This is a genomic window from Helicobacter canis, from assembly GCF_900451095.1.
Classification (GTDB): domain Bacteria; phylum Campylobacterota; class Campylobacteria; order Campylobacterales; family Helicobacteraceae; genus Helicobacter_B; species Helicobacter_B zhangjianzhongii.
The window spans coordinates 1-54,793 of record NZ_UGHV01000001.1 but is presented as its reverse complement, the minus strand read 5'-3'; the positions used below and the strand labels follow the sequence as shown (position 1 = coordinate 54,793).

Sequence of the window (54,793 nt, the reverse complement as noted above, 5' to 3'; positions counted from 1 at the left end):
GGCGGGCTTTTGGAGTGGGATAGGCAGGAAGCTAAATCACTTTAGCGGAGGCATAATACCCATAAGCGAGGACAATGCACGCTACCAAAGCCTAACACAGCAGAACTTTTACAACATCGCTAGAGGCAGTGGTGGGCGACTCACAAATGCAATGGTAGAAGACATCAAAAAGGGAGCTGGCGGGGAGTTTAAAAGCCCAAGCGAGCAAGCCAAAAGACAGGGCGAGACAATGCGCATAGCTTTGACAAATCTAGGCACGCAAATAGAGCAGCTGGAAAGGCAAGGATACCCTGTCCCACCCCTTTTAATCTGGCAGTGGAATCGCTACAACGCCCTAGCCCAAGCTGCCACCACGCAGAAAAACTTTCAATACAGCAAATGGTGGGAGCAGCAGCAGAAAAATCAGCCTAAACAAAACCCTAGCCAAAGCAGCGACACCACCCCAAGACCCTATACGAAGCAGTAACACATAAAGGAGAGCAAATGAAAAAGCACAAGCAACACCTAATCGATCACAACACCCTAGAATCCACCGCGCAAAAAGTGGATTCTAGCACAGCGGCTATGGATCACCACGCGGATAAATCCGCTCGCGATGACAACCCTCAGCAGTCATTGCGAGGGAGCGAAGCGACCGAAGCAATCCACACAAACGCAGATTCTAGTGTGAAAGTGGATCGCCACGCAGATAAATCCGCTCGCGATGACAGAGAAAACGCGGATTCTACCCCCACACCAAGCACCAAGGCGGAAGGATTTTGCGATGATTTTGCTAGCTTTCAAGGCGCGGGCGCAGGGATTTTACTAGGCGTAAATGAGCAAGCCCGCGCCGTAGAATCTAGCAAAAGCGCGCAAAAGCCAACGCCCAAGCCAAGAAAAGCCGAATCCCAAGCGATTTTATGCGCGTGTAGTGAGTTTGTCTATCTAGGCTCCCTCCCCTACACCCTGCGACTCCCCACAGGCAAGACCTACCCCCTACACCAAGGCGATAGCTTCATAGTCCCCCAAGGCGATCTATCACGCTATCTAGAGTATAAATCCACTATGTTTAAGAAATTGCGATGAATACCACGCGCTTCCACCTAAACTTCCTAGAGCTAGTGAAAATCCTAAAGACCACTAGCTTCCCCCAAAGTCAGCTAGCAGAGCTTGCTATGAATGCAGCCTTAAAGCTAGAAGAGCTAGAGCTCCAAGATCGGCAAATCTCTTTGCAAGAAGAAAAGACCCGCCAAGAGATAGAGCTACAAATAATCCAAGCCAAAAACCTAAACAAGCAAGCCATAGCCGAAGCACTAAAATCCATAATCCAAGCCGAATCTATGGCAAGATCTGTGCAAGATAATGCCCTAATCAACAAAAGCAATGCGCATGTAGGATTTCTCAATGTCGTAGGCAATGCCAATGATACAAGCGCGATCAAAGCCCACGCCGATAAGGTTATGCAGACAATCAATTTGATAAATGGCAACCCCTTAAATGAAGAGTATGACACCCTGCTAGATAATTTACGCGATGAGCTTTTAGAAGCATTAAAAAAGGGCGATGGCTGCAAAGATGTGCTAGTATATGCCCACCGCACAGAGATCCTAGAAAATGAGCGCATAAAGATCCTAGGCTTTTCAAGCTATGGCAATAATGAAACGAGATTTTTCATAAACGAAGAGCAAGTGCAAACCCCCCACGCCAAATCGCTACTTTTCACCCAAGCAAATGCTGGGCTTTATAGCGTGCGCTTTGAAGCTAAAAATGACGCGGGAGAGTGGGTAGCAGATACGATCACCATAGAAGTGCGTAGCATAGTGTAGTGAGCATAGCGTGGGGATCGCGTGGGATAGAGATTCTAAAAGCTATCAAAGAATCAAAAATCGCTATAAAAATAAAAGGCTAGAAGCCTTTATGACCATCAATGCCGAGCATAATCTCTGCTTGCCACAAGAATGGCTAGAGGCAGAGGCAGAAGCCTATGGCAGAGTCAAGGCAGATAGCGAGGTGTTTTTGTTTAGCGAGCTAGATCCCATCTCTATGGCACTTATCACCGTAGGCGCGATACTAACGGCAGTCATCACGATCATCGCCCCTCCTGCTGGGTGGCTGGGCTGGACACTTTGGGGCGTGGCTCTTGGGGGGCAAGTGGGCGTAAGTGTTTTGACAATCACGCAGCAAGGCTTTTTAGACCAAGTAGCCTACTCTTTGCAAGCCCAAGCATTAAATACCACCACGCAAGCTAATCTCACCAAAAACACCCTAGAAGCTAGGAGCAATCAGCTAAGCGACTTTCTCATTTATAATCCTTATGCGATTTGCGCCGATGGGGAAGTGTATAAAGCAGGGCAAGCAGGAGGGGAGAGCTTCAACTACACCAAGGCTTATAATCCCGCACAAGGAATGCTAGGCGAATATACCCTAAGCCCCATTGATGAGCTCACGCAAAATAGATCGCACAAACACCTAGCGGGCAATGACGCCTACACCACCGCCCAAAATCCACTCCCAATCCCACGCAAAAAGGCAGAGCTAGCCTTTGAAAGCGTGCAAGGAGGCATAAAGGCAAGCATACAAGCCCGCCTAGATCAAATCAATGAAGGCTATATGAAGCTATCAAAAGAGTATTTTGGCTATCTGGATTCTGGCAAGCATATAGAGAAATACTACAAACACAGCCAAGATAAGCGCATAGAGCCGCTAAAAAACCGCTACAAGCAAAACGACTTCTTACACAAGCTAGGCAACTATAGCAAGGGCAAGAGGGCGGACTTTTTCTACGAGTATTTAAAGGAGCATAAGCTAAGCCCAGAGCAACGCCAAAAGATACTACAAGAAGTGCTAGAATACTACAAAGGCAAGCTAGAGTCTGCAAGCACGCCCATAGCAAAAGGCGCGATATTTTTAGAATTATCCTTAAGCTTTGTGGAGAGCTTTTATACAGATCTAGGGGAGCTGGGGGGCTTGGAGTTTGCGGGGAATTATGCTGATGGTAGTGCGTTTCAAGATTCATTCACAGCGGAGGGCTATTTTCACACCAGAGAGTATGCCGATTTATTTTTCTTAAGCGGCAAAACGCTAGGGCTCCCAGAGCCTAGCTGGTGGGGCGGACCTGATAAGGGGTATTTATACGCTACACGATCGATACAATTTGCTAATGAAGCCTTTGTGCAGGCAAAGCTAAGGCTAGATTTTTACACGCTAGGGTGGAGGGAGATCTTGCACGAGTTTGATGAGATCTATAACCATATAGCAAAAGGTGGTGAAAACTACTATTTTGCCACACATAAACGCGCGAAAGCGTATTGGATAACCTTCGATCTCTTCGGGCTAAAATTTTATGATGATGACATCTTTGACTACCTCACAATCTACAGACTAGATACCGGGACTATCAATGTATTTCTAGCCCTTTTAGATAGGAAGCCAGATCTAAGCGAGCAGGAGTGGGAGCAAGCCTATCAACTCTACACAGGAGCAATGAGTGAATCCACATAAAAAAGAGCTAGCAAAAAGAGCGTTAGCAAGAAAGAGCCTAAAGGAATTTGTCCTACTAAAGTGGCAGAGGTATAATCAAATGACCTTTAATGATAGCTGGCATTATGACTATCTCTGTGCCGTGCTAGAATCCACTTTGCCACAGAGTGATAGCAAGCCTATAACAAGGCTTATGCTAAATATGCCACCAAGCTATGGCAAGACAGAGATAATTGCTAGAAGCTTTATCGCGTGGGCGTTGGGGAAGTATCCGTGGCGCAAGTTTTTTTATATATCTTATAGCGATGAGCTTTGCCGCAAGATCTCAAACCAAGTGCGCGATCTTATGAAAAGCCCCTTTTATGCCCAGACCTTTAATAAATCGCCCGTGTTTTTACAAGATAATGCCAATGAATTTGTGCTAAAAGAGGGCGGAGGGCTTTTTGTAACGACATTAAAATCTGCTATCACGGGCTTTCACGCACATCAAATAATCATCGATGATCCCATAAAAGTGAGTGCGATGAGTAGCCGCGCTGAAAGAGTGCTAGTCAATCAAAACTTCAAAGAAAGCGTGCTTTCACGCTTGCAGGATAATGAGAGCAATATCACGATCTTAATGCAACGCCTTGGCGAGCAGGATCTATGCGGATTTTTACAAGATCCTAAGAACTTCGAGCAAGACATCATAAATGAGTGGAAGATCATAAAGCTAAAAGCCCTAGCTACAGAGGATGAGACCCACAGCATAAAGGGCAAGATTTATACGCGCAAAAAGGGGGAAGCACTTTTTAGCGCAAGGCATAGCCCAAGCGAGCTGGAGTTTTTACGCTTGCAGATGGGCAATGATGAGTTTAGCACACAATATCAGCAAGAGCCTATCGCAAGTGAAGCGGGCTACTTTGAAAAAGTGTATTTTAAAACGATCCCCGCCTTTGAGTGTAGTGCGCAAAATCTCTACATCTTTGTGGATAATGCCATAAGCCTAAACACCGCCGCGGATAATCGCGCTATCGTTTTAGTGGGGGTGGAGAGCTATAAAGACTCTATGCGCTATGTCGTGCGCGATTGTATCTATGGGATATGGAGTGAGGAGCAGACCATAGCAAACTTGCTAGATATGATGAGCCAAAATCCACAAGCAAAAGTCTATATAGAAAGTGATGGCGGAGGGCTCACGCTGGAGAGACTGCTACAAAACGAGCTAGTGAAAACTAATAATGAACTAAAAAGCCAAGATAAACCGCCCATCACCAATGATATAAAATGCTACACCCCAAGCCGCAAGATCTCTAAAGTAGAAAAGATCAAAGCCCTGCGCCCCTACTACAACACAGGCTACCTTGTCTTTCTACACAACGCAAGGGGGCTAGCACAGATACAAAAAGAGCTTTTTAGCTTTAATCCAGAAAAGCCCTTTAGGAAAGATGACTGCATAGATGCGATCGCAAGCGCGTGCGCACATAGTGAGATCGTGGCACCGCCAAGGGCGAGTGTGAAAGTGAGAGAGAGTGGGAGGCGCAGTGGAGGGGCTAGCACATTTTGGCGCATTTAGCTTTGGGCGTTGTCTTTTGCGTGCTTTTGAGGGATTCTGCGCGGTGGGCTTGCTCATTTACGACTAGTAAAATCCCTGCGCCCACCGCTTGAAAACCCCCAAAACGAAGTTTCTTTAGAAAATCATCGCAAAATACTGCCGCCCCCACCCAAAGCCTTATCGTCATTGCGAGCGGTGCTTGCACCGCGTGGCAATCCACAAGCACACCAAAAGCGGATTCTAGTGCGAAAGTGGATCGCCACGCCGACAAGTCGGCTCGCGATGACAAAAAAGGTGCAAGCAAGGCTCGCGATGACAATAAAAAAGTGGATTCTAGGATTTGCTAAGATCGTGGGCGACTTTGATCCCAAGACACAAGACAAACGCTATGCTAGCAAAAATACTCCCAAACACAACCACCTCAAGCATCACAACTCCTTTAGATCATTGTAGCAGATTTTACCCCTTTTATAAAAAGTGGATTCTAGGAAAACTACCATTTTATCGCACAAAGCAAACGCCAAAGGAGCAAAAATGGCACAATTTACAGGACTATCCCAAATGCCCACACCCAGCTGGCAAGCCCCACAAGCACAATCACTATTTCTCCCAAGTAGCCAGCAGGGCATAAACACCCTAGCCAAAAACGCAAGCCTAAAAATGCCAAGCCTAAACCCCACCCAAGCCACGCCAACCGCTCCCGGACTCACCGCAGGGCAAGCAACGCTAGGAAGCATAAACGCAGCACTATCAGCCACGCAGCTAGGGCTTGGCATTTGGAATCAAATAAAGAGCCAAGAGCTAGCAGAGAAGCAGCTAAAGACAGCCAAAGATCAGCTAGATATAGAAAACACCCGCTGGCAAAATCGTGAAGATGAGCGCAAGGCAAACAATCAAGCTATAGCGCAGAGTGCGAACGCCCTGCAACTCCCCACCGAGAGATATTAGATGAAAGAGCCGATCCCACACACCCAAGGTCTCCAAACCTACCTAGCCGCCGCTAGCAACGCCCAAAACACCCTAGCCAATCGCGATGCGTTTATAGCCCAAAGTGCAGCAGGCGTGCGAGATAGCCTAGCGATGTTTGAAGCCTACAAGGAGCTAAATCACGCCAAGGCAAAGCAAGAAGCCCAAGAAGCCCGCCAAATCCAGCTAGAAAATATGCAAAAGCAGCTTTTGCAAAAAGACATAGACAACTATGACAAGAAGCTTGATGCAAGTATCCACGCAAGCCGCGCCCAAGCCAATGCTTCCAATGCAAGTGCTAGCCAAATCTATCAAGCCGTGCAAGAGCTTAGAAAGCTAGAAAATATGCGCTATAACAATTTAAAAAAGCTCCAGCCAAAGCCCCAGCCTGTGCCGCAAAAACTCGACCCCACGCCGAAGCAAAAGACACCAACAGCAATAGTAGGATCAACCATTAACGGCGGCAATATCTCATAGATTCAGTCTTGGGCAATCATAGCAGTGATTTTGTGGATTTTGGGACAACCGCAGACCCCAAGTCTAGCTCTGCCCCAAAATCCACAAAAAGCACCACTAGCACTACCGCAATGCTTAGAATCTTTTTACACAAAAACGCCTTTTTTCTGTCATTGCGAGGGAGCGAAGCAATCCATTTAAAAAAGTGGATTCTAGCTTTAAGGCTATGGATCGCCACGCCACTGCTAGCGCAGTGTCTCGCGATGACAGAAAAATGGATTCTAGGAAAACAAGCGAAGCGCAGTTTCTTTAGAAAAACGAGCAACGCAACAATTCTACACCAACCACGCAAGCGGCAGATTGAAAAACCACAAACGCCCAAAATCTAAACAACTCGCAGGCGGAAGGATTTTTGATGAGAAAACCAGCGAAGCAACAATTCTAAACGAGACAGCAAAGGATTCTAGGATTTGCGATGAGAAAGTAGGGTTGTGCAGTGGCGAGCAAGGAGATAAGACTAGTGGTCTATCGACACAGCGAGCCACAAACTCCCTACTTTATCGCGCAAAGCCGAATCCACCAGCAACTAGGAATTTATAAGTGCCAAAAGCTCTTGCTCACTCATACTCTCAATCGGATTCTCCATAGCTTCAAGCTTTGTTATAGCAGGCTCTTTGCCATAGAGTAGCACTTGCATTTCAGCAAACATTTTAGCGACTTTTTCAGCGCAAGCGATGACCATAGGATCGCCTTTGCCGCCTTTGATTTGCAGCATTTGCATAAGCTCATTTTTGGCGATCATTGTAGAGAGAGCGACATTGCTTTGGATAAATTTAGAGCTCATAGCCTTTAGCAAAATTTCATCGGTGCTTTGATCTAGGAGATTGTTTAAGATCATTTCATCAAGCTCGCCAGCAAGCGCACCGAGATTTGCGCGGATATTGCTTTTGATCTTGCTAGCTCCTGTTTGTATCACAGAGCCTAGGCGTTTTTGCAAGAGATCATCGCGCACGACTTCTGCGCTGATACCTTGCAGAGCCTTAGCCCGCTCCCAGCCTTCATTTTTGATCCAATGCGCTAGCGTGCGATAGCTTATGCCAAAATGCGCGGCAACTTCTTTGGGAGAGTCGTTGTGTGTCTCAAAATATACGCGGATTTCATTTTTGTTGATATGAGCCATAACTAAGCCTTTTTGCGTGATTTTGCCCCTTTTATACCATATACAAAAGGGGCAAAATAGGTGCGCTTATGGATCGCAAAAAGTGGATTCTAGTATGGATCGCCACGCGGCTCACGCCGCTCGCGATGACAAAACCCAGCCGTCATTGCGAGGGAGCGAAGCGACCGAAGCAATCCATACACAAAAAGTGGATTCTAGCTTTTTAGTATGGATCGCCACGACACTGCTAGCGCAGTGTCTCGCGATGACAGGGAAACGCCAAAGGAAGCTGAAAATGTGTTTGATAAAAAAGCCGCAGGATTTTAAAACCAATCGCAACAATTCTAACCACGCACAAAGGCGGCAGGATTTTGAGGCTAGAATCGGGGCTTTGCAAGGCGAGCGCGGAGATAAGGCTGGGTCGCCTATCGCACAAGCGAGCCGCAGCAATCCACGATTCTAGTCCAAAAGCCAACGCGAGAAAGGAACAAAAAATGACTCATCAGAAACTACTAGAGATCTACTCTCTCGACTCCCGCGCCAACACCCCCAGCCTCCTAGAGTATAAAGAAGCTCACCGCTACTACCACGGCTCCCAGCTCCCAGATGAAGTGCTAGAAAAGCTTAATCTAAGAGGGCAGCCACCCATAGTAGAAAATATCTATAAAATGATTGTCAATAAAATCCTAGGCTACAAAATCCAAAGCCTGCAAGAAGTCAAGGTCTCAGGCAGGCAGGAGCAGGACAAGCCTTTGGCAAATCTTTTTAACGATCTTTTGAAAGTCTTTACACAAAGCAAGCAGTATGATAAGCAGATAATTTTACGCGATAAGGAGCTGATACTAGGGCTTGCAGTGTGCGAAGTCTGGGTAGAGCAGGATAAATATGGTGATAATTTCATAGAGCTTAAGAGTATCCCGGCAGATTGCTTTATCATCGATGCCTTTTCACGCGATCAAAACGCGCTAGATTCTAGGCGATTTCATAGAAGAATCGATATGGACATAGAAGAAGCTCGCGCGATCTTTGGGGAAGAGGTGTATATAGAAAATCATAGCTTTGTGGATTCTAGGACTTCTGTGATTGAGACTTGGGTGAGAGAGAGCCCTGCAAGTGCTTGGAGTGAGCAGGTATGGAGTAGGTATTATTGGCACGAGCGGGCTGGGATCTATCAGTATGAGCATAAGCCCTTTAAAAATGGAATGCATCCCTTTGTGATCGCAAAGTATCAAATCGATGAGAAAAATAGGTGGTATGGGCTTTTTAGAGACATTAAACCGCTGCAAGACTTCATAAACTTTGCCGAAAATCGCGCTGTGAATATGCTAGGGAGCTTTAAAGCACTCTTTGAAGATGATGCCGTGCTTGATACAGAGGAGTTTGTAGAGAGCGTAGGGCTAGATAATGCTGTGATAAAGGTGCGAAGCGGCGCGTTGAAAGAAAATAAAATCCAATTTATCAAGCATAATGCCGAGATCCAAGCCCTAAGCCAAAAGACAGAGCATAAGCGCAACCTTGCCAAAATCCTAAGTGGGCTAAATGATGAAGCCCTAGGTATGGCAGTAAATCGCCAAAGCGGCGTAGCCATAGCCCAGCGCAGAGACGCGGGGCTTTTGGGCTTGCAGGATTTCATAAAGATCGGCGATGATATGGATAAGCTGATTTGCGAAAAGGCGATAGATCTAATGCAGCAGTATTTCACCCAAGCCCAAGTCTTTAAAATCATCGATCAAAAGACACAGGAGCGATACATAGAGATAAACACCACCGAGCAAAACACCCTTAAAGCCGGCAAATTTGATCTCATCTTTAAAACCACGCTAAAGCAAGATGGGCGCGAAGAGAGATTTGCCCACTGGGTGGAGATGATGAAGACGATCCAAGCAAGCCGCCCCGAGCTTGTGCCAGAGCTTTTACCACTAATGCTAAAAGATGTCGATAGCCCGATAATCCAAGATATAGAAGCCCTTATGCAAGCCCACGCCAAAGCCCAAGAGGAGCAAGCCCAAGCCCACGCCCCACTAGAGCAAGCAAGGCAGGATCTAGCCCTAGCCCAAGCCCAAGCACAGCTAGAAGAGCTTCAAGCAAAGGCGAATAAATACAACGCCCAAGCCAGCGTGCAAGAAGCCAGCGCACAAGTCTTGCAAGCAGAGGCTAACGCGCTAGAATCCACCCCGCACAAAGGAGAGAAAAATGAGAGCAAAGCCCTAAATCACGCGCAAAAGCTTATGCAGTTTAATCCTAAAAAAGCCGCAGCAGATATGAGATAACTAGGGGGGCTTAAGCTTTTTGACTAGAATCGCGGATTTCATCGCCGTGCTTGTGCGATAGGCGATCCAGCCTTATCTCCGCGCACGGCTCGAAAAACCACGATTCTAGCCTAAAAATCTTAAACCCAGCGGCGTTAGAATCCAAAACGCCTTTTTTCTGTCATTGCGAGATTTTGCGCTAGCAAAATCGTGGCAACCCACTAGAATCCACTTTTGCGCTTTGTGGATCGCCACGCCTTGCAGAGCAAGGCTCGCGATGACAGAAAAACTAGAAACGCAACAAATCTAAATCAGCACGCAGGATTCTAGGAAAACGCCAGAATTCTAAACAAGCCCAAAGGCGGAAGGATTTTTGATGAGAAAGCAGGGTTGCGAAGCCTTTTGCGCGGAGATAAGCCTAGATGACTATCGCACAAGCAAAAGGCAAGCTTCCTGCTTTATCGCAAAAAGCCAACGCCAAAACCAAGCAAAGCCGAATCCCAAAAAAAAGGAGAAAAACACACCAATGCGCGAATTTATCTACCCTTTTAACCCCACCCACACCACACTCAAAGACCCTTATGGGCGTGTGCGAGCCAGCTTCACCCTGCAAAATGGCACAAACACACTCCCAGAGCTAGAGTCCGCAGGCTTCTACTATGAGAGCCAAGATGGCGCGCGCTTTTATATCTATAAAGGCAGCGGCGTGCTAGAGTGGGAGCACTGCCAAAGGGGCTATGATTTTAGCAGCCTTACTAAGCCCCCAGCACTTAAAGCCCTAGATCAAGCCTTGCAAGCCAAAAGCCTAGATCGCCAAAGCTTTAGAGACTTTGTGCAAGTCTATGATCTAAACATTGAAAAAGGCGCAGAGTATCTACTGCCACCGCATTTTGCAGAGATTGATAGGGTGTTAGGGCTAGGCTTTGCGCGTAGCTTTATGGAGTCGTATTAGCGCGAAGATGAAAGAATCTATTTGTAAATAGTCTTTATTTTTAAGCATTTTAATAATGGAGTCGGTGTTCTCATCGCACCGATCTATCTTTAACCCTAGATCATTAAATGTATCGTATATGTCATTTAGTGTAAGGGTTAGGTGATTGTTTTTAGCTTTGGTGGATTCTAGCTCTTTGGCGATGATCTCTATGATCTCATCTATTTTTGAGTTTGGCAAGTATCTCTCCTATCTCTTCATCATTAAACTTTGGTGGCGTGGGAGAGATCTCGCCGTGATATTTAGAGTCTTTGTGCGAGTCATAGGGGATAGCTTCTCCCTTGATCTCGCACAAGACTAGCTGCATTATACGGATATAGGGGGGGATTTTGATGATAGAATTAGAAGCATTGTAAATGACAATAGGCAGATTGCCGCTGTATCCCGGATTTGCATAGCTAGAGATAGGTAGGATAAGCCCAAGCCTAGAAAATGAGCTCCTAGGCAACACTATCCCACACATATCCACAGGGATTGAGACTTTTTCTACACTGCTAGAATACATATACTCCCTAGGCTTTAGCTCATAGCCACACGCCAAATCGATCTCTTTATACATATCTAAGCACACTTGATCTATATCTTCTATAAATAGATCTATAAGCCTATCATCTTTCTTGATATATGCTTTGTCATTAAGACTTAGATCAACACTGCTGCCGCGGATATTGTAAGCATTAAGAGCTGTGATATTGTGCAAAGATTTTAACTCACTACTACCTAAAACCACCCTGCACACTCCTTGTCAATTTTGGGGCATTATAGCATTTACCCCTTTTATATGGCTTAGCTTCTATGATATTTTACACGCACGATTGCAAGCCCCCCCTGTCATTGCGAGGGAGCGAAGCGACCGAAGCAAAGCAAGGCGAAGCCGAAGCTTCTTTAGTAATCCACAAAAAAGCGGATTCTAGTATGGATCGCCACGCCGACAAGTCGGCTCGCGATGACAGAAAAGGGACTTTTGCAAGCAACGCGCCAAATTAAACACGCCCGCAGGATTCTAGGTTTGCAAGCGAAGTCCAAAATCCACACCAAGCACGCAAGTTTTTAAAACAACTCGCAGGATTCTAGGATTTTTGATGGATTTTGCGCGTTGTGCAGTGGCGAGCAAGGAGATAAGGCTGGATCGCCTATCGACGCCGCGAGCCACAAACTCGCGCAAAAGGCGCAAAAAGACAGAATCCAAAAAGGAGAGAGAATGATAAATCCTAGAGAGCAAGCCCAACAACCCCGACTGCGCTTCAACTTTGACAAAGCCAAGCAAAGCGGCGCAAGCGATGAAGATATACTAGAATTTTTGCAAAGCAGAGATACCAATATCGACTGGGGAGAGCTAGAGACAAGATCGCAAGGCTACCAAAATCCACTCGCCTACAAGATAAGCACGCTTGCCCAAAACGACTGGGAATTTCTCCCGCCAAAACCACAAGAAGCTAAAGAGATAAGCCCAAGCCTAGAATCCACCCCCCCACTCCCCACGCAAGAAGACTTCACCCCCACACTTGATAAGCTAGAAAATGAAAGCGCACTGCGCGAGATCTACCGCGATCTAGCCCCTAGCTTTATGCTCACAAAAGAGATGGAGCAAGATAACACCACACTGCAAAAAGCTATCGATGAAGCCAAAGAGCAAGGCAGAGCCTTTAGTGATTTACACCCAAGCCTAAAGCAAGCCCTACGCAAAAGAGCCCACCAAGAAAAGAGCGTCTTCACAAATCCACTCGCCACGCCCCACGACCTAGCCTTAGAGTCGTATGAAAAAGATCTAAGAGACCTACACATCGCTAAAAAGACCCCCCAAGAGCTAGACCAAAGCGACAAAGACTATATCAAATCCCGTGCAAGCGCGTGGGATAAGATCTTTGCTAGTGATGATGAAATATACCGCGATTTTATAGAAAATAAACGCGCCGAAAAGATCGTGCCAAAAGAGATGAAAACAGCCCTAGAAGTGCTAGATAACTTCCACCAATACAAAAGCATAGCAAGCTTGCTTACCGGAAGCGATGAAAAGGCAAAGACAGACTACCTAAACTCCGCCCACACGATCGCTACAAATCTAGGCTTTGAAGGCATAGGGGTAAATGACAAGGGGGAGCTATTTTTGAACCACAAGGGCGAGTTTTATCGCATAAATAGTGGCTTTTTTGAAAGCTTGCCTACGATTTTAGCGGCAAATGCTGGGAGTATCACAGGGGGCATTGCAGGGGCGTTTGCCGGCGCGGCAAGGGGAGCGAAGCTGGGCAGAGCTGGTGGGGGCTATGGCGCGACTGCTGGGGCAGTGGTGGGGGGAGCGATGGGAGCCTTTGGCGGGGGGGCGTTAGATACGATCCTAGGCAATGCCTATTTACACAGAGAGACTACTGCCCAAGAGATCTTAGCTCACGCCACGCAAGAAGGCGTGCTAAATATCGTAGGCGATATGGCAATTTTGGGCGCGATCAAGGCGTATGACAAGCTTAAAGGAGCTGGCATAGCCCAAAGCCTAGGCAAGATCATAGACTACACGCCGGTGCTAGGCTTTGTCAAACGCTCCCAAGATGGCAACCAAGCTATGGCACAAAAGCTACTCTCTCAAACCTACACCAAAGAGCAAGAAAAATCCCTGCAAGAAGCGAGTGAAAACTTCGGGCTAGCCTTAGAGATCGGCGATCACACAAAGCGCATAGATACGACAAATCTGCCTCCAAAGTTCAAAGACGCAGTAGATAAGGTGCAAGATATTTTCACTTTGAAAAATCAGCAGCAGTTTCAAAGCAGGCTTTTGCAAGCGATCCGCGCTGATGAGAGCGGGAATCTACTAGGCTTTATCACAGAAGCTGCGAGCAAATCCCCCAAAGCGCACAATACTTTGACAAGGATCTTGCACCAAACCACCCAAAAGCTTAAGAGAAACCTAGAATCCATCGCGCCAAAAAGTAGCCTTAAAGCTATCTTTGATGAGCTAGAAAAAGGCACAAAAGACTCTTATGATGAAGCGATCACGCAGATTTTAGGCACGATCTATGATGATACTTATAAGGTCAATCTAAACACACTTAAAGAGCAAAGCGGCTCCCAAAGCTTTGAAGCCTTTAAGCAAAGTCTAGCAGACTCTGGAGTCGCCCCAGAATCTAGTGCTAATTTTTTAAACTTCATAGAAAAAAACATCTATAACCCAAAGGGCGTATCCTTCACGCAGCTAAACAACGCGCTGAAAAATCTCAACGCCTACTACAAAAACGAGCGCGATCCAAACTTCAAAACCCACATAAAGCAGGCTTATGATAGCTTTGTGCGAAGTGATATAAAAGCAGGCATTGAAAGTATCTTTGCCCAAAACAAAGTAGCCTATAATGACGCAAAAACGCTCTTTGATACGGCGTTGCTTGATTATGCCACGATGAAAGATAGCCTAAAGCTAGCCGATCGCCTGAAGATCCGCGACCGCAAAAATACCAATGAAAAAGCCCTGCAAAGCTTGCTTGATTTTGCCAAGGGGCAAGGCGACAAAGAGGCAAACCTCGATGCCATCACCAAAGCCCTGCCACAAGGAGCAAGAGCGCATATAGAGATCGCTATGCTAGAAGAGCTTTTTAGGAAGTCAATGCTAGAGGTGCGCGATATACAGGTATTTAATAGCACGAAGTTTTTAGATAATGTTAAAGAGCTAAAGGGCACTTTCACTTCAAAAGCAGCCCACGACTACATCAACGCCGCGGAGAAGTTTCACGCGCTTTTTAAAAATGATCCTTTAATCCTGCAAGCCATAAAGCCAGCCACCACGGACAAGATCGGCTCTAGTATCGCCACCACGCTTGAAGGGGCGGTGAAGTTTCAAGTGATTAAAGGGATCTTTGCCAATATGATAAGGCTACTGCCGCATATACCACTTCTGCCCTCTGTGAATCAAAAAGTCCAAGGAGCCGCCCTACGACACCACCTAAGCAAAGCCCTAGAATCCAGCTACAACATAGGGGATCTAAAGCTAGAGCTCACGCGGCTTGAAAAGCGCGGCGACTTCACTAATGCTACAAAAGAGCATATAAGAGCCTTTAAAGGGGAGCTAGATAACGCACGCCAAGAGGTGCTAGATATAGCCAAGAGCCCCCACACCCTAGAATCCACAGCGCAAGCCCAGCCGTCATCACCGAGCGACCCCATCTCTGTCATTGCGAGCCGCGATAGCGGCGTGGCAATCCACAAGGAAGCACCGCAAGAAACGCAAAAAGACACACTCATAGCGCAAAAAGTGGATTCTACCCTCCCCTACACCGACACGCAAGGACACACGCACCAAATCCCAGCCGACATCGCGCAAAAGTGGCTTGAGACCTTTGGGCTTAAAGACTTGCAAGAACCCTACACGCCACAATTTAGCGAGCAAGTAGCACAAGCCCTAGAGCCGATCTTGCAAGGGGAGCAAATCACCTTAAGCGCAAATAGTTTAGTGAAGCTTATGCAACGAGACAGGCTAGAGTTTTTGCCTTATATCAAAGAGACTTTAGAGCATAGCGACATAATCATAAAAGACAAGGAAAACGCGCTAATTTTTGCTAAAGACATAGGGCAGACAAGCTACTTCACAAGCGTGAGCAAAAACGATAAAGGCGAGTGGGTAATCTCTACAAACTCATATAAAACATTAAACCAGCTAAAAAATAGAGTGAGTGAGAATGGAGAAGTGCTATATTTAAGCAAGGAAGCCCCAAATATACTCGCTGAGACTTTTACCACTAAAGCGTTTTCTAATGAACTTGCAAGCGACATTATACCACAGCAAAAGCCCTACACCGATGAGAAAAAAACCCTGCAAGGCTTTGAGCAAGCAATCGCAGGCAAAGATACGCACACCAAGATACAAATCGCCAAAGAGAAAATAAAACAATTAAATAAAGAATCTAGAGATTTAGCCTACAACGCTCCAAAAGTAATGTATTTAGGGAGAGGATACACAAAAACACGAGACAAAAAATATTTAGATTATAGAAGTCGGTTTAGGGACAGACTAAAAGAAAATGGCATAGATTTAGATTATATGGAGCTAGAAAAACTCAAGCAAGATACAACACTAAAAGGCAAGGCAAGAAAAGAAGCTATGGATACAATCTATCTGCGTATGTATGAAAATATGCAACAAGCAGATAAGGAAGCACAAGAGAGAGCAAGAGCATTTAGTCAAAAAATAAGAGAAGAAGAGCTACAAAAAGCAAATGAGTGGCTAGAGAAAAACAAGGGGGCAAGTAGTGATGTAGATTATGAGTATAAAAGAAAAATAGCAGAGATAGATAAGCAATTAGATTTAGCTTTTAAAAAAAACACTAAAGATACAGACTTTATAGACTTAATGAATAGAGAAAGGGGAAAACTCACTTATGCTAAAAATGGGGATTTAGGTGTAGTGAGACTTCCTGAAGTAGAGAACTTTTATTGGCGTGGATACCCTATGGATTTAAAAGTGCTGCGAGATATACAAAAGGAGCATAACTACACGGATAAAAATTTGATTCTAAACGGCAGAGATTTTAGCAAGTCTTTTGAGGTTATGCGTGCGGAGATTGAAGCAAGGATAGGCATTAACCCCATAAAAGAGTTTGGCACGAACTATGCAGAGCATTATCACAGCGGGGAATCTGCTATTGCAAAACTACTGAATGAAAAGCAAGGGCAAGTGGCAGGTGCATTCCACCGCAAAGAGCTAGGGGATATTGATTTAGTCTGGGGAGAAATAACAGATTTAGAAAAGCACGATGGCTATGGATTAGCACATATTTTAGACAAAAGAAAAGCCGAGTTTATGCAGCAAGGCTTAAGCGAAGCAGAAGCAGAAGCTAAGGCGTTGGAGTTTGCTAAAAATGAAATAGCAGACATTATAGAAAATGGGAAAATCACAAGTAAGCCTAACGAAGCTACAAAGATAGAAACACAAGATTATAAGTTGATATTGAAACAAAATTGGAATGGAAAACCGCTAGAGAATAAGTGGCTAGTAACTGCGTATATCAAAAAAGAGAAAGGCGAAAGTATATCATCAACGCCTTTTACTAAAGGGGATAATCTCCCTTTAAACTCTAGCGATATTATACCACAAAGCCACACAACATTAAGCGAGCAAGCGCAAGATCACGCGCATAAAATCCTACAAGGCTTGCGCAAAACAGCACAGAAACCCTTAAACAAGCTAGCCGATGAAGAGCCTTATAGCACTGATCGTGGGTTTATGCTTAGAAATGCAAGACACAAAAAGCAGCAAGCCCAAGAGTTTGCGGATAATTTTGCCAACTTGCGCTGGGAGGATTTGAGAAGCGCGATACGATATGCTAAAGTGCCTTATGATGAAGCGATGTTTAAGGAGCTCAAAGAGAGCATAGAGAGCAGGGAGTTTGCCAGATTTATAGAGAGTAGCTACCCTCACAAACCACCACAAAAAAGCCTTTTTGACACGCAAGAACTCACACCGCCAAAAGTGGATTCTAGCCTAAACCAAGAGTTAAAAGACACGCCCAAAAAATCCCAACGAGAGCAAGTAAAGCAACAGCTACAAAGCATTAAAAACAAAGACCTACCGCACAAAAGCGGCATTATCGCAAGACTAAGCAGCACGGGTATTGATAAAATGCTAAGCGATAAGGCGATACAAAAAAGCTTAGATAATGGATTTAGCAAAGAGCAGCATTTAAGCGCAGTGGCAGACATTGAAAGGCTTTTTAAAAATAGCGATTTTTCACACACAGAGCCGCCCAAAAATCACAGCGCAGACATCGTAGGCGTGCATAGATACATAAACGCCCAAGACTTGCAGGAGCAAAACGCCCAAGCACTCATCACGCTTAAAGAGAGTGTGCAAAATGGAAATAGGATTTATAGTGTAGAGTTGGAGGGATTAGCCCACCCCAGCAGCGTAGATCGTAGCCCAAAATCTAAAGGGGTGGAGAACTCTCATCACGATGATGCAGGAGCTACCAAAGCCGCTCGGCTATTTGAGAATCCTAGTGACATTATACCACACCCCACGCGAGAAAAGCCCAAGTGGAGTAAAGCAGACCAAAAGGCGTGGAAAGCCGCAAAGCTCGCAGAGACAAGGGCAAAGGCACAGGAGCTACAAGCAAAGCTGCAGCCCATCTATGATGAAGTGCGCCCCCTAGTGATACAAGCTAGAAAGCTTGAGAAACCCTACAAAGAAGAGGGCAAAAAGCTCCCACCAAAAGTAGAAAAGCAAGTCAATGAGCTACTTGCCAAAGTAAGCGAGTCCATAACCCCTAAGCAGAAACCCTTTGAAGCCGAGCTAGAAAAGCACGGACTACAACTAAACCGCACAGATTTTTTACACTACCCAGAGAGTGGCAGCATACAAGTAACCCCTAAGCAAAACAGCAACCTAAAGTGGAAAAACAAAGAGCGCGGCGAGCAAGGACTAAAAGGCTCGGCAAAATACCGCGAGCAAGCCTTAGAAAAGCTTAGTGAAAAAAGCTATATCGATAGGCTAGAGCCAGCCACCAAAGCACAGAATCCACTCACACAGCTACACAGCTTGAAATATGAAATACTAAAAGACTTATACAAAGCAAAGCGTTACGCAAAGCAAGGAGGAGTAAGCTATGAGACATACGCACGATACGCCAGCCGCGCAAGCGATGAGCTAGATATAATCGAGCAAGCCATAAGAGAGCTAAAAAATGCGATCGTGCCAAAGCCCAAGCGAGCCGAGCTTGTGCGAAGCAAGGTGCAAGACTTCATAAAATGGCGCGATGAAGTGCGATTTGATGTAGATTATTTGCTAGGGCTTGAGAGTGATGGCACAAAGCACGCCCTAGAGTATCTGCGCGATCTCCCCACGCCTACCAAACACCACGCAAGCTTTGTCAAAGACTTGCAAGAGCAGATCCATAAGCACTTTGACACAGACCCTACACCACCCACACCACCCAGCACACCCACGCCAACAGAAACGCCAAAAGTGGATTCTACTCAAAACGCCCAAAATCTAAACAACTCACAGGCGGCAAAGCCAACGCCACCAACCCAAACGCAAAAGATCCCAGAGCAAGACCTACCCCACCACGCAGAAAAAGAGCTATACAAAGAGCTTGAATCTCTAAAGCCTTTAAAAAGAGAGCTTACACAGCTAAGAGAAAGTGGCGAGTGGAGAAGCAAGGAAGGGAGAGCTAGGAGAAAAGAACTAGATGAGAAAATCAAAGAAGCAGAAGCAAGGGGCATAACCTCTACCCAAATCCAAACCGCAAATGCCAAAAATTATGAAAAGTTTCTAAGCAAATATGGAGATATGGAGTATTTTAAAGAGCTAGCCCAAGCGAGCAGAGATAGGTATATACAATCCCTTGAGAAAAGAATAAAAGAGTTTGACACAAACCACGACATACTAGATCAACACACTATTATGGTGAATAAACAAGCCTTTGAAGATATGCTAGAAAGCACACGACAGCAGGAGCTAGATATTGCTGGGCAAATATGGGAAATAGCACATAGTATGGCAAAGCTTAGAGAGGGAGCAATCTATAAACAAACAGATGAAAAAATAGGAGAGTTTTACACTAAAGAAAGGGGGAAAATACAAAGGGCACTAGGCATTAAGCCCATTGCGGAGTTTGGAGAGAACTATGCCGAATACTACCGCGATGGAGTGGGAGCGATAGAGAAGCTACTAGCAGAGAAAAAAGGACAAGTGGCAGGGGCGTTTCATAGAGAGGGCTTGGGTGGCATTGATTTGGTATGGGGAGATGAGAAAATAGGCTTACAAAAAATCGTAGAAAAGCATTTAGATGACTTTGCAAGCTTTGGAAGCGGAGAAGCTGGGATCATAAAGGGTATAAGCGAGATTGTAGAAAATGGCAAGCTCATCACAGAAAATGGCGTGAATACGCTATGGTATAAAAAAGGCGATGAATATTATCTAGTGGGAATCTCAAAAGGCTTTAATAAACAAGGCGAGAATAATTGGATAATCACAAGCTATAAAAAGACAAAAGGTAGAATACCTGATGAGATTAAAGGCGACACCGCGAACCTGACCGCTTATAGCGATGAATTTAATCCTTTACTGACTTCTAAAGATGAACCTTTAAACTCTAGCGACATTGTAGCACAAGATTTGCAAACACCGCCAAAAGTGGATTCTACCCTAAGCCAAGAGATAAAAGACATTATAGACTCTAGCCCAGCAAAAGGGCGAGATATGCAAATCATAGGGGAAGCAAACTTCACACCCCAAGTCGTAGAATATGCACATAAAAACAACAAAAAAGTAGCCATTGATAAGCTAGATAAGACCGAAGCGGAGCAGCTAGGCTTCAAGCACCCAAGCGATGTGCGAGTAACGATAGACTACCAAGCCATAAACCACACGCTAAACCGACACGGCATAGACTCCCCACTCGTGCAGCAAAGTGGGCAAAAAGCGGTGGATTATAACGACATAGCAGAGTATAGAAGCATTGTAAAAAGTGCTGATGAAAGCTTAGATAGTGTGGATAATAGTGGCAATCCTGTTGTAGTAAGCTACAAGCAAGTTAATGGGCATTTTGTAGTCGTAGAGCAGATAAAGAAAAAGAATAATGAAATCGGCTTTAAGACAATGTTTAAAGAAAGTGGGGATTATAAAAACTCACAAAGCTACAAAGACACAACAAGGGCTAAGGCTCAAACGCTATCCATTGGTTACGAGCCAAGTGCTAATTCTCTTGCCAAAGCCGATGAGATTATACCACAAACAACACTAAATGGCGATAGTATAACCAACCCTGATATATCCTACGCCATACAAAATGAAAATATTGCTAAAGAATTAGCAGAGAAAATAGCAAATAACGGAGAGATAACCAACACAATAAAGAGAGATGATTTTAAAAAAGCGGATATTAGATACTATGATAAAGATAATATGACAATGTATTATGCCAACATAGGCAATTATACTGATGATGATTTGGGTATGAAAGGTGATAAATTTTTCTTAAATAATGTAAGGAAAAATGAGTTTTATATACCACCTACAAAATCATTGCAAGACTTTAAAGAACAATCCCTTAATCAAATAGAACATCTCAAAAATGCCATTAAAACAGAAATAGACAATGTAAGAGATGAAAAAGAATTGCATAAAAATATAAGAGAAATTAGATTTAAAGCCTATGAAAATGTTGAAAGAAGGCTTTTTGATGATGCGTTATATAAAGAGCAAGCACAAGCACGAGAGTTTTACACTACTCAATATGATGAAGCTATGCAAGAGCTACAAAACTACTATGACAAGAAATCTACAAACATTTTAAATGAAATAGATTTTAATGCCCCAATAAAAACACAAACGCCAAAGGATAATCCAAAAGCGGATTCTAGTGAGCCAACACCCCCAGCGCAAAAAGTGGATTCTAGTGGAGAATCCACGCAACCAAGCCCAAAGAGCGAGCCAGCCCAGCCGTCATCACCGAGCGACCCCCACTCTGTCATCGCGAGCCGCGATAGCGGCGCGGCGATCCACAAGGAGCCCACGCAAACCCCAAAAGAAACACCCCAAGCCAAAGAGCCCACACAAAAAGGGAAAACAGATTTTAATATGGAAGTGCTAGAGTCGTGGAGCAAAAACAATGAATACCTTAGAGATATACTTGATTTTATAAAAGCAAATCCCCTAGCTCAAAAAATCGACTCACAATTAACTGAAAAATGGGGATATGATAGCGATGTGCCACCTTTAGTAGTATTTGATAGTGCTTTATTGCTGAAAGATAAAGAAGCGTTTTTGCAGACAAAAGACCCGCTCACCCCTAAAAAAATGCAACGCTTTAGAGAAAAGGCGGAAAGACATTTTGCAGTGGCTCAAAAATATGGGCTAGATCTTGATGGATTTTATGATTTTGCTAGGGAGTGGAGAAAAGTAGTCAAAAACTATCACATTTATGGACATACTAACAAGAAAAAGATACAACCTAGACTAGATTCTAGCACGCCCACACCGCAAGCAACACCAAAAGTGGATTCTACTCCAAAGGCACTCACCCCACAAGAAGCCACGAAGCTACTAGAATCAAAGCAAGGTGCGAGGATACCGCAGGAGCTTGATATACAAAGCTTTCTAAAAAGCCTTGAAAGCGTGGAAAATAAAGAAAACTTCATAGCGCATTTACAGAAAAAAGGCGATGCCCAAAGCAGACTAGCCTACTTGCACATCATAGAGCCGACCCTGAAGCACCCAGACATAGAGCTGACAAAAGGCGAGCGAAAAACAAAGATCAAGGTATTTAACGATGGGGAGAACTTTTATAGCTTTTTGATAGCGGATTTGCAGGATAAAAGACTCTTTACATTTTTGCCCAAAGCACGCAAGGGATATATAGAATCAAAGATAAAAAACGCTGACCTTATCCATACTTTTACCAGCCAAGCAAGTAAAGACCAAGAGCCGAATGGACTTGCAAGAGAGATTGTAGCACAGGATTCTAACGCCTTGCTAAAATCCGCGATGAAAAAGTTTGCCTACGATGAGAAAAAGGCAAAAGATCTGCTAGAGTGGCACAAAGACTCAAGCCCTTTGACAAAAGATGAAAACGGACTGCCGAAGGTGTTTTATCACGGCACGAAATGGAAAGAAATAGGAAATAAAATTTTTGAAGTCTTTGATACAAAATATAGTAATCAAGTGGATAAATTTTTACAAGGGCATTACTTTTCATCAAGCAAAAAAATCGCAAGAACTTATAATGCTAATATTTATGAAGTATTTTTGAATGCCAAAAATCCTTTAGTGATAGACTTTAAGGGGCATACATTTAATGATTATATAGATGATGCAATAGATAGTATCCCTAAACATATACAAGAAAATATTAGGGATTTTCACGATTCTATAATATTTAAAAATATCATAGATGATAGCACACAAAATGGCAAAAAACACCCCGTGGCAGATACGATTATGGTGCTTGATAGCAATCAAATCAAGCATATAGAAAACAGGGGCGTAGAGAGCGAGAGTGGGCGGAAGTATTTTAATAACTCTAGTCCCAATATCTTTCACAGCAATCCACACTTAGGGGCGGGACTACTAGGCGGAAGCGTGAGCGGCATAGAGCAAGATGAAAATGGGCAGTGGAGATTTAGCCCCGAGAAGTTTGCCCTAGGGCTGCTCGGCGGAGTAGCTGGGAGCAAGGCAGTGGCAAAGGGACTAGAGTGGCGAGCAAAAAAAGTAGCCAAAAGCTACCCAAACATCGCAAAAGACAATCCACAGCTAATGCAAGAAATCGCCAAAAGAGACTTGCACACCTACGCCACCACCAGCACGCACAATGCTTTAACGCGCTTTTTACACAACAATAAGCTTTTTGATATAAATCCACAGCTTTTCGCAGGGGAGAAGGCTCTAGCAAATGAAGCCTACGCACCGCACAAAGCAAGGCTAGAGAGAGCCAAAGAGCTAGAAGCAAAAGGCGCAAAAGAGATAGAGATATGGGAGCAAACAGGCTGGTATAAGGACAAGGATCAAAGGTGGAAGTTTGAGATAAGCCAAAGGGGTGGGGAGCTTGATATACCCAAGCTTGAAAAAGCCCAGCAAGTAGAGCTAGGGGAGATTTTGCAAGATAAAGAGCTTTTTAACGCATATCCACAACTTAAAACCCTAGTGATAAAAAATGATAAAACACTAGAAGCCTTTGGGCTGTATATGCCAGAATATAACGGAAAGAGCAAGCACCTATCCATAAACCTAGGCGAGATCGCCACGACACACCACACCCCCAAAGAAGTGCTATACCACGAGCTACAACACGCAATCCAAGATATAGAGGGCTTTGCGTATGGGAGAAACTATTATAGACAAGCCAAAGAGTATTTTGACCTGCACGGAGAAGTGGAGGCTAGAAATGTGCAAGCAAGGCTAATGCAAGATGACGCACTTGCAAGAGCTGAAAAAAATCTTTTACAAACACGCCAAGAGCTAGAGAAAACAAAGAAAGAATATGACAACATACTTGCAGAATATAAAAAAGTATTTGACAATCCAATAACTGCAGAGAAACTAGCCAATGACAGAATCCACTCCTTGCAGGAGCATATCTACAAGCAAGAGCAAAATATACACAATTTAAAAACCCTAGGGGAAAAGGGATTTTTACAAGCACACCCCCATAAAACTATGGACACAAGCATTTATGATACAAATGCCGAAGCCACGATGATGGGCGAAGCATTAAGCAAGAAGCTAGAATCTAGCTTTTTAGATTCTAGCGGAAGGGTAGATTATAAGGCGTTAGAATCTTATGCAATACCTTTACCCAACCCTATGGATATGCAAACTTTTAGTAAATCTTTACTCAACTCAAGCAATGCCACACCAAATAAGGCTAAAAATAGAGTAGCATATAAAACACCAGCAGGAGTGGTAAATATCTATATCCCTTATGCGTATAGACATTTTAGCAAGCAAGGCAACAAAAAAGAAAATAGATTTAATATTACAGGTGCTTTAATCCATATCCTAGATAATCCAGCCTTTGTTACAAAAGATGAAGCAGGAACACTATATTTTTACAAACCTTTTAAGAATGCAAGCAACATCACAGATATTGTAAGCATTTCAATCGCTAAAAATGGAAAGATAGAGTATAAGACAACTTATGAAGCAACAAAAGGTAGATTAAAGCAGATGATAATGCAACACGACTTGATATATATGGGACATAAAGAAGTAGCCACCTAGCCTTTGCTATCTCCTGTGTATAGCTTCGCTTACTCAAGGCGTGGATACTACAATGCCGTATCTCAGGCAACTAGGAAGCAAGAGTGGGTGCATTATATCACAAGAACCACAAATACGCTAAAATCCACGCCAAAAGCGCAAGGACAAAAAGTGGAGATACAAGCAGACCAAAACACCCTAACATACAAAACACAAGAAAACAACGCATAGGAGCTTTAAGGGCAGATTTAAAAGAAGCCCTAAAACCCTATATCAACAAAAAGATAGTCAATAAAGCCACAGGCATATCCGCACAAATATCCACCACAGGTATAAATAAAATCGCAAGCAAAATGGCAGTGGATAAAAGCGTGGCAAATGGATTTAGCAGAGATGAGCATTTTAAAGTCGCAGGGGATTTGAAAAATCTCTTTGAAAACGCCACCAAAAAGACAAGCTATGCAGATAAAAAACACAGCAAAGACATCCTATCTATGCATAGATTTTTTACACAAATAACAATCAACAATAAGCAAGCACAGGCAAAAATGACTATAAAAGAAAGTGTGGAATATGGAAATAGAATTTACTCTTTAGAGTTGGAAGAGTTGCTCCCCAGCCTTTAAAGTGTATCCGCATACCAAAGAACACAGACAAGGGAAAAGCTTCACTCACTAAAAGTGGGAGATATGCTAAACCCCACGCCTATTGCAAAGCTTGCCCATATTCTACCCCACAAAGCTTAATATCCACTTTACCCCTTTTTGTGTGCTTGTGTTTAGTGAATAATCGCACAAAAACACAAGGGCAAAGATGATTTACACCAAGCCGCCGCTACCCTTTATGGGAAATAAGAAAAATATGCTAAAGCATATCAAGCAAGTGCTAGAGACTATGAGAGCAGATGGGGTGATCGATGGGGAGAGCATATTTATCGATGTGTTTGGCGGATCTGGACTTGTCGCGCATAATATCAAGCAATGGTATCCGCGCAATCAAGTGCTGTGGAATGACTATGACAACTACCAAAAGCGGCTAGATCATATCGCACAGACAGAAAGCTTGCGAGCGTGGCTCTATGAAAAAGTGCGTATTTACTAGGGGGGAGCAACACAGATTATATCATCTACCCAGAGGGCAGAAGTTTATTTAGCACGGCGTAAAAGTAGAGAAGCTAGAAAAGGGGAGATTATAGGGGAGCTTTACCCCTTTTTTAGCGTGGGGAGTTGTAGCACAATGCCAAGCAAAAAGGGGTAAAAATGAAAAGACAAGCCACAAAGCCCACCGCCCAAAAGAGCCAAGAGCCAAGCCAAGAAGCAAACCTAGAAGAGCAAGCCCTAGAATCCACCCAAGAGAGCAGCCAAGCCACCGCGCAAAAAGTGGATTCTAGCGCGGATTCTAGCGCGGCGGCTATGGATCGCCACGCGGATAAATCCGCTCGCGATGACGATGAAAACAAGGATTCTAGCGAGCAAGCCCAAGAAGCCACGCCAAGCACGGCGCAGGATTCTACCCCGCAAGCTGAATCCACACCAAGCGCGGCAAAGCCAACGCCACAGCCACCGCTTTTGCCAGAAGCCCCTGACCTAGGCGATGACCCCCTAGCCCCTGAGCTTGATCAAACCGATGAGAAAAAGCTAGAAGCCTTCAAGCAAGAAGTCGCCGAAGCGATCAAGAATAATGCCGGCGTGATAGAATCCACCCACTACACCTTGCAAGGCATAGCCGAGCTGCTCAATATCTCTAGCGATTTGTTTCGATTCTACAAATACCACGCACAAAGCATAAGCCTAAGCTCCAAGCAGTGGGCAGAGCTCAATGCAAACTTGCAAGCTATCACTAGCTATATAAACCAAGCCTTGCAGTCTCTAGCCACGCAGCACACCCAAAGCCTAGCGATCTATAAGCTAGTAGAGACTATGCTAGATGAAGCTAAATCCTTAAGCGATAGCACCAAGCTAGATCTAGAGCAGGTTAAAGAAGCTTTGCAAGCGTTAAATGAGCTTGATCATAAGCTAGCAGAGCTTATGAGCTTAAGCGCAGAGCTAGAAGCGCAGATAAAGCTAGCAGAGGCTTTAAAGCAAGAGGTAACAAACCTAAGCCAAACCCTACTAAATGAAATGCGCACGGAGCTTTTAAGCGATAAAGAGGGCTATGAAAGAGAGCTTGAGAGCAAAAAAGATGAGTATATCACGCTACTAGATACAAAGCTAGGAGATCTTACAAGAAAGCTAGCAGAGTTTGAAAGCACACTTACGCAAAAGAGCCAAGAGCTAGCCCAAAAGATCGCAGAGATAGAATCTAGCGTGCAAGACAAAGCCCAAGAGACCAAGCAAGCCCTAGAGACAAAGGGGCAAGCGATCAAGGGAGAGCTAGAGACCTACAAAGATGAGCTAAAAGCAGAGCTACAAGAGATCATCCAAAATGCTGGGGGGGACATTAGCGGATCGGGCAGTCAAGAAGCACTCAACGCTATAAAACGCGCCAAAGATCAAGCCCTGCAAGCCCTGCAAGAGAAAAAGAGCGAGCTAGAGACACAGCTAGCAGAGCTAGGCAATCAAACAAAAACAGAGCTAGAAGCCAAAAAAGCCATAGCCCTAGAATCCATAAACACCGATAAGACCACAGCCCTAGAGACAATCACGCAGGAAAAGACCAAAGCACTGCAAGAGATAAATGCCCTGCTGCAAGGGCTTAAGCCAAGCAGCCAAAGCCAAAACCTAGCTGATAGCGAGCTAGGGACCAATCTTTTATAAAGGAGCCACAAATGGTATTTTTACAGACAAGCAATCAGCCTTTAGCCTTTAAAGATAGTGCGAGTGGGAGGGTGAATGTATTCTTAGGAATGCAAGAAGCCCCCAAAACAAGCCAAGAAGCCAAAGCCCCGCCAAGCTACCGCTACGCAAGCGCGCTTTATATCAATCAAGCTGCAACTGATAGCGCGATATTGCAGGCTATGTTTCACACAGCGACTCTAACGCCGCTAGATCTCCCCACGCTTAAGGCGATCAAGCTAGCACAGATCAACGCAAGCTACCAAGAAGCCCTAGATCTTATCACGCAAGCCACGCCACAAGCCGAGATACAAAGCTGGCCTACCCAAGAGAGTGAGGCAAAGGCGTATCAAAATAATCAAGAAGCACAGACCCCCTACATCGATAGCCTTGCCAAAGCAAGGGGCGTGGAAAAGGCAGAGCTAGTAGCAAAGATCCTAGAAAAAGCCCAAATCTTTAGCACACTTTCTGCCACGCTCACAGGATCGCGCCAGAAGTGCGAGGACGCCATAACTAAAGCGCAAAGCTCACAAGAGCTAGAAGCGATCATTTTTAGCCCAAAAGTCGAGCAAGAATCCGCCCAAGATGATATGCAAACTTATGAAGAGCAAGCCTAAGGAGAGTCAATGAAAAATCAAATCCAAGAATCCACACAAGGAGAGCAAATGAGAGAGCTACGCCCACGAGAAGAAATGCTAGAGAGTCAAGTAGATAGCGAGCTAAATAGTGATGAAGAGCCAACACACAGCGTGCCAAAGCACCCAGATGAAGAGACCACCCAAGATACTGCAAGCCCAAGCGAGCAAGAATCCACGCCAGAAAGCGCGACAAATATCGCCCACCGCCAAGCCACACTCGATAAGCTAAAAGAGCTAGCCCAAGCGGCTAAAAATGCAGAAGCTTTGGGCTATATCATAAAGAGCTTTTATGAGCTAAACACCGATAGGCTAGAGAGAGTGCAAGACACGAGAGCTAGCTTGCTAAAAAAGGCTAAAGAGCTGCAAGGATCAGCCCAAGAAGCAAGGGATATTTATATCCTAACCAAATACACCCAAACCCTAGGGGAGAATCCACCTAGCGTGCCTAGCATAGCATTTAGCCACAAAGAGCTGCTAAAAAACGCAAGCGGCGAGCTAGAGATAAGCCCAAGCCATAGCGACACGCACGGAAGCAACCTTACCTATGAGCTACTGCTCACAAATCTAGCTGCCACAAAAACGCAAAACCTAGAAGCCGGGAGCTACGCCCTCACAGCGACAAATGCAAGCAGTGATACAAGTGCTAGCATAAAGGCACGCGCGATAAGCCCTACAGGTGCCGTGAGTGAGTGGAGTAAGCCCATAAGCGTGAAGGTAAAAGCTAGCGTGTTTGCAGGATTTATCGAAAATATCGATACGAATAAATCCTGCCGTATAAACACCGGCACCGCTGAAGATAACCTCTGGCTAGATAAAGTGCAAGATCGCTTAAATGAAAAGTCAAACGATGATCCTGTGACCAAATTTTTTGATCGCGCGGATATGCCCCACTCACATATCAAACGCTACGCTTTGAAAAATGACGGCACGCTAGAGTCTATCCCACAAGATGCCGACCTATCCCACCAAGCTATGCAAAAGTATAAAGATAGCGCGCTTTGGCAGTGTGTCAGCAAGATCCCAGAGCATCACATAATCGACATAGAGTTTGCCTACAATAGTCAAGAATATCTGCTAAAGCTTTGCAGTCTAAGTCCCTTTAGCTTTGATCTAAACGCCTATGGCTATCAAGGCTACACAAATTTAAGCGGAAGGGGGGCGGATAAAAATGGCGTGATCTCTAGCGTGAAGGTGGAGGGCTTTTATCTAGGGAGCTGGGAGAGCGTAAGCCTAGGGGGTATGCAAGGAAGCTTCTTTCTAAGTAGTAATCCAAAGCCTACCACAGAGATTGACCGCCCTAGCTTTAGGACTCAAACGCAGCAATTCAACAAAGATATGAAGATCCAAAACCACCACGAGCGAGAAGCCCTAGCATTTTTGTATAGTATAGAGAGAGGCTATCTAGGAAGCACGGCAGATAGCAAAAGCACAGAGCAGAGCAAGTGGGCGATCTATAGCTGGAATACAAGCGCGAACAACACAAGCTATCTCTATGAAGCTATAAGCTTTGCCACGGGGGATAAGACGATGAGTATCCCTGTAAGCGGGAGTGATAAAAGGGCAAAGATGTTTATCTATCGCGGTATCTGCAATCCTGCTGGGAATGTCTGGGAGTTTGTCGATGGGATATATCTCAATAATAAACTAGTCTATCTAGCTACTCACGAGCAAGCTTATAGCGATGAGACTTCTAGCAATGGCTACACAAATACCGGACATATTGTCAATATCACTTCAGGCTCTCAAGTGAAGCGCACCCACGCGGGCACGATGATCCCCAAAGCCACAGAGGGAGGCACTAGCACAAATGGCACTACTGATGGGAGCTGGATCGCAGATGGGCTACGGCTTTGTCTCATCGGCGGCAGCCTGTACAACTCCGCGCACGCCGGCTTGTTTGCTTGGGATGGCGCCGGGCTGGGGGTTCGCGGCTGGCACTTCGGCTCCCGCCCTTGTTTCAAAAAGACTACCTAAAAGCCGCGCGATCTTTATAAAAGATCGCGCCCACGAGAGTTTGGAAATCTAAAAAAGCAGCTAAAGTATTTGGGGAGCGACGCTTGAGAGAGAAGCCCGCGCTAGGACCCGGCTGCTAGGGGGAAGCGGCAGCCTGAACAACTCCGCGCACGCCGGCTTGTTTGCTTGGAATGGTAACAACGAGCTGGGGGATCGCAACTGGAACATCGGCTCCCACCCTATTTCTAGCTCGGCGTTGGCTTTTGGACTAGAATCGTGGATCGCTTCGGCTCGCTTGTGCGATAGGCGATCCAGCCTTATCTCCGCGCTCGCCTTGCAAAGCCACGATTCTAGCCTCAAAATCCTTCCGCTTTGTGCTTGGTGTAGAATCCAGCAGCGTTATAGAATCCACTTTTTTATTGTCATCGCGAGCCGACTTGTCGGCGTGGCGATCCATAAAGCAAAAAAGTGGATTCTAACACCCCCTAGTAGCCCAAGCGATAAATGCGGATCCGCCTAGATCCAACGCTTGAACAAAGGAAAGCCCCAAATAATAACTAGTAGCGTAAGCGAAAATTATGGGGAGAATAGAAACAAAGGATCTACCATAAAAACACATAAACACCTTTATGAAAAGATCATAAGCTTAGAAAATATCCAGCTAGCGATCACCAAAGCAAGCCGCGGCAAGCTAAAAAGAGCTAGCGTGCAAAGAGTGCTAAAAGATCGAGAGCTTTATGCCAAAAAGGTGCAAGATAAGCTTATGGGCAAAGATCTTAAGCTACTAGAATCCACCACGAAGAAAACTCGCCTAGAAAATGGCAAGGCGCGCGAGCTAGCGATCTCCCCCTTTTATCCTAATCAAATAATCCACCACGCCCTAGCAAATATCATAGAGCCTTTGCTGCTAAAGACTCTTAGCACGCAGACTTGCGCGTGTATCAAGGGGCGGGGGGTGGATTATGGACTAAAGCGCGTGAAGAGATATGCCAAGGTGTATAGATACTATCTCAAATGCGATATAGCCAAATTCTACGCGCATATCAATCTAGCAATTTTACAAAAGCAAATCGCTAGGAACATATCGTGTGCTAGGACACTTACGCTTATCGCTAAAGTGCTAGGGGCAAATCAAAAGGGGCTAGATCTAGGGAGCTATCTAAGTGCTCTTTTTGGCAATGTATATCTAAGGGACATTGATAGGGCGCATACAAAGGGCGTAAAGCTGGTGCGATATGCTGATGATATAGTGCTGTTTAGCGATAGTAAGAGGGATCTATGGAGAAGCTTTGGGAATATTAAAAGAGCCTTGCAAGATCTAGGACTACAAGCCCATAAAGTGTGCCTAAGACCTATGCGTAGCGGGCTAGACTTTTTGGGGGTGGTGAGCTTTGAAAGCTTTGCTCGCGTGAGAAAAGCCACGGCAAAGCGCATAAAAGATCTAGCAAGACTAAAGCGCGTAGGGGCAAAAGAGTTTGCAAGGATCTTTAGCTACTATGGATATGTAAAACGGGCAAGCTGCTTTAATCTCTTTAGCAAAATCTTGCGCGTGATAAAGCATAAGATCAAAGCCTACTGCAAGAAAGCGCACATAGCCTACCCACTCAAAGGGCTATGCTTCTATCGTAGGGAGCCTAGACTTTTAGCCTAGGATAAACTTCATCGCCCCGATCAATATCGCAATCGTGCCAGCCTGCAAGCCAAAGACCCATTTTAAAATATCCACTTTAGCGCGTGCGATCTCTTGACGCACTTCTGCGATCTCCGCACGCACAAAATCCCTAGTCGCTAGCTCGCTACGGATCTCATCGATCGCGCGAGCCTTTAGCTCCTGCACATTTAAAAAATCGCTACTTGCCTTATGGCTCACCACTTCATCAAAGATACTTATAACTTTATCGCTTTTATCGGGGAATGCCTCTCGCACTAGGGCTTTAAAGCTCTCATTTAATGTCATTGTAGTCATCTAGGCTCCTTGATTTTTAGGATTGTAGCATTTATCGCTAAATACTTGCCCCTTTTTTATATAAGCGATTTTACGCATACTTGGCAAAAAGGAGCAAAATGGAATCACAAGAGCTAGCGAGATTTACCGAGCCTATTGAAGTGCGATTTAGCAATGATGGCAAGAGCCTGACACTACTGCAAGGCTTCTACTACTATCGCAAGGGCAGTAGCGCAGATGATCAAAGCGCGATAAAAGTGCCAAGGGGCTTTCACACAGATGGATTTAGCAACTTTGGGGCAGACTTTGTGCTACCGCGCTTTGGCAAGGGACTAAAATGCGCAGTGCTACACGACTATCTATGTGTAGAGTTTCACGCTGGCAGAGTCTCTAGGGTTTTTGCGGATAAGGTATTTCTAGAAGCGATGATAGAGACAAGGGCGTTTAGCAGGATAAAAGCATATATGATCTATGCGAGCGTGCGGATTTACGCAATTTGCAAAGGCTACAAGTGAGAAGGATTCTGTCTTTTGCGCGCTTTTGGTGGATTCTGCGCGGTGGGCTTGCTCATTTACGCCGAGTAAAATCCCTTCGCCCACCGCTTGAAAACCCCCAAAATCATCGCAAAATCCTAGAATCCTTTTTTCACAAACGCCTTTTTTGTCATCGCGAGCTTTGCGACAGCAAAGCGTGGCGATCCATTAAAACGCAAAAGTGGATTCTAGGTTTAAGCTATGGATCGCCACGCCGACAAGTCGGCTCGCGAGTGAGAGAAAAATGACAACAACACCATAAAGGAGCAAAAAATGAACCAAAAACAACAAATCGGCAAAGTCTTAAGCGGCGGATCTACCACAGGCGCAAAGCTAGCAGATAAAGTCAAAGAAATGCTAGGAATGCAAGATGACTATGAAGCTCGCGTGCAAAAACGCGCACAAGCAAACAAACGCGCAGAAAAAGCTAAGAGCACACTAAGCTTCACACTCCCTACCGAGAGAGAATAAAATGCAAACCATACTTCTACAACTCCGCTCCCGCCTTCGAGACACAGACTACGAGCGACTAAGCTTCAGTGATACAGAGCTAGGCGATGTGATCTTACAAGCCCAAAGCAAGATCATCTATGAGCTTTGCACAAATATAGGGCATTTTAGGCAAGAGCTAGGGGAGAGAGATAGCACACTAGAGCTAGAAGCCCCCGTGCTAGAGATAATCCACGCGAAGTTTAACGGCAAGGCGTGCGATCTAAAAAGCTACACCCAAGCCCTAAAGCACCCGCCAAGCTCCCCCACGCTTATAGCCTTAAGCCCTAGGGCTTACACGATCGCCCCCTTTACTAGCGGCGTGCTAGAGATCTGGGCAAACACCGACACAAATGAAAGGGAAGTGATCCTAGACCCGCTCTATCACAGGGCTTTGGTGCTGGGGGCTTTGGTGATCGTGCTTGAGATAGAGACCAATGCTAGCAACCTTGATCGCGTGGGCTTCTACACAAAGCTGTATGAAAAAGAGTGCGATAAGCTAAGGGCTATCACAAATGCTAGCCGTGAAAAAAGAGCGTTTATCACGCCATTTATCAAAGCATAGCCCAAATATCGCCTAGCTTTACCCCTTTTTAAAAAAGCGGATTCTAGGAATAATCGCGTTTTAATGGATCGCCACGCTTTGCTGTCGCAAAGCTCGCGATGACAAAAAAGAGAAACGCAAGAAATCGCGTTTTCTAACCACACACGCAAGCGGCAGTATTTTGCGATGATTTTGCTAGCTTTCAAGGCGCGGGCGCAGGGATTTTACTCGGCGTAAATGAGCAAGCCCGCGCCGTAGAATCTAGCAAAAGCGCGCAAAAGACAACGCGAGAAAGGATAGAAATGCTAACAATCACCCTACAACGCAAGAAAGAATACGCTAGCGTGCAAAAACCACCAAACGCTAAAACAGGGCGAGTGTATAAAACAGAGCCTAGCACAATCGGCGAGCTTACAATCACCGATGAGAGTGGTGCTAATATCTTTGCTTGCGTTACTTGCGAGAACGGCGGAGAATCTACCGATACACCAAACCAAGATAAGCGCATAGTGGCAAGAGAGTATTACCTAGAATGGACAGACTCTAGCACAAATGGTGCTACTGCAAAAGCATATCCAAAATGGAAAGCAAAGAATGGTAGAAATGTAGCTGTGTGGTTAAAGACAAAAGAGTTGCCAAGCTTTGCTTCTAGGCGTGTGCTTATTCATAGCGGGAATTCGCCTCACGATACCCTCGCGTGTATTCTTGTCAATTATGTAGATAATGGCAATGGAACTTGTAGTGATAGCACTAGATGTGTAAATGATTTGTTCTTGCTATTTGAGAAACACGGCATTGAAAACTTTAGACTAGTGGTTAAAGAGATTCAATGAGCAAACCACTAAAGACTACCAACAAGCGCATTATAAAAATGCTAGAAAAAATGCGCGAGCGACAAGCACAGAGTAAAGACAAGGCAAAGGCTAAAAAATGAAACATTTACAAGACTTAGGGCTAGTGGTAGTTACTTTTATAACCTTTTTTCTTATAGGCTTTTTTATCCACACGCTAGCGACTTACAAGCATTGCGATAAAGAGTTTAACTGCTCTGCCGCACGCAAGGATAAAGGCGAAGTAGTCCTAAGCCCTTGCGACTTTAAAGTGTGCAATGTAATGCCCAGCGATGAAGTGCTAAACAGTCATAGCAAAGCATACGAGCCACCAAAGCCACAAGGGTTAAGGTAATCCAAACCAACACAAAGGAGACACAATGAAAAGACTACTACAAAAATGGCTAGGAATCGACAAGGATTTAGAGCTAGAAAGATATGTAAGCACGCAAGCGCAACTAGCGCAATTAGCAAGATGGCTAGGCGATACCACTGGAACACTAAAGCTAATCACTAGCACCCAAGAGAAGCTAACAGAAGCGACTGAAGCATTAGCTAATAAGACAAAGCTAAACGCCGATGAAATCGCTGGGCTAAAAGAAGCCCTAGAGTATATCACTAAGGATTTAGTGGAGATTAAAAAGGCTAGCAAGAAATGAGAATACTTGCTAAGGTATGGGGCTTTGTAGTAGGGCTAGCAATGCTGCTAGTCGTGCTTATCAATGTAATCGCGTGTGCGGATATAACAAAGCGTGAAGCCGTGTATATCCCCACAAAGTGCAAGACTAAGGATATACCAAAGCCTATGCCTAGCAAGGAATCTAGTGTCAGTGAAGATGTCGCAGAGATACTGAAATACACCGAGCTACTAGAGAGAGATTTAGAATTTTGCAAAGGAGATGGGCAATGAGCTTGCAAGGGTATTTACTACTAGTATTTGTGCTGGCATTTGTGGTAAGTGTAGGGGTGTTTATACGCTACCTTTATAAAGAGCAAGGTGCAAGAGAGAGTGCAAGAAAAAGGCTAAGGTCATATAAGTTTCTTTTCCGCTGGTGGCTCATAGGGCGATACTACTGCGAGAGTGAGACTACTAGGGATAAAAAGCTTATAAAGCTGTATAAAACACTGCATAAAATCTTTTGGGGAGCAGTGAGCATAGGGCTGTGCCTTGTAGTAGCAGAGATAGTGGAGATGATACAATGGATTATTTAGTAGAGTTGTTCCCAAATTTGCCAGCATACCTAGAGCTTGTGCCTGTGTTTATCATAGGGCTATGCAGTGGATTGGTGGCATTTTTCAGCGATAAGACAGAGCAGCCCACGAAGTTTTATGCGTTTAAATCAATTATAACAAGTGCGTTTATCACAATCGTGATGTATGGGATACTTAGTGCTACGGATATACCCTACCTTGCCAAAGTAGCAATTGCTTGTGCGGTAGGCTTCTTTGGCGTGGATAGGGCGATAGAGATAGTGCAAAAGGTAATCGCTCTCAAAGGTGCAAGAACCACTGATGAAGTGGATAGCAAATATACCAAAAAGGATAAACACAATGGACAAGGCTAAGGCAGAATTCACACAAGACTTAGATAAGCGCGGAGGCTTAAGCTTAGGGTATAAGATATTCCGCGCGGTGTTTATACTACTACTTGTAGTAAGCGTGGCAAAGAATGTAGAACTTTGGCTGAAGTATGAACGACTGCAAGAGAGCTACATAGACTCCCTTGCCCGCTACACAAACTGGGATAGAGACTATATCCTAGAAGTGATGAAAAATAGTATGTCAAGCGTGAAAAAGGATATGAGAGGGGGGACAGGCAAGATAGAGATTACCCCCTACAAAGAGCGAAGTCTAAACAAAGAGTATGAGAACATAAACAAAGAGATAGAAGAAGATATAAAAAAGAAGCTTGATAAGATAGAGAGCTTAGGACTAAGTAGCAAGGGGGATGAGTAGGAGCTACAAAGGATTCTGTCTTTGCGCGATAAACCTTTGATTGCTGCGGCTCGCTTGTGCGATAGGCGACCAGCCTTATCTCCGCGCTCGCCTTGCAAAGCAAAGGTTTCTCATCGCAAATCCTAGAATCCTGCGCCGTGTTTAGTTTGGGGCGTTTCTCGTTTTTCTGTCATCGCGAGCGGTGCTTGCACCGCGTGGCGATCCATAAAGACACACCAGCCTCCTGTCATCGCGAGCCGCGATAGCGGCGCGGCGATCCACAAATCAAGCCCCACACCCACAAACACCAAAAGCGGATTCTAACCCCAAAGCTTAAAGTCGTGTCGATGATTCTACCCCCCCCCCCCACAGAGTCAAATCCTAGAATCCGCGCCACATTTTACACTTTGCCTAGCGATCCACACCGCCGCGGCGCATTACTCACACGCCCACATTTTACACCACATTTTACGCCACACGCCAAAGCCACACCCCCCCACACAAGAGAGCAAGGCGAGCGAGCTTGCTTGGGAGAAAGGATAGAAGCCTTTAGTATTTTAAAGGGGGCGATTTTGGTGGTAAATTGCGCGGCGTTGCGTGAAAATTGGACCGAGTGCAAAATGCAAAAATGCAAATCGCTAGGGCGGATTTATCTTTAGGGCGTGGTGGTGCGGGCGGATTCTAGGGTGTGCAAAGTGCGTGGGCAAGGGCGCGGGAGAGCTTTGGCGCGAGCTTTGGTAAGGACTTTAGTAAGGGGGATTGCAAGATTTGCAAAAAGTTTGCAAAAATGGCGCGATTTTGCGCTACAATTTGCGCCGATCGTTAGGTCGTGTTATTTGAAAGCTGTGCCAGATTGTGCCAAAGTGTGCCAAAACTAAGCTACACACGCGAGCATATCACCCCAAAAGCCAGCCCCCAACCCCCCAAAATCGCCCCTTTAATCAAACCCCCTAGAATCCACTTTTTAGGGGGAAATGAGATTTTAGGGGGTGGATTTGGGGGAGAGGTTGGGAGAGTGGGGCGAGTGTATCAAGGCGTGCGAAGCCCCCTTGATACGTAAGATAAACGCGTAAAGTCTCAAAGGATTTTAGGAATTTCTGCGAGATTTGGGGGGGGTCAAAGCCCCAGCCACCTGTGCCAACTCTGTGCCAAAGATGTCAAAACTAGTGCAAAAAGGCTAAACAAGGCAAACCACAAGCCCAAAACGCGTGAAAGCCCTGCAAACTACAAAAAAGCGTAAAAGTGTGGGCAGAGTGGGTAAAAGCTAAGTGCAAAGGCTAAAAAGCGCAAGTCTAGCTACCTCTAAGCAAGTGCTACTCTACACTGCCAAAACTACCAAAAAACGAGAAGCGCGATGACAAAAAGTGGATTCTAGCAGAGACTATGGATCACCACGCCGACAAGTCGACTCGCGATGACAGAGAGATGGGGGCAAGGCTGGCGAGTGAGAGAGAATAACCCTTTGTGAAAAGTGGATTCTAGTATGGATCGCCAAAGAAGCTACGCCACGCGGTGCAAAGTCAAAAGCTAACAAAAGCTTAAAGCAAAGCTACAAAAGCCAACAAGCTAGCACCAAACACCACTAAAGCTACAACCATAAGACAAGCCTAGCGATGTCAAACACGCTCGCGTGTGGGTTGCAGATAAGGTGAAACCTAAGTCAAGGCGTGTAGGTGTGAGCTTAAAAGCGGATTCTAGCTTTAAGGCTATGGATCGCCACGCCTTGCAGGGTAAGGCTCGCGATGACGGAGAGAGGGGTAAGGCTCGCGATGACGGCTGGGCTTGCTTTTTAAGGGGTAGTAAAGCACGCCAAACAAAGCACCGCGCTGGATTCTAGGATCTACAAGCAAACGCCACTAAATTAAAAACGCACGCAGGATTCTAGCACCAAAAGAAAGCACCCACCCACGCAAAAAAGGATTCTAGCGTGAGAGTGGATCGCCACGCGGTGCAAGCACCGCTCGCGATGACGGAAAAAAAGAAGCGCGTTAAATCTAAGCACCGCGCTGGATTCTAGCCAAGCCAAGCACGCAGGCGGAAGGATTTGCCGATGATTTTCTAAAGAAACTTCGTTTTGGGGGTTTTCTAAAGAAACATCGGCTTGCGCCGAGCGGTGTCCCTTGTTTTCAAGGCGTGGGCGCAGGGATTTTACTAGGCGTAAATGAGCAAGCCCACCGCGCTGGATTCTAGTTGCAAGTAACGCTCAAAATCTAAACGAGCAAGCAAAGGATTCTAGCCCAAAGTGTGGATCGCCACGCAATCGCTACCGCGCTTGCTCGCGATGACAGCTGGGCTTTGCTTCAAACAAGATTCTAAGCATTACTAAAGAAACCTGCTGCGGCTTCGCCTTGCACCGCTTCGCTGGTTTTGCGGTGGGGCTGGGCTTGTTTTTTAAGGATTTTGGGGCAGAGCTAGACTAATGGTCTGCGGTTGTCCCAAAATCCTTAAAATCACGCGCATTGCTCGCCCAAGACTGAATCTCTTGCACTATTGACTCGCAGCTCTCAAATAACACGACCTACGACACCAACTTCAAAGGAGATTGTATGTGTAATTTAGAACGACTAGGTTTGAAAGTGAAAACCCTAGAGCAGCATTTAAACGATGATTTTCAAGTGGAAATCATAGATCAAAATGGCGATGTCTTTGTAACACTAGATAGCACGCAAGAAGCCAAAGCCTACTTAAAAGAGCTAGAGTCTATGCCAAAGGCTTGGGCGCAGCTTGATCAGCTAGGGTTTAAAAAGCTAAAAGTGCGGCTAAAACTTGATGATGTGCTTAGCGTGTGTGTGGCGTATCTGTGGCTTGATCGGAGTGGGATAGTGCGGATCGATGAAGAGTGGTGGGAGGGGCGATCGCAGGTAGAAAACTACATACCTAGCGACTGGGGTTGGCTTATAAGCTCTTATCTGCGTGATTTTGTGCGATCGCTTAAAAACTTAGATAGAGCGTGGAGAAGGGAAAGGGCGGTGATGTGTGGGGGGGATATGCCCTACTATCTAGGAGGTGTGTAATGTGGGTGTGGGATTCAGCTTTTGGGCTAGAATCGCGGATTGCTGCGGCTCGCTTGTGCGATAGGCGATCCAGCCTTATCTCCGCGCTCGCCTTGCAAAGCCACGATTCTATCTCCAAAATCTTAGAATCCAGCCACCAACTACCCCCAAATTTGCGCAAAATCTTAGAATCAAGCGGCGTTAGAATCCAAAACGCCTTTTTTGTCATCGCGAGCGGATTTATCCGCGTGGCGATCCATACTAAAAAAGTGGATTCTAGCTACCAGCGTTGTGTGGGTAAAGGTGGCTCAAAGGGTTTGATTTGGTCTTTTATGGATTCTAGGCTTTGGGATAAATTGTGCAGGGTTTGCTGCTGCTTTTCTAAGTCTTTTTTCAAGGATTCTAGGGCTTGGCTCTCTAGCTCTTGCTTGGATTTAAGCTCTTGCAGGGCTTCTAAAATAGGTGTGAGATCGTGGGAACCTGTGGCAGATCGTTTAAAAGATTCTATGGATTCTAAAAGCTTTTCATCGTGTGCTTGTATGTGTAAAATTATAGGCTTTTTACCAATAAGCTTTAAGACAATATTGACAATCCATAAGCCTCCCAGAGCAAAAAATACACCAACAACAAAACCTAAGAAAAAAGTCCCGCTATCTATGACCATAGGCATCATAAAAACTCCTTTTGTGATGGTGAATTATACAAAAAAAGGAGGTCAAAAATGAATGATGATAGGCTGTTTGAAATATTTATGAGTGGGGTTAGCAGTGGTGTTAAAGTAGTGATTTTTCTCGCACTTATTTATTATTTTTTGCGCTTTTTGGAGTGGGGGTCAGAGCGCATTGCAAAAGCGCGTTCTAGAAAAGATGAAGGAGATAAAAATGTGGAAATTTAGTATGGATCGCCACGCCTTGCAGAGCAAGGCTCGCGATGACAATAAAAAAGTGGATTCTAGTGTGTTTATGGATTGCCACGATTTTGCTAGCGCAAAATCTCGCAATGACAGAAACTTATTTTTTCAACAAGATTCTAGGAGTTGCGGTGGGGCTGTGGGAGCTTTGCAAACTTTGGGGAAGGTTAGCGATCTTGGCGATCGTGCCTTTCACAAAGTTTGCAACACTGCCGCATTGCCTACCCAAGACCGAATCTACAAAGGAGATTAAATGGACAATCTACACATTAAAAAGTCTCATATACGAGATCGCAACGGCATCGCCTATATCGACTGCAACACCAGCCTAGGGCGGCTGCGCTTTAGCTCTGGGGAGCCATATAAGCAAGAAAGCCTAGCAGATATAGCAAGCCGTATAAAAGAGCTTTGCATAAGCTTCTTACAAGGGCAAAAGGCAAGCCTAAGGGCTACAAGCACAAAGCTTGAAAACCTAGCAGATATACAGACACTAGGGGAGAGCTTTTTGCGCACTAGATGTGGGCATTTGAAGCCTCAAAGCCTAAAGCGATATGAAAGCCACCTAAGGTTAATCGCCCAAAAAATCCCTTATGAAATAAGCCTGCTAAATCAAGCTGGCTATGAGCAAATCGTGCGCGATATGGCAAAGGAGCAAATCGATATGCTAAATCGCCTTATCGCCTATGCTAAGGAAGCTGGCGTGCTTAGCAATAATATCATCGTCCAAAGGCATAGAAAGCTAGCCCTAAAAGAGCCAGATATAAAGCCGCTAAATCTACAAGAGGCAGAAGCAGTGCTAAGGGCGTGTGAGTGTCTAGCAAGAGATGATAAAAAGTGGCTAGAAGTGAGAAATTATCTAGGCTTTGCGATCTTTAGCGGGGCTAGGCTAGGAGAGATCCTAGCCCTAGAGGTAAGCGATATAGACCTAGAAAATGACAAAGTCTATATCTGCAAGTCAAAAGAGCGGCTAAGAAATGCCATAAGCACCACCAAAACAGGCAAGGCTAGATATATCGACCTACTAGAAAATGCCAAGCTAGCCCTGCAGAGTCAAATCGCTTTAAGAGCGACTCTAAAGCGTAAGCATAATCGGCTTTTCACCCTTGATGAAAAAGAACTTGCAGTCCGCTGGAAGCAAGCTTTGGCGATGTGTGGGCTAGAAGCTCGCGTGCTGTATCAAACGCGCCATAGCTTTGCCACGATGATGTTAGTAAATGGAGAGGAGCCGCTGTGGATAAGTGCGATGCTGGGGCATAGCTCGCTGCATACGACATTCACCCACTATGTGAAGTATATGCCGCAAAAGCGGGAGAGGGCAACCTTTGTGGGCTTTAGGCTTGGGGGATTCGGCTTTGGGGCTTAAATCGTGGATTGCTGCGGCTCGCTTGTGCGATAGGCGACCCAGCCTTATCTCCGCGCTCGCCTTGCAAAGCCACGATTTAATCACCCAAATCCTAGAATCCCAAAACGGGATAAAGGCGGACAGAGAGTCTGCGGAAAAATCGGCGAAAAAATAAAAGGAGCGAGAAATGAAAAAAGTGGATTCTAGTAAAAACGCGATTTTAGTGTCATTGCGAGGGAGCGAAGCGACCGAAGCAATCCATAAAGCACCAAACGCGGATTCTAGTGTGAAAATGGATCGCCACGCCTTGCAGGGCAAGGCTCGCGATGACAGAGAAACGAGAAAGGTGTGAAAATGAAAAAACTCTTTGACTACTTAAGGAAAAAAGGGGCTTTGGTTGTGAGTGATTACCTAGTGTTTATGGTGCTAGGTGTGATTGTTTATGTGCTAGTTTTGCGCGAGATTTTGTAAAGGAGCAAGAATGATAAAAGTGGATTCTAGTGTGTTTATGGATCGCCACGCGGATAAATCCGCTCGCGATGACAGAGCAAGCAACAATTCTAAGCCAACCACGCAAGCGGCAGGATTTTCTAGCGATTTTTGGGGTTTTCAAGCGGTGGGCGAAGGGATTTTACTCGGCGTAAATGAGCAAGCCCACCGCGCAGAATCCACAAAAAGCGCAGAAAAGACAACGCGAGAAAGGAGTGTGAGATGATCTTGATATTTGACTGCCCTTTTTGTGGGCGTGAAAATGAAATAACCACCAAGCTAGAAAATGAGTTTGACTACCTAGAGCAAGATGAGATCAAAGAGCTTAGGTGTGAGTGCCAAGAGTGTGAGAAAGAAGTAGGGCTAGAAATGCTCTTAAGCATAGGGGAGGTGGATAATGGATTTTAGGTTAATGGATCGCCACGCCGACAAGTCGGCTCGCGATGACAGAGAAAGCGCAGAAAAGACAACGCGAGAAGGAGCATAAAATGAGTAAAACAATCTACTACCAAAATAAGCAAATAGAATTAAAATACGGCAGGATCAATCACCTAATCCCTGCGGATATGTGGCATTGCGGGCTAAGTCTGCAAGCCATAGGCGTGGCAAGCTATATCTACACACTCCCTAAAGAGTGGAAGCTAAGTGTGAGTCATATCGCAAAGCAGCTAATGATAAGCCCTAATTCTTGCCGCAAGTATTTGCGAGAGATTTTTACTAATACTCGGGCGATAAAGGTCTTTAAAGGTGTGGAGAGGGAGGCAAATACCTATGATCTAGAAGAGGGCTTTTATGAGTATCCTTATGTCGATGAACCCCAAGAGGTAGCAAACTTCACTTCAAGCGTGGCAAAAGATGTCAGCGTGCCAAGGAAAAGGCGCGTGCTGATCGTGCAGACAGAAACACAACGCTATTTATTGAATCTGTGCTTTGCTAGGGGGTCATTGCGAGGGAGCGAAGCGACCGAAGCAATCCATAATGAAAAAGTGGATTCTAGTATGGATCGCCACGCCTTGCAGAGCAAGGCTCGCGATGACGATAAAAAAGCGGATCCTAGTAGTGAGATAACGCCTAATAAAAATGCGCAAAATTTGCGCACTATAAATAAGAATCTTTTACAAGATTCTTATAAAGATAGTAGTTCTAAACGCACGCGCGAGAAAGCAAAAGATCTTGCAAGCTTTTTAGACTTAAAAGCCTTTAACGAAAAAGAGCAAGAAGCGATAAAGCTTTGGATCCGTTATAAGCAAGAATCCAGCAAAGCACGATTAAAGCCTAGTCAAATCGACTTTCAACTACGCAAGATACAACGACTAAAAGAGCAGGGGCAAGATATATGCGCCGTGATTGAAAAGAGCGTGGATATGGGCTGGCAAGGATTATTCCCCGTCATTGCGAGTGAAACGAAGCAATCCATAAAAGTGGATCGCCACGCGGATAAATCCGCTCGCGATGACAGGGTGGGGGGAGCCGCTCGCGATGACGGAAACGCCCACGCCGTAGAATCCACAAATCACACGAGACTAACGCCAAAAATGCCTAAAAATCTCGGCGGAAAGGCTGTTCTATGCGTGAAATAAAAGTGGATTCTAGGAGAAATGCCCCTTTTGTCATTGCGAGCGGTGCTTGCACCGCGTGGCAATCCATAAACACACCAAAAGCGGATTCTAGGGAAGCGTATTTTGCTAGCGCAAAATTTATGGATCGCCACGACGCTATCGCGGCTCGCGATGACAGAAAAAGGAGCATAAATGCTTAGTGAGAAAATCCATAGCCCCAGCTTTTATTTGAGCGATGAGATCCTAGGCTTTATCCAAGTAGTCGCCACAAGCTATCACATCAGCCGCAGCGAAGTGATCGAGTGGGCGATCAACGCACACCTAAAGCCTTATGACAAAGCCCTAAAACTAGCCACAAGGAGAATCTATGCAAGGAAAGCACCGCAAAAAGTTCAAAATGCGACAAGCAAATATCACAAAGCTAAGAAAGTATGCCAAGAAGCAAAACAAGAGCAAAAACGCCTTTTTGATCCAAGAGCTTACTAGGCTAGCGAAGTATTTGCAAGAAACGAACTTATTTTTTACAAAGGAGCAAAAATGACAGAATCCCAAGCAAAGCAACTACAAGAAATGCAAGAAGTAATCGCTAGGCTCACAGAGTCAAATAATAATCTAGCACAGAATCAGCAACTAGCAATGGTGGCAATACAAGAGCTAGCAGAGAGAGTAAAGAAGCTAGAGAGCAAAGCGCAAAAGGAGAAGCGATGAAGCTAAAAGACTTTGATTTTAGGATTTGGGACAATGGGCAAAAGTATGCTGGAGATGTAGTTAAAAAATATATGGGGCTTAGTGGATTCAGCGATGATGCAGAAGTAGAGCTATGGAGTGGATTTTATGATAAGAATGGTAAAAAAATCTATGTCGGCGATATGGTGAAATATAGAAAATACACAAAACCGCTAGAAGTGATATATGCAGAAAGCACATTCTACATCATACACCCAAGCATTGAGAAAGAATTCCAAGTGGATTGTGGCACAAGACTACAAGGCATATATGATAACAGAGACAATGGCTACAAAGACAATAAGCTAGAGTGTGTGGAAGTCATAGGGAATATACACGAGAACGCAGAGCTAAGGGGGCAGAATGAGTAAAGCAACGATTATAGCCGTATCAATCGCGTTTATTGCTCTGCTAGGCTTTATCTCCACCCTTAGCGTATGGAACTACACGCAAGGCAAAGAGATAGCAAGGCTTAAAGGCGAGCTAGCAAACGCCAGCACACTCCTAGATACGCAAAATAAGCAAATACTACAAGATAAGCTAGACATAGTAGCCTACCAAGCAAAAGCCCAAGAGATACGCGAGAGAGTAGTGACGCGCTATATAAATACGCATACCAAAGATAAGGCGTGCGAAGCACAATTAAACGCGATTAAAAACGCATTAGAAATATTCTACACAAGGAGCCAAAAATGAAAAAAGTGGATTCTAGGAAAAACGCGATTTTAGCGTCATTGCGAGACACTGCGCTAGCAGTGGCGTGGCAATCCATAAACACACCAAAAGCGGATTCTAGTATGGATCGCCACGCGGATAAATCCGCTCGCGATGACAGAGAAACAAGCAAAGCAGCAAATCCCAACCATACCACGCAAGCGGAAGTATTTTGCGATGATTTTGCTAGCTTTCAAGGCGCGGGCGAAGGGATTTATCTAGGCGATAATGAGCAAGCCCGCGCCGTAGAATCTAGCAAAAGCGCGCAAAAGACAACGCGAGAAAGGATCAAACTATGAAAAAACAAGACTTTGTCAATTTTTTGCAATCCCAAAGCAACATAACCCTAAGCGAGTATTTTTGCCAAAATCTAAATGGCTTTATCAATAGCGCGAATGAGAGTGAGCTAGAAGTTTTAAGTGCCAAGATACTGCATAGCAAGAAGCGATTTATCAATGATAATGACTTCTTAGACTTGCTAAAAATGCTTTTCTGGGAGCAGGCGGGCAAAAGGGCTAGCACGGCAAAGATACAGCGATATAAGGGCAGCAGATACGAGGAGCAATACCTGCTATCAATGTATTTTTACAAAAAAGAAGTCAAAGAAAGGGAGCTAGAATGGATACTTTAGAGAGCCTAGAGCAAGAGATTTTACTCTCGATGGTGCATTATAAAGAGGATATTGATGAGTTTCTAGCGATCACGCCGCGCCAAGTCTTTAGCCAAAAGGGCAGCGTGATTTTGGAGAAAATCTTAACCCTGCAAGGCAAGAAAGCCCTAAGCACACATAGCCTTATGAACGCTCTAACCACAGAGCAGCAAAGCGATGAATATGTGCTAGAACTTTTTAGCAAAGCTCCTAACTCTAGCTTTGTCAATCTCTCCCAAGAGCTTATCACAGCCTACAAGCTAAAAATGCAAAAGGCAAATGGGCTAAAGATGATAAAAGCAAGCGACAACAACACGCTTTTAGATCTCTCAATGCTAGATCGTGCCGTGGAGAGTAATGAGTATAAAAACCTAGCCCAATGGATCGACTACTATGCTACAAGACCAGAGCAGCCAAAGTTTAAGACAAAGGTAGGCTTTTTAGACTCTGTGTTTGATGGGGGGATAGAAGTAGCGCAACTTGTGCTAATCAGTGGCGATCCAGAAGCGGGGAAAACCACGCTAGGACTGCAAGTGCTAGAAAATATCAGCCACTATGCAAAGGTAGGCTTTTTTAGCTTTGAATTTACGATCGAGCAGTATATCCGCGCCAAGCAAGCAGAGAGAAAGCCGCCAAACCTTGATAATATGTATATCATAAACGAGGGCTATGAGCTTTACACCATCGCGCAAAATATCAAAAATCTCTATCGGCAGGGCGTGAAAGTCTTTTTGATCGACTCACAGATGAGAATCACTAGCCCAAATGGCAGAAATATGGAAGAGGAAGAGAGCTTAAAATTTAGCCTTTTAGCCAAGCTGTGCCACTCGTTAGGCATTTTAGTCTTTTTGATCGTGCAAACTTCTAAGAGCGATCGCGATAATCCTATGGGGAGCAAAAAGGGCGGACACGAAGCAAGCATAATAATCCGTATAGAACACTGCAAGCCAGAGATCGAAGCTTTGAGAGAGTTTAGCGAAAATAGCCGAATGGTGATCTTGAAAAAAAACAAGCAAACAGGCAAGCACTTCAAAGAGAAAGTCGCCTTTGATCCAAACACGCGCAAATTTGCGAGTATAGAGGTGGGGGGAGAGGCGATAACGGAAAGCGTGGAGATGGATAAGATCATAGAGGTGGTATCGATATAGATCGATATAGGCGACTATGCTTTTTGGCTAAAAATGGCGATTGCTGCGGCGAGTCTGCGCTCATTACCACTCAAGGTAAATCCCAAGTCTGCCCTTGCAAAGCCCCATTTTTATCACAAAAATCATACGCCGAGCAACTCTAGGAGAAACGCCAACGCGCAAAAGTTTATAAAATTTATATATACTTATTTGTAACAACTTTAAAGGAGCAAAAATGACCGCAAAAGTCTTTCAAAGTGGCAATTCACTAGCCATACGCCTACCAAAGTCGCTAAATCTTAGCAAGGATTGTGCGTTTGAGATCGCTAAGATCAATGAAAGCATAGTGCTAACCCCAAGCGATAAAAAGTGGGAAAATCTCTTTAGCGCGGTGGAGAGCTTTCAAGGCAAGCTAGAGCGAACGCAGGAGAGCGCACAGGAGCGAGAATGGCAAAAATAATGCTAGATACAAATATTTGCATCTATATCCTAAACAACAAGCCAGAACGCATAAAAAGCCACTTTGACAAATATGAGCTCGGCGAGATAGCCATAAGCGCGATCAGCGTGGCGGAGCTGTTTTTTGGCGTGGAGAAATCACGCTTTAAAGAGAGCAACACGCTAGCTTTGCACGCGTTTTTAGCGCATTTGCAGGTGCTAGAGTTTGGGAGCAAGGAGGCAGGAGCGTATGCCAAAATCCGCGCGGATTTAGAGCGCAGAAAAGCACTTATAGGGGCTATGGATATGCTTATAGCAAGCACCGCGCTAGCAAATGATCTAACGCTTATAACCAACGATAGTAAAGACTTTAAGCGTGTAGTAGGCTTAAGGCTAGAAAATTGGGTGTGATATGGTAACAAATATCGAGGCATTAAAGAGTAGTAGCATTGTAAGCGTGATCGAACGCTATATCCCTTTGCGCAAAAATGGCACAAACTTCATAGCCTGCTGTCCCTTTCATAGTGAGAAGTCCCCTAGCTTTGTGGTAAGCGATGTAAAGGGGATGTATAAATGCTTTGGCTGCGGCAAGGGGGGCGATGTGATAAGCTTCATAAAAGAGTATGAGAAAATCGACTTTAATGAAGCCCTGCAACGCTTAAGCGAGCTTACAAATATCGCCCTAGAGTATGATAAGGCGCAAAAGGTAGGCAAGAGTCCTAGCGAAGTGCTGGAGAAAATCAACGAGCTAGCAAAAGCCGAGCTACAAAAGCATAGAGAGATTGTAGAGTATCTAGCCTCAAGGGGGATCACGCAAGAGATATGCGAGCGATATGATATAGGGCTAGTGCCAAGCAAGGAGATTTTACTAGCAAATTTTAGCGCGGGGGAGCTAGTAGAATCCAACTTTGCTAACGAGTATGAAAAGGGCAAAATATCAATCCCTATGCGTGAGAGAATCTCAATCGCAATCCGCAACCCGCAACATAAAGTAGTGGCGTTTGTCGCACGCACGCACCCCCACTACAACTTCAACAAAAACGCCCCAAAGTATATCAACTCCAAGGAAAGCTACTTTTACAAAAAAGCCCAGATACTCTACCTTTACAGCAATGCCAAAGCCACGATCCAAGCGCAAAAAGCCGCCTTTGTAGTCGAAGGCTATATCGATAGCATACTGCTGCACGAAAATGGCTATAAACACGCGCTAGCCACAGGGGGGACAGCTTTCAATATCCAGCATTTAAATCTACTTACTAGGCTTGATTGTGAAGTGATCTTTTGCTTTGATAATGACAAGAGCGGTATGGCGGCAAACTTTAGGGCGGTGAAAGTGTGCTTTGAAGCCGGATTTTATAGGGTGAAGGTAGCACTGCTGAAAAATAAGGATTCTAAGGGGAGATTGTGCAAGGATATAAATGAAGCGTTGATGGCTATGGATCGCCACGCCGACAAGTCGGCTCGCGATGACAAACCCCAGCCGTCATTGCGAGGGAGCGAAGCGACCGAAGCAATCCATAAAAACGCAAAAGCGGATTCTAGCGTGAAAAATGGATCGCCACGCGGTGCAAGCACCGCTCGCGATGACAGAGAGTGGGAGAGCAAAGCCGAATCCACCAGAGAAAAGCTAGATTTTAACTATTTAAACGGTTTTGAGTTTTTTATAAAATGGTTGTATAAAAATAAAGACAAAACAAGCGCGTTTAATGAAATAAAAGGCGCGATTGCAGCGTGTAAAAACTTCTACGATAAGCAGGCGTTTTTAGAATGCGCGTGCAAGCTCACAGGCGTGCCACAAGAGTATTTCACCCAAGATAGACTACCCACAAAGCAGGCTAACGATGATTATAGTAGTTTTATAGCGAGTATTTTGCATAGTGAGGAATGCGCGTATATAGCTAGCGAATTAGATTTGAGTTTTTTACCCAAAGAGCTAGAGAAAAGCGTGCGGATATTTTTAGCAAGTCAAAAAGTGGATTCTAGTATGGATCGCCACGCCGACAAGTCGGCTCGCGATGACAGAGAAACGAGCAACGCCCCAAATCTAAACACGGCGCAGGATTCTAGGATTTTTGATGAGAAAGTAGGGTTGTGCAGTGGCGAGCAAGGAGATAAGACTAGAGCGTCTATCAACGCCGCGAGCCACAAACTCCCTGCTTTATCGCAAAAAGCCGAATCCATTTTTAAAGAGTTTATACAAACACAACCGCTAGAAAGCGAAGCATTTTATCAGCATTATTGCGATCTATATCTAGCACATTTGCACCGCGAGCAGACCAAAGCTAGGGCAAAAAAGGATTTGCATTTAGTGCTAGCATTAAGCGAGAAAATCGCCCAAGTCAAGCAAGACATACACGCCCAAAAGGCGTTTTAATTGTGCGCTTTATCGCTATCGCGCACACCTTGATAGATACTCCAAGCAAGCGCACAAAAGCACAAAAAAATCCCGCCAAAAATTATAAACATCATCGCTACTCCTTTTTGCTTTGATAAATTTCATCGATGATTTTTCTCATTTTTGCATTGATAAACAAAGCCAGCCCAGCAAAAATCACAGCAGACACAAAAGCACACACCAACAATAACACACTAGCAGCGGTGTAGTTTGTCGCGATCCAGCCAACAAGAGCCAAAAAAGTCGCAACAACTATACCAAAGCAAAATTTCAAATACCCTAAATCCTCTTTCAATCCATCAAGGCGCGGCATACACACTCCTTTATCCACATTGTAGCATACTTTACCCCCTTTTTAATGGGCTAAAACCTGCTAGCATTACAAGCGTGGAGAGAGTCTAAGTGAGAGCCAACTTCAGCCGTGCAGTCCCCACACACACCCTGCACACTTCATAGCCTCCTTTATAGATTAAGTCAAAATCCTTGCATACAAATCCTTTGAGAGACTCTCTCCACAACATTGCCTTTGAGAATCCCCTTTGACATAGCCCCTTTGATACCCCCAAGCTTTACCCCTTTTTTCTTTTGGGCAAGTTTTTTATATTACGCTTTTTAGAAAATGCTTAAGGACACTTATGGAACCACAAGAGCTAGTAGAGACCCAAGAGCCAAGCCAAGAGCTAGCCGAGCAAGCCCAAGCACCACAAGAGCCTAGCCCCTTTGATACAAGCGCAGAGACAAAAGAGCTAGAGACCTTGCAAAATGAGCTAGCACAAAGCGAGGCAGCTTTAGAAGCTAACTTTGCTAAATACGCAAGCGAGCTTATCACACCAGAGCTAGAAGATTTATTTTATGAAGATAAAGAGCAGTTTTTCATAAAAATAGCGCAAATGCAAAATCAATTCTACCAAGATAATATCGCGAGCAAGCAAGCCAGAGCCCAAGAGCTGCAAGGCTCTATCAATCAAAAGTCCCTTATGGGGCAGATCGATCAAGCAAGAGCGAAGTTTGAGCAAGAAGCAAGCGTGGATTTAAACACACTTTTGCAGTTTTATGAGGATTATATCCCAAACGCGGCAAAAGCACAGCTAGATCAATTACAGCCTTATGACTTTTTCAAACAACTAGAGCAAATCTATCTATCGCAAAATGCCAATCCACAAGGGAGCCAAGGTGGAGAGAAGCCACCAAGCCGCATAGCTGGGAATGCCACCCCAAGTGCCAACCTAGACTATAACGCCGACCTACTCCCTACGGAACGGTATTAGCCCACGGAGCGCGCAAGCGTAAAACACACATAAAGGAGTAACAATGTCTTACCAAAATCCACTAAATGCCATAAACTTTGCCGGCTGGAAAGAAGACCCAAATGTCCAGCTAAATATCGCTAGAGTGATCGAAAAAGCCAGCTGGAGTAAAAGCCCGTTTGAAAGCTTTTTTGGTAAAGGAGCGGATCGCGGCGTGCGATTTTATGCCGTGAAAGACTCCCAGCCCTACCGCCCAAGGCTTAAAGCCCCTTTGACAGGCACAGGAGTAGAGGGCAACGCCGATCTAGATACCAACTACGACTCACTAGAGATTATGAGCCAAACGACTTATCCAAAAGTGATCGCCAATGCCATTAAAAGCGAGATTGAAAAATACACCGCTTTAAAGCAAATTGATTTCATCAAAGAAGCCAGCGATAGCTTGACAGACTGGATGCGCTTGCGCAGGGATAAGGCACTAGTATCCGCACTTATTACAGATTTTACCAATTGTGTCGTGTGCGATCAAACAAGCAACTTTAAAGATACTAGCAGCGAGCCAGATGTCGCCACTGCCACTAAAAAAATCCAAAAAGGCGATGTGATGAATGTCCAAGCCCTGCGCCGCGCGATCTTTATGGCTAGAACAGGTATAAACTACAAAGGCAAGGAATGCTATCCACTAAAGCCTATCAAAAGCGATCTAGTCTCCGTGCAAGGCATATCCCTAGAGCATAATAGCTATATCATTTTACTTGATAGCTATGCCTGCAACCAGCTCAAAAACGATCCTGAATGGATTGAAATGCAAAAAGCAGCAGGCGTGCGCGGCGATGAAAATAGGATCTTTACAGGGCTTATCGGGCTTATAGATAACTGCCCTGTGCTAGATATGGGTATATGGACACCGCTGCAAAGTGGTATGCCAAATAGCGAGGTAAGTGATACAGACTATATGGCAAATATCAACCCCCAAAACCACAAGAAGCTAACCCCTCCTAGCTACTATGCTAATGGTCAGCCTGTAAGTATCGGGGCGTTGATCGGGGCTTCTGCGCTTGTTATGGTCGGCGGCGATAAGGTGGATTTCTACATCGATGAAGCCGACTCTGGGAGAAAGACTATCGTAGGCGTGGATCGACTGCTTGCCGTTAGCAAGGCGCGATTTGATAGCAATGAGAGCGGAAGTTTAAGCCCATTCCACGATACGGATTTTGCGTGTATTGGGATTTTTAGCTCCAAAGAGTAAAAAAGCGGATTCTATGGATCGCCACACCACTGCTAGCGCAGTGTCTCGCGATGACAGAAAAAAGGGGGGGAGTGTCTCGCGATGACAGAAAACGAGCAGCGCAAGAAAACGCGTTTTCTACACCAAGCACGCAGGCGGCAGGATTTTGAGGCTAGAATCGGGGCTTTGCAAGGCGAGCGCGGAGATAAGACTAGTGGTCTATCGCACAAGCGAGCCGCAGCAATCCACGATTCTAGCCCAAAAGCCAACGCCAAAACCAAGCAAAGACAAAACTAACAAACCAAACCACAAGGAGTTTTACAATGAAACAACGAGTCAAAAATATCTACTACCTAGCCAAAGCCCAAGTAACCCTAAAAGACCTAAAGTCTAAAACCTATGAAGCCGTAGCCCTGCCAGCAGGCGCGGAGATAATGAGCATAGATGTCGAAGTGCTAGAGCCAGCAGTAACGGCTACAAAGCTTGATCTAGGGCTTAAAGTAGGCAAAGACTATAGCAAAGAAGCCTTTGGCAATGATTTAGATCTAAGCGCAAAGGCAAACCACAAATCAAGTGTCGTTACTAGCACAAAGCTAGGCGGCGTGGTAACGCTAGAGTTTGATCAAAAGCCAACAGGCGGAGAGGTGGTAGTGAGAGTGGCATATTTCTGCCCAAGCGAGATTTTGACGGAATTCTAGTAGAACGGCTACGCTTTTGGGATAAAAATGGCGATTGCTGCGGCGAGTCTGCACTCATTACCACTCAAGGTAAATCCCTTGACTCGCCTTGCAAAGCCCCATTTTTATCTCCAAAATCCCACGCCGAGCGACTTTAGGGAAAACTACCGAACGCCTTTTCTGTCATTGCGAGGGAGCGAAGCGACCGAAGCAATCCATAAAAAAGTGGATTCTAGGAAAAACCAAAAACAAAGGATAAGAGTATGACACTATTTGACAAAATCTCCGCCCTTGAAACTACTTTCACAAACGCTAAAAACGACCTACAAGCCCTGCAGCAAAGCGTGCAAGCACATTTAGAATCCTTTGTGCAAGAGAGCCTAGAGACTACAAAAACACAGGCGAAAGAGTTTTTTACAAAAGAGCTAGAGACCACCGCGCAGAATCTAAACGCGCAAAATATCGCCCAAGTGCAAGAGCTTTTTAGTAAAAATCTCCACACCCTAGCCCAAGAGGTAAGCCAAAGCCTAGATCTAGAAGGCATAAGCCGCCAAGTGGCAAGAGACTTTAGCGATCGCAATGCCACCAACCTAGCCCAAACCCTAAAGCAAATCCTAGCAGGCTTTAAGCTTGATAGCAAAATACAAGCCCTAGAGACAAAGGCAAGAGAGCTTACCCAAGCATATAAAGACACATTAGATCAACTTATAAGCGACTTTGGCACTGCAGCAAGCATAAAGCTACAAGCCTATCTAGATCAAAACGCCCAAAAACTCCTAGCCGCGCTAGATCTAGCCGCCATCACCCACGCCGTGCAGGAGAAAATCACCCCGCAAATCAATTTGAGAGAGCTAGAGAGCAAAGCCCTAGAATCCGCAAAAAAGAGCATTGATAATCTGCTTAGCACCCTAGAATCCCAAGAGTCAATCCTAGAGAGCTTAGAAAGTAAGGCTAAAAACATCGCCCTGCAAGCAATGCAAAGTGATGAAGTGATAAAAATACGCTATGAGACGGCTCTGCGCTTGCAGAGCTTAAAGTGCTTTGCAAGCCAAGAGATCATAGCAAAACATCATAGAGCTAAATGCCAAGCGCAAAAACCTATGAAGACATCATCACAAAACACCCTAAACGGAGCGGATAAAAAAGATATATCTAAGCATATAAGGAGAGCAAGTGGCAAAGGATCTAAGCGATGCTATCGAGCAAATCGACTATGAAAAAGACCAAAGAGAGCAAGGGCTAGCCCCAGAGGTGCAAGCAGGCGCAGGACTTGCTATGCACTTTACCGGCACGCCCCAAGGATACACAGGCATAAAATATTGGGATGAAAAAAAAGGAGATAACCCCCTTATGACGCGTATTTAGCGAAAAAAAATACAATGACATCACCTTCACCGGCAATCTCAACATCAATGCCAACACAAAAACCCAAAGCGTTACCAAGCTTATGGGCGATATAAGTCAAACACTCGCAGGGCCTTGAAAATCTTGAGAAAACTTTAGAGCTAGGCCGAGAAGGCAGGCGGGCTTTTGGAGTGGGATAGGCAGGAAGCTAAATCACTTTAGCGGAGGCATAATACCCATAAGCGAGGACAATGCACGCTTACCAAAGCCTAACACAGCAGAACTTTTACAACATCGCTAGACGGCCAGTGGTGGGGGCGACTCACAAATGCAATGGTAGAAGACATCAAAAAGGGAGCTGGCGGGGAGTTTAAAAGCCCAAAGCGAGCAAGCCAAAAGACAGGGCGAGACAATGCGCATAGCTTTGACAAATCTAGGCACGCAAATAGAGCAGCTGGAAAGGCAAGGATACCCTGTCCCACCCCTTTTAATCTGGCAGTGGAATCGCTACAACGCCCTAGCCCAAGCTGCCACCACGCAGAAAAACTTTCAATACAGCAAATGGTGGGAGCAGCAGCAGAAAAATCAGCCTAAACAAAACCCTAGCCAAAGCAGCGACACCACCCCAAGACCCTATACGAAGCAGTAACACATAAAGGAGAGCAAATGAAAAAGCACAAGCAACACCTAATCGATCACAACACCCTAGAATCCACCGCGCAAAAAGTGGATTCTAGCACAGCGGCTATGGATCACCACGCGGATAAATCCGCTCGCGATGACAACCCTCAGCAGTCATTGCGAGGGAGCGAAGCGACCGAAGCA

General features: G+C 45.1%; 74 protein-coding genes (1 of these 74 cut by a window edge). 64 read left to right on the top strand and 10 right to left on the bottom strand.

The window, feature by feature from the left end:
* The 5 genes in view from DX060_RS00310 to DX060_RS00290 are tightly spaced (at most 17 nt apart) and all read left to right on the top strand, a layout consistent with a single transcriptional unit that may run on beyond the window.
* Positions 1–466: the 3' portion of a hypothetical protein gene (locus DX060_RS00310; RefSeq protein ID WP_115010637.1), read on the top strand. It extends 341 nt beyond the left edge of the window; 466 of the gene's 807 nt are visible here — the last part of the coding sequence; its start codon lies beyond the left edge, outside the window; its stop codon occupies positions 464–466.
* A gap of 17 nt (positions 467–483) precedes the next feature.
* Positions 484–1,065, top strand: a complete 582-nt coding sequence (locus DX060_RS00305; RefSeq protein WP_115010636.1) for a hypothetical protein — start codon at positions 484–486, stop codon at positions 1,063–1,065.
* Complete coding sequence (locus DX060_RS00300) at positions 1,062–1,805, top strand: hypothetical protein (RefSeq protein WP_115010635.1); 744 nt, start codon at positions 1,062–1,064, stop codon at positions 1,803–1,805. The genes DX060_RS00305 and DX060_RS00300 overlap by 4 nt, the downstream gene beginning before the upstream one ends.
* 10 nt (positions 1,806–1,815) lie before the next feature.
* Positions 1,816–3,480, top strand: a complete 1,665-nt coding sequence (locus DX060_RS00295) for a hypothetical protein (RefSeq protein WP_115010634.1) — start codon at positions 1,816–1,818, stop codon at positions 3,478–3,480.
* Complete coding sequence (locus DX060_RS00290) at positions 3,467–5,014, top strand: terminase large subunit domain-containing protein (protein WP_115010633.1); 1,548 nt, start codon at positions 3,467–3,469, stop codon at positions 5,012–5,014. The genes DX060_RS00295 and DX060_RS00290 overlap by 14 nt, the downstream gene beginning before the upstream one ends.
* On the opposite strand, the gene DX060_RS10760 is transcribed toward DX060_RS00290, so the two are convergent.
* Complete coding sequence (locus DX060_RS10760; protein ID WP_147278734.1) at positions 4,992–5,297, bottom strand: hypothetical protein; 306 nt, start codon at positions 5,295–5,297, stop codon at positions 4,992–4,994. The genes DX060_RS00290 and DX060_RS10760 overlap by 23 nt on opposite strands.
* 230 nt (positions 5,298–5,527) lie before the next feature.
* Here DX060_RS10760 and DX060_RS00275 point away from each other — a divergent pair, with 230 nt between their 5' ends.
* The 4 genes from DX060_RS00275 to DX060_RS10755 are packed head-to-tail and all read left to right on the top strand — an operon-like array spanning position 5,528 to position 7,015.
* Entirely contained in the window at positions 5,528–5,941 is a 414-nt protein-coding gene (locus tag DX060_RS00275; protein ID WP_115010630.1) for a hypothetical protein, read from the top strand.
* A complete protein-coding gene (locus DX060_RS00270) occupies positions 5,942–6,436 on the top strand; it encodes a hypothetical protein (RefSeq protein WP_115010629.1) in 495 nt (164 codons plus the stop codon).
* A gap of 32 nt (positions 6,437–6,468) precedes the next feature.
* On the top strand, positions 6,469–6,804 hold the full coding sequence (locus DX060_RS00265; protein WP_181814108.1) for a hypothetical protein: 336 nt from the start codon (positions 6,469–6,471) through the stop codon (positions 6,802–6,804).
* Positions 6,776–7,015 (top strand): hypothetical protein, encoded by a 240-nt coding sequence (locus DX060_RS10755; protein ID WP_147278733.1) that lies wholly within the window; start codon positions 6,776–6,778, stop codon positions 7,013–7,015. Before DX060_RS00265 ends, DX060_RS10755 begins: the two co-directional genes overlap by 29 nt.
* On the opposite strand, the gene DX060_RS00260 is transcribed toward DX060_RS10755, so the two are convergent.
* Positions 7,002–7,595 (bottom strand): helix-turn-helix domain-containing protein, encoded by a 594-nt coding sequence (locus DX060_RS00260; protein ID WP_115010627.1) that lies wholly within the window; start codon positions 7,593–7,595, stop codon positions 7,002–7,004. The genes DX060_RS10755 and DX060_RS00260 overlap by 14 nt on opposite strands.
* A gap of 82 nt (positions 7,596–7,677) precedes the next feature.
* Between DX060_RS00260 and DX060_RS00255 the strand changes: the two genes are divergently transcribed.
* Both DX060_RS00255 and DX060_RS00250 read left to right on the top strand, forming a co-directional pair.
* On the top strand, positions 7,678–8,037 hold the full coding sequence (locus DX060_RS00255) for a hypothetical protein (protein WP_147278732.1): 360 nt from the start codon (positions 7,678–7,680) through the stop codon (positions 8,035–8,037).
* A 31-nt stretch (positions 8,038–8,068) separates the two neighbouring features.
* Positions 8,069–9,844, top strand: a complete 1,776-nt coding sequence (locus DX060_RS00250) for a portal protein (protein ID WP_115010625.1) — start codon at positions 8,069–8,071, stop codon at positions 9,842–9,844.
* Between the two features lie 10 nt (positions 9,845–9,854).
* On the opposite strand, the gene DX060_RS11730 is transcribed toward DX060_RS00250, so the two are convergent.
* The gene (locus DX060_RS11730) at positions 9,855–9,989 is read right to left on the bottom strand and encodes a hypothetical protein (protein WP_258552137.1); all 135 of its coding nucleotides are present in this window, start codon (positions 9,987–9,989) and stop codon (positions 9,855–9,857) included.
* A 210-nt stretch (positions 9,990–10,199) separates the two neighbouring features.
* Here DX060_RS11730 and DX060_RS00245 point away from each other — a divergent pair, with 210 nt between their 5' ends.
* Positions 10,200–10,775 (top strand): hypothetical protein, encoded by a 576-nt coding sequence (locus DX060_RS00245; RefSeq protein ID WP_115010624.1) that lies wholly within the window; start codon positions 10,200–10,202, stop codon positions 10,773–10,775.
* Here the strand turns inward: DX060_RS00245 and DX060_RS00240 are convergent.
* Together DX060_RS00240 and DX060_RS00235 are read right to left on the bottom strand one after the other, a co-directional pair.
* Positions 10,740–10,994, bottom strand: a complete 255-nt coding sequence (locus DX060_RS00240) for a hypothetical protein (RefSeq protein WP_115010623.1) — start codon at positions 10,992–10,994, stop codon at positions 10,740–10,742. The two genes, DX060_RS00245 and DX060_RS00240, sit on opposite strands and share 36 nt — an antisense overlap.
* Complete coding sequence (locus DX060_RS00235; protein ID WP_115010622.1) at positions 10,972–11,544, bottom strand: dCTP deaminase; 573 nt, start codon at positions 11,542–11,544, stop codon at positions 10,972–10,974. The genes DX060_RS00240 and DX060_RS00235 overlap by 23 nt, the downstream gene beginning before the upstream one ends.
* Positions 11,545–11,609: 65 nt before the next feature.
* Between DX060_RS00235 and DX060_RS00230 the strand changes: the two genes are divergently transcribed.
* The 10 genes from DX060_RS00230 to DX060_RS00190 all read left to right on the top strand — a co-directional run bounded on the left by DX060_RS00230 (position 11,610) and on the right by DX060_RS00190 (position 31,505).
* Positions 11,610–11,801: a hypothetical protein gene (locus DX060_RS00230; RefSeq protein WP_115010621.1), complete on the top strand. Its 192-nt coding sequence runs from the start codon at positions 11,610–11,612 to the stop codon at positions 11,799–11,801.
* A 95-nt stretch (positions 11,802–11,896) separates the two neighbouring features.
* Positions 11,897–12,019, top strand: coding sequence for a hypothetical protein (locus DX060_RS11725; protein ID WP_258552136.1), 123 nt, complete (start codon positions 11,897–11,899; stop codon positions 12,017–12,019).
* Positions 12,016–24,510, top strand: coding sequence for a putative barnase/colicin E5 family endoribonuclease (locus tag DX060_RS00225; protein ID WP_115010620.1), 12,495 nt, complete (start codon positions 12,016–12,018; stop codon positions 24,508–24,510). Before DX060_RS11725 ends, DX060_RS00225 begins: the two co-directional genes overlap by 4 nt.
* An 83-nt stretch (positions 24,511–24,593) precedes the next feature.
* A complete protein-coding gene (locus DX060_RS00220; protein ID WP_115010619.1) occupies positions 24,594–25,115 on the top strand; it encodes an LPD3 domain-containing protein in 522 nt (173 codons plus the stop codon).
* A gap of 187 nt (positions 25,116–25,302) precedes the next feature.
* Positions 25,303–25,590, top strand: coding sequence for a DNA adenine methylase (locus tag DX060_RS00215; protein WP_115010618.1), 288 nt, complete (start codon positions 25,303–25,305; stop codon positions 25,588–25,590).
* A gap of 158 nt (positions 25,591–25,748) precedes the next feature.
* Positions 25,749–27,245, top strand: coding sequence for a coiled-coil domain-containing protein (locus DX060_RS00210; RefSeq protein WP_115010617.1), 1,497 nt, complete (start codon positions 25,749–25,751; stop codon positions 27,243–27,245).
* 11 nt (positions 27,246–27,256) lie between these two features.
* On the top strand, positions 27,257–27,880 hold the full coding sequence (locus tag DX060_RS00205) for a hypothetical protein (protein ID WP_115010616.1): 624 nt from the start codon (positions 27,257–27,259) through the stop codon (positions 27,878–27,880).
* Positions 27,881–27,889: 9 nt separating this feature from the next.
* Positions 27,890–29,875 carry a hypothetical protein gene (locus DX060_RS00200; RefSeq protein ID WP_115010615.1) on the top strand — a complete coding sequence of 662 codons (1,986 nt, stop codon included), beginning with the start codon at positions 27,890–27,892 and terminating at the stop codon, positions 29,873–29,875.
* Between the two features lie 157 nt (positions 29,876–30,032).
* A complete protein-coding gene (locus DX060_RS10750; protein WP_147278731.1) occupies positions 30,033–30,374 on the top strand; it encodes a hypothetical protein in 342 nt (113 codons plus the stop codon).
* A 186-nt stretch (positions 30,375–30,560) separates the two neighbouring features.
* Positions 30,561–31,505 (top strand): reverse transcriptase domain-containing protein, encoded by a 945-nt coding sequence (locus DX060_RS00190; protein ID WP_147278730.1) that lies wholly within the window; start codon positions 30,561–30,563, stop codon positions 31,503–31,505.
* On the opposite strand, the gene DX060_RS00185 is transcribed toward DX060_RS00190, so the two are convergent.
* Entirely contained in the window at positions 31,497–31,820 is a 324-nt protein-coding gene (locus tag DX060_RS00185) for a hypothetical protein (RefSeq protein ID WP_115010612.1), read from the bottom strand. The two genes, DX060_RS00190 and DX060_RS00185, sit on opposite strands and share 9 nt — an antisense overlap.
* A 98-nt stretch (positions 31,821–31,918) precedes the next feature.
* On the opposite strand from DX060_RS00185, the gene DX060_RS00180 reads away from it, so the two are divergent.
* The 11 genes from DX060_RS00180 (at position 31,919) to DX060_RS00135 (ending at position 36,151) form a co-directional block, all read left to right on the top strand.
* Positions 31,919–32,314 (top strand): DUF1353 domain-containing protein, encoded by a 396-nt coding sequence (locus DX060_RS00180; protein WP_115010611.1) that lies wholly within the window; start codon positions 31,919–31,921, stop codon positions 32,312–32,314.
* Positions 32,311–32,580, top strand: a complete 270-nt coding sequence (locus tag DX060_RS10745) for a hypothetical protein (RefSeq protein WP_147278729.1) — start codon at positions 32,311–32,313, stop codon at positions 32,578–32,580. The genes DX060_RS00180 and DX060_RS10745 overlap by 4 nt, the downstream gene beginning before the upstream one ends.
* Before the next feature lie 25 nt (positions 32,581–32,605).
* The gene (locus tag DX060_RS00175) at positions 32,606–32,803 is read left to right on the top strand and encodes a hypothetical protein (protein ID WP_115010610.1); all 198 of its coding nucleotides are present in this window, start codon (positions 32,606–32,608) and stop codon (positions 32,801–32,803) included.
* Position 32,804: 1 nt separating this feature from the next.
* A complete protein-coding gene (locus DX060_RS00170; protein WP_115010609.1) occupies positions 32,805–33,386 on the top strand; it encodes a hypothetical protein in 582 nt (193 codons plus the stop codon).
* Positions 33,387–33,667: 281 nt separating this feature from the next.
* Positions 33,668–34,198, top strand: a complete 531-nt coding sequence (locus DX060_RS00165; protein ID WP_115010608.1) for a DUF5675 family protein — start codon at positions 33,668–33,670, stop codon at positions 34,196–34,198.
* Positions 34,199–34,295: 97 nt separating this feature from the next.
* Positions 34,296–34,550, top strand: a complete 255-nt coding sequence (locus tag DX060_RS00160) for a hypothetical protein (protein WP_115010607.1) — start codon at positions 34,296–34,298, stop codon at positions 34,548–34,550.
* A gap of 25 nt (positions 34,551–34,575) precedes the next feature.
* Complete coding sequence (locus DX060_RS00155) at positions 34,576–34,854, top strand: hypothetical protein (RefSeq protein WP_115010606.1); 279 nt, start codon at positions 34,576–34,578, stop codon at positions 34,852–34,854.
* On the top strand, positions 34,851–35,105 hold the full coding sequence (locus DX060_RS00150) for a hypothetical protein (protein WP_115010605.1): 255 nt from the start codon (positions 34,851–34,853) through the stop codon (positions 35,103–35,105). Before DX060_RS00155 ends, DX060_RS00150 begins: the two co-directional genes overlap by 4 nt.
* Complete coding sequence (locus DX060_RS00145; protein WP_115010604.1) at positions 35,102–35,407, top strand: hypothetical protein; 306 nt, start codon at positions 35,102–35,104, stop codon at positions 35,405–35,407. The genes DX060_RS00150 and DX060_RS00145 overlap by 4 nt, the downstream gene beginning before the upstream one ends.
* Positions 35,395–35,760 carry a phage holin family protein gene (locus tag DX060_RS00140; RefSeq protein WP_115010603.1) on the top strand — a complete coding sequence of 122 codons (366 nt, stop codon included), beginning with the start codon at positions 35,395–35,397 and terminating at the stop codon, positions 35,758–35,760. Before DX060_RS00145 ends, DX060_RS00140 begins: the two co-directional genes overlap by 13 nt.
* Complete coding sequence (locus DX060_RS00135) at positions 35,747–36,151, top strand: hypothetical protein (RefSeq protein ID WP_115010602.1); 405 nt, start codon at positions 35,747–35,749, stop codon at positions 36,149–36,151. The genes DX060_RS00140 and DX060_RS00135 overlap by 14 nt, the downstream gene beginning before the upstream one ends.
* Positions 36,152–36,273: 122 nt before the next feature.
* On the opposite strand, the gene DX060_RS11005 is transcribed toward DX060_RS00135, so the two are convergent.
* Positions 36,274–36,441 (bottom strand): hypothetical protein, encoded by a 168-nt coding sequence (locus DX060_RS11005; RefSeq protein WP_181814107.1) that lies wholly within the window; start codon positions 36,439–36,441, stop codon positions 36,274–36,276.
* A 36-nt stretch (positions 36,442–36,477) separates the two neighbouring features.
* Here DX060_RS11005 and DX060_RS00130 point away from each other — a divergent pair, with 36 nt between their 5' ends.
* The 4 genes from DX060_RS00130 to DX060_RS00120 all read left to right on the top strand — a co-directional run bounded on the left by DX060_RS00130 (position 36,478) and on the right by DX060_RS00120 (position 39,144).
* Entirely contained in the window at positions 36,478–36,789 is a 312-nt protein-coding gene (locus tag DX060_RS00130) for a hypothetical protein (RefSeq protein WP_115010601.1), read from the top strand.
* Between the two features lie 194 nt (positions 36,790–36,983).
* Entirely contained in the window at positions 36,984–37,190 is a 207-nt protein-coding gene (locus tag DX060_RS00125; protein ID WP_115010600.1) for a hypothetical protein, read from the top strand.
* A gap of 615 nt (positions 37,191–37,805) precedes the next feature.
* Positions 37,806–37,967: a hypothetical protein gene (locus tag DX060_RS11000; protein ID WP_181814106.1), complete on the top strand. Its 162-nt coding sequence runs from the start codon at positions 37,806–37,808 to the stop codon at positions 37,965–37,967.
* A 709-nt stretch (positions 37,968–38,676) separates the two neighbouring features.
* A complete protein-coding gene (locus tag DX060_RS00120) occupies positions 38,677–39,144 on the top strand; it encodes a hypothetical protein (protein ID WP_115010599.1) in 468 nt (155 codons plus the stop codon).
* A 259-nt stretch (positions 39,145–39,403) separates the two neighbouring features.
* Here DX060_RS00120 and DX060_RS00115 read toward each other — a convergent pair whose 3' ends face one another.
* A complete protein-coding gene (locus DX060_RS00115) occupies positions 39,404–39,796 on the bottom strand; it encodes a hypothetical protein (RefSeq protein WP_115010598.1) in 393 nt (130 codons plus the stop codon).
* A gap of 48 nt (positions 39,797–39,844) precedes the next feature.
* Between DX060_RS00115 and DX060_RS10995 the strand changes: the two genes are divergently transcribed.
* From DX060_RS10995 to dnaG, 19 genes are all read left to right on the top strand, one after another.
* Positions 39,845–40,018 (top strand): hypothetical protein, encoded by a 174-nt coding sequence (locus DX060_RS10995; RefSeq protein ID WP_181814105.1) that lies wholly within the window; start codon positions 39,845–39,847, stop codon positions 40,016–40,018.
* Positions 40,005–40,286, top strand: coding sequence for a hypothetical protein (locus DX060_RS10740; RefSeq protein ID WP_147278728.1), 282 nt, complete (start codon positions 40,005–40,007; stop codon positions 40,284–40,286). The genes DX060_RS10995 and DX060_RS10740 overlap by 14 nt, the downstream gene beginning before the upstream one ends.
* Complete coding sequence (locus DX060_RS00110) at positions 40,287–41,396, top strand: tyrosine-type recombinase/integrase (protein ID WP_115010597.1); 1,110 nt, start codon at positions 40,287–40,289, stop codon at positions 41,394–41,396. It abuts the gene before it with no gap.
* On the top strand, positions 41,356–41,550 hold the full coding sequence (locus tag DX060_RS10735) for a hypothetical protein (protein ID WP_147278727.1): 195 nt from the start codon (positions 41,356–41,358) through the stop codon (positions 41,548–41,550). The genes DX060_RS00110 and DX060_RS10735 overlap by 41 nt, the downstream gene beginning before the upstream one ends.
* A 12-nt stretch (positions 41,551–41,562) precedes the next feature.
* Positions 41,563–41,727, top strand: a complete 165-nt coding sequence (locus tag DX060_RS10990; protein WP_181814104.1) for a hypothetical protein — start codon at positions 41,563–41,565, stop codon at positions 41,725–41,727.
* Positions 41,728–41,856: 129 nt separating this feature from the next.
* A complete protein-coding gene (locus DX060_RS00105) occupies positions 41,857–42,090 on the top strand; it encodes a hypothetical protein (protein WP_115010596.1) in 234 nt (77 codons plus the stop codon).
* Complete coding sequence (locus DX060_RS00100) at positions 42,087–42,272, top strand: hypothetical protein (protein WP_115010595.1); 186 nt, start codon at positions 42,087–42,089, stop codon at positions 42,270–42,272. The genes DX060_RS00105 and DX060_RS00100 overlap by 4 nt, the downstream gene beginning before the upstream one ends.
* Positions 42,273–42,352: 80 nt before the next feature.
* A complete protein-coding gene (locus tag DX060_RS00095) occupies positions 42,353–43,444 on the top strand; it encodes a hypothetical protein (RefSeq protein WP_115010594.1) in 1,092 nt (363 codons plus the stop codon).
* Positions 43,432–43,623, top strand: coding sequence for a hypothetical protein (locus DX060_RS00090; protein WP_115010593.1), 192 nt, complete (start codon positions 43,432–43,434; stop codon positions 43,621–43,623). The genes DX060_RS00095 and DX060_RS00090 overlap by 13 nt, the downstream gene beginning before the upstream one ends.
* On the top strand, positions 43,616–43,909 hold the full coding sequence (locus tag DX060_RS00085; protein ID WP_115010592.1) for a hypothetical protein: 294 nt from the start codon (positions 43,616–43,618) through the stop codon (positions 43,907–43,909). Before DX060_RS00090 ends, DX060_RS00085 begins: the two co-directional genes overlap by 8 nt.
* A gap of 51 nt (positions 43,910–43,960) precedes the next feature.
* On the top strand, positions 43,961–44,131 hold the full coding sequence (locus DX060_RS10985) for a hypothetical protein (RefSeq protein ID WP_181814103.1): 171 nt from the start codon (positions 43,961–43,963) through the stop codon (positions 44,129–44,131).
* Entirely contained in the window at positions 44,128–44,520 is a 393-nt protein-coding gene (locus DX060_RS00080; RefSeq protein ID WP_115010591.1) for a YopX family protein, read from the top strand. Before DX060_RS10985 ends, DX060_RS00080 begins: the two co-directional genes overlap by 4 nt.
* Positions 44,513–44,845, top strand: coding sequence for a hypothetical protein (locus DX060_RS00075; RefSeq protein ID WP_115010590.1), 333 nt, complete (start codon positions 44,513–44,515; stop codon positions 44,843–44,845). Before DX060_RS00080 ends, DX060_RS00075 begins: the two co-directional genes overlap by 8 nt.
* Complete coding sequence (locus tag DX060_RS00070; RefSeq protein ID WP_115010589.1) at positions 44,842–45,162, top strand: hypothetical protein; 321 nt, start codon at positions 44,842–44,844, stop codon at positions 45,160–45,162. The genes DX060_RS00075 and DX060_RS00070 overlap by 4 nt, the downstream gene beginning before the upstream one ends.
* A complete protein-coding gene (locus DX060_RS00065; RefSeq protein WP_115010588.1) occupies positions 45,159–45,494 on the top strand; it encodes a hypothetical protein in 336 nt (111 codons plus the stop codon). The genes DX060_RS00070 and DX060_RS00065 overlap by 4 nt, the downstream gene beginning before the upstream one ends.
* Positions 45,482–46,660, top strand: a complete 1,179-nt coding sequence (locus tag DX060_RS00060; RefSeq protein WP_115010587.1) for an ATPase domain-containing protein — start codon at positions 45,482–45,484, stop codon at positions 46,658–46,660. Before DX060_RS00065 ends, DX060_RS00060 begins: the two co-directional genes overlap by 13 nt.
* Before the next feature lie 214 nt (positions 46,661–46,874).
* Positions 46,875–47,099, top strand: coding sequence for an antitoxin (locus tag DX060_RS00055; protein ID WP_115010586.1), 225 nt, complete (start codon positions 46,875–46,877; stop codon positions 47,097–47,099).
* Complete coding sequence (gene vapC / locus DX060_RS00050) at positions 47,087–47,488, top strand: type II toxin-antitoxin system tRNA(fMet)-specific endonuclease VapC (RefSeq protein WP_115010585.1); 402 nt, start codon at positions 47,087–47,089, stop codon at positions 47,486–47,488. Before DX060_RS00055 ends, vapC begins: the two co-directional genes overlap by 13 nt.
* Position 47,489: 1 nt before the next feature.
* A complete protein-coding gene (gene dnaG, locus DX060_RS00045) occupies positions 47,490–49,451 on the top strand; it encodes a DNA primase (RefSeq protein WP_115010584.1) in 1,962 nt (653 codons plus the stop codon).
* 97 nt (positions 49,452–49,548) lie between these two features.
* Here dnaG and DX060_RS00040 read toward each other — a convergent pair whose 3' ends face one another.
* Both DX060_RS00040 and DX060_RS10980 read right to left on the bottom strand, forming a co-directional pair.
* Complete coding sequence (locus DX060_RS00040) at positions 49,549–49,785, bottom strand: hypothetical protein (RefSeq protein WP_115010583.1); 237 nt, start codon at positions 49,783–49,785, stop codon at positions 49,549–49,551.
* Between the two features lie 85 nt (positions 49,786–49,870).
* Positions 49,871–50,038 carry a hypothetical protein gene (locus DX060_RS10980; protein ID WP_181814102.1) on the bottom strand — a complete coding sequence of 56 codons (168 nt, stop codon included), beginning with the start codon at positions 50,036–50,038 and terminating at the stop codon, positions 49,871–49,873.
* Positions 50,039–50,107: 69 nt separating this feature from the next.
* Between DX060_RS10980 and DX060_RS00035 the strand changes: the two genes are divergently transcribed.
* The 8 genes from DX060_RS00035 (at position 50,108) to DX060_RS00005 (ending at position 54,617) form a co-directional block, all read left to right on the top strand.
* Complete coding sequence (locus DX060_RS00035) at positions 50,108–50,740, top strand: hypothetical protein (RefSeq protein ID WP_115010582.1); 633 nt, start codon at positions 50,108–50,110, stop codon at positions 50,738–50,740.
* A 43-nt stretch (positions 50,741–50,783) separates the two neighbouring features.
* Positions 50,784–51,968 (top strand): phage capsid family protein, encoded by a 1,185-nt coding sequence (locus DX060_RS00030; protein ID WP_115010581.1) that lies wholly within the window; start codon positions 50,784–50,786, stop codon positions 51,966–51,968.
* An 81-nt stretch (positions 51,969–52,049) separates the two neighbouring features.
* Complete coding sequence (locus tag DX060_RS00025; protein WP_115010580.1) at positions 52,050–52,244, top strand: hypothetical protein; 195 nt, start codon at positions 52,050–52,052, stop codon at positions 52,242–52,244.
* A 26-nt stretch (positions 52,245–52,270) separates the two neighbouring features.
* A complete protein-coding gene (locus DX060_RS00020; RefSeq protein WP_115010579.1) occupies positions 52,271–52,645 on the top strand; it encodes a hypothetical protein in 375 nt (124 codons plus the stop codon).
* Between the two features lie 27 nt (positions 52,646–52,672).
* Complete coding sequence (locus DX060_RS10730) at positions 52,673–52,891, top strand: hypothetical protein (RefSeq protein ID WP_147278726.1); 219 nt, start codon at positions 52,673–52,675, stop codon at positions 52,889–52,891.
* A complete protein-coding gene (locus tag DX060_RS00015) occupies positions 52,888–53,841 on the top strand; it encodes a hypothetical protein (protein ID WP_115010578.1) in 954 nt (317 codons plus the stop codon). Before DX060_RS10730 ends, DX060_RS00015 begins: the two co-directional genes overlap by 4 nt.
* Positions 53,798–53,989, top strand: a complete 192-nt coding sequence (locus tag DX060_RS00010; protein WP_115010577.1) for a hypothetical protein — start codon at positions 53,798–53,800, stop codon at positions 53,987–53,989. Before DX060_RS00015 ends, DX060_RS00010 begins: the two co-directional genes overlap by 44 nt.
* 391 nt (positions 53,990–54,380) lie before the next feature.
* On the top strand, positions 54,381–54,617 hold the full coding sequence (locus tag DX060_RS00005) for a hypothetical protein (protein WP_115010576.1): 237 nt from the start codon (positions 54,381–54,383) through the stop codon (positions 54,615–54,617).
* The last annotated feature ends 176 nt before the right edge of the window (positions 54,618–54,793 follow it).

Bases quoted from the DNA above. Each gene is read 5' to 3' on its own strand.
- DX060_RS00305 (WP_115010636.1), top strand. From the start codon at position 484: ATGAAAAAGCACAAGCAACACCTAATCGATCACAACACCCTAGAATCC.
- DX060_RS00300 (WP_115010635.1), top strand. From the start codon at position 1,062: ATGAATACCACGCGCTTCCACCTAAACTTCCTAGAGCTAGTGAAAATC.
- DX060_RS00275 (WP_115010630.1), top strand. From the start codon at position 5,528: ATGGCACAATTTACAGGACTATCCCAAATGCCCACACCCAGCTGGCAA.
- DX060_RS00270 (WP_115010629.1), top strand. From the start codon at position 5,942: ATGAAAGAGCCGATCCCACACACCCAAGGTCTCCAAACCTACCTAGCC.
- DX060_RS00260 (WP_115010627.1), bottom strand. From the start codon at position 7,595: ATGGCTCATATCAACAAAAATGAAATCCGCGTATATTTTGAGACACAC.
- DX060_RS00250 (WP_115010625.1), top strand. From the start codon at position 8,069: ATGACTCATCAGAAACTACTAGAGATCTACTCTCTCGACTCCCGCGCC.
- DX060_RS00245 (WP_115010624.1), top strand. From the start codon at position 10,200: ATGAGAAAGCAGGGTTGCGAAGCCTTTTGCGCGGAGATAAGCCTAGAT.
- DX060_RS00230 (WP_115010621.1), top strand. From the start codon at position 11,610: ATGATATTTTACACGCACGATTGCAAGCCCCCCCTGTCATTGCGAGGG.
- DX060_RS11725 (WP_258552136.1), top strand. From the start codon at position 11,897: ATGGATTTTGCGCGTTGTGCAGTGGCGAGCAAGGAGATAAGGCTGGAT.
- DX060_RS00225 (WP_115010620.1), top strand. From the start codon at position 12,016: ATGATAAATCCTAGAGAGCAAGCCCAACAACCCCGACTGCGCTTCAAC.
- DX060_RS00215 (WP_115010618.1), top strand. From the start codon at position 25,303: ATGATTTACACCAAGCCGCCGCTACCCTTTATGGGAAATAAGAAAAAT.
- DX060_RS00210 (WP_115010617.1), top strand. From the start codon at position 25,749: ATGAAAAGACAAGCCACAAAGCCCACCGCCCAAAAGAGCCAAGAGCCA.
- DX060_RS00205 (WP_115010616.1), top strand. From the start codon at position 27,257: ATGGTATTTTTACAGACAAGCAATCAGCCTTTAGCCTTTAAAGATAGT.
- DX060_RS00200 (WP_115010615.1), top strand. From the start codon at position 27,890: ATGAAAAATCAAATCCAAGAATCCACACAAGGAGAGCAAATGAGAGAG.
- DX060_RS00185 (WP_115010612.1), bottom strand. From the start codon at position 31,820: ATGACTACAATGACATTAAATGAGAGCTTTAAAGCCCTAGTGCGAGAG.
- DX060_RS00180 (WP_115010611.1), top strand. From the start codon at position 31,919: ATGGAATCACAAGAGCTAGCGAGATTTACCGAGCCTATTGAAGTGCGA.
- DX060_RS00175 (WP_115010610.1), top strand. From the start codon at position 32,606: ATGAACCAAAAACAACAAATCGGCAAAGTCTTAAGCGGCGGATCTACC.
- DX060_RS00170 (WP_115010609.1), top strand. From the start codon at position 32,805: ATGCAAACCATACTTCTACAACTCCGCTCCCGCCTTCGAGACACAGAC.
- DX060_RS00165 (WP_115010608.1), top strand. From the start codon at position 33,668: ATGCTAACAATCACCCTACAACGCAAGAAAGAATACGCTAGCGTGCAA.
- DX060_RS00160 (WP_115010607.1), top strand. From the start codon at position 34,296: ATGAAACATTTACAAGACTTAGGGCTAGTGGTAGTTACTTTTATAACC.
- DX060_RS00155 (WP_115010606.1), top strand. From the start codon at position 34,576: ATGAAAAGACTACTACAAAAATGGCTAGGAATCGACAAGGATTTAGAG.
- DX060_RS00150 (WP_115010605.1), top strand. From the start codon at position 34,851: ATGAGAATACTTGCTAAGGTATGGGGCTTTGTAGTAGGGCTAGCAATG.
- DX060_RS00145 (WP_115010604.1), top strand. From the start codon at position 35,102: ATGAGCTTGCAAGGGTATTTACTACTAGTATTTGTGCTGGCATTTGTG.
- DX060_RS00140 (WP_115010603.1), top strand. From the start codon at position 35,395: ATGGATTATTTAGTAGAGTTGTTCCCAAATTTGCCAGCATACCTAGAG.
- DX060_RS00135 (WP_115010602.1), top strand. From the start codon at position 35,747: ATGGACAAGGCTAAGGCAGAATTCACACAAGACTTAGATAAGCGCGGA.
- DX060_RS00130 (WP_115010601.1), top strand. From the start codon at position 36,478: ATGATTCTACCCCCCCCCCCCACAGAGTCAAATCCTAGAATCCGCGCC.
- DX060_RS00120 (WP_115010599.1), top strand. From the start codon at position 38,677: ATGTGTAATTTAGAACGACTAGGTTTGAAAGTGAAAACCCTAGAGCAG.
- DX060_RS00115 (WP_115010598.1), bottom strand. From the start codon at position 39,796: ATGATGCCTATGGTCATAGATAGCGGGACTTTTTTCTTAGGTTTTGTT.
- DX060_RS10995 (WP_181814105.1), top strand. From the start codon at position 39,845: ATGAATGATGATAGGCTGTTTGAAATATTTATGAGTGGGGTTAGCAGT.
- DX060_RS10740 (WP_147278728.1), top strand. From the start codon at position 40,005: ATGTGGAAATTTAGTATGGATCGCCACGCCTTGCAGAGCAAGGCTCGC.
- DX060_RS00110 (WP_115010597.1), top strand. From the start codon at position 40,287: ATGGACAATCTACACATTAAAAAGTCTCATATACGAGATCGCAACGGC.
- DX060_RS10990 (WP_181814104.1), top strand. From the start codon at position 41,563: ATGAAAAAAGTGGATTCTAGTAAAAACGCGATTTTAGTGTCATTGCGA.
- DX060_RS00105 (WP_115010596.1), top strand. From the start codon at position 41,857: ATGATAAAAGTGGATTCTAGTGTGTTTATGGATCGCCACGCGGATAAA.
- DX060_RS00100 (WP_115010595.1), top strand. From the start codon at position 42,087: ATGATCTTGATATTTGACTGCCCTTTTTGTGGGCGTGAAAATGAAATA.
- DX060_RS00095 (WP_115010594.1), top strand. From the start codon at position 42,353: ATGAGTAAAACAATCTACTACCAAAATAAGCAAATAGAATTAAAATAC.
- DX060_RS00090 (WP_115010593.1), top strand. From the start codon at position 43,432: ATGCGTGAAATAAAAGTGGATTCTAGGAGAAATGCCCCTTTTGTCATT.
- DX060_RS00085 (WP_115010592.1), top strand. From the start codon at position 43,616: ATGCTTAGTGAGAAAATCCATAGCCCCAGCTTTTATTTGAGCGATGAG.
- DX060_RS10985 (WP_181814103.1), top strand. From the start codon at position 43,961: ATGACAGAATCCCAAGCAAAGCAACTACAAGAAATGCAAGAAGTAATC.
- DX060_RS00080 (WP_115010591.1), top strand. From the start codon at position 44,128: ATGAAGCTAAAAGACTTTGATTTTAGGATTTGGGACAATGGGCAAAAG.
- DX060_RS00075 (WP_115010590.1), top strand. From the start codon at position 44,513: ATGAGTAAAGCAACGATTATAGCCGTATCAATCGCGTTTATTGCTCTG.
- DX060_RS00070 (WP_115010589.1), top strand. From the start codon at position 44,842: ATGAAAAAAGTGGATTCTAGGAAAAACGCGATTTTAGCGTCATTGCGA.
- DX060_RS00065 (WP_115010588.1), top strand. From the start codon at position 45,159: ATGAAAAAACAAGACTTTGTCAATTTTTTGCAATCCCAAAGCAACATA.
- DX060_RS00060 (WP_115010587.1), top strand. From the start codon at position 45,482: ATGGATACTTTAGAGAGCCTAGAGCAAGAGATTTTACTCTCGATGGTG.
- DX060_RS00055 (WP_115010586.1), top strand. From the start codon at position 46,875: ATGACCGCAAAAGTCTTTCAAAGTGGCAATTCACTAGCCATACGCCTA.
- vapC (WP_115010585.1), top strand. From the start codon at position 47,087: ATGGCAAAAATAATGCTAGATACAAATATTTGCATCTATATCCTAAAC.
- dnaG (WP_115010584.1), top strand. From the start codon at position 47,490: ATGGTAACAAATATCGAGGCATTAAAGAGTAGTAGCATTGTAAGCGTG.
- DX060_RS00040 (WP_115010583.1), bottom strand. From the start codon at position 49,785: ATGCCGCGCCTTGATGGATTGAAAGAGGATTTAGGGTATTTGAAATTT.
- DX060_RS00035 (WP_115010582.1), top strand. From the start codon at position 50,108: ATGGAACCACAAGAGCTAGTAGAGACCCAAGAGCCAAGCCAAGAGCTA.
- DX060_RS00030 (WP_115010581.1), top strand. From the start codon at position 50,784: ATGTCTTACCAAAATCCACTAAATGCCATAAACTTTGCCGGCTGGAAA.
- DX060_RS00025 (WP_115010580.1), top strand. From the start codon at position 52,050: ATGACAGAAAACGAGCAGCGCAAGAAAACGCGTTTTCTACACCAAGCA.
- DX060_RS00020 (WP_115010579.1), top strand. From the start codon at position 52,271: ATGAAACAACGAGTCAAAAATATCTACTACCTAGCCAAAGCCCAAGTA.
- DX060_RS10730 (WP_147278726.1), top strand. From the start codon at position 52,673: ATGGCGATTGCTGCGGCGAGTCTGCACTCATTACCACTCAAGGTAAAT.
- DX060_RS00015 (WP_115010578.1), top strand. From the start codon at position 52,888: ATGACACTATTTGACAAAATCTCCGCCCTTGAAACTACTTTCACAAAC.
- DX060_RS00005 (WP_115010576.1), top strand. From the start codon at position 54,381: ATGCGCATAGCTTTGACAAATCTAGGCACGCAAATAGAGCAGCTGGAA.